This is a genomic window from Nonomuraea sp. NPDC048916 (assembly GCF_040649575.1).
Taxonomy (GTDB): domain Bacteria; phylum Actinomycetota; class Actinomycetes; order Streptosporangiales; family Streptosporangiaceae; genus Nonomuraea.
Genome location: NZ_JBEZFS010000029.1, coordinates 1 through 55,398 on the forward strand (window position 1 = coordinate 1; position 55,398 = coordinate 55,398).

Genomic DNA, 55,398 nt, shown 5'->3' on the forward strand with positions numbered 1-55,398 from the left:
GCCCGCTTCGGCGGCCCACCGTGTTCAGGATCAGCACGTCCATGCCCATGAAGCCGCCGCGGCCGTGCCGGATTTTGCGGTTCATCCGGGCGTTCATTTTCTGCTGCATCCACCGTGAGAACGCCCCGGGCGTACCGGGCTTGCGCTCGCCTGCCCGCTGGTCCTTTGTCACTGGCTACTCCAGTCAGTCAAGTTGATGTTCATGGTGGTTACACCCGCCCTGGCGGGGACTCAGCGTTCGTCGACGACCTGGCCGTTCTGCGCCTTCGCGTCCTTGGTGAGCGCCATGGACAGCGGGGCCTCCGGGAAGGTGGAGATGGCGGCGAGCGCGGCGTCCAGCTGCGCACCGCTCTCCCAGTGCCAGGTGTCGCTGTACGTGCCATCGTCCAGCTTGACCAGCAGGGTCATCGTCAGCCCCGGATGCGTCTCGCGGATGGTGCCGATCAGCGAGGCCCGGCGGGCCAGGAACTCCTCGAGATCGGCGGGATCGACCGAGTAGATGTGGGATCGGACGGCGGACATGGAGGACTCCTTCACCAGGTGCCGGCGATCTGCCGGATGGGGGCGTTGAGGCGGTTGAACAGGTTGGTCGTGGCGATCATCAGGAGGATCGAGGCGAGCTGCCGCTCGTCGAAGTGGTCGGCAGCCGCGTCCCAGACCTCGTCGGATACCGCGTCGGCGCGGTCGGCCAGCCGGGTGGCGGCCTCGGCCAGTTCCAGAGCGGCGCGCTCCGCGTCGGTGTAGTACGGCGCCTCGCGCCAGGTGGACACCAGGCCGATCCGCTCGTCGCTCTCGCCCAGCTTCCTGAGGCTCTTCAGACCGCCGTCCACGCAGAAGCTGCAGCCGTTGATCTGGCTGACCCGCAGGTGCACCATCTCCAGGAGCTCCTCGGGGACGCCCTGGGAGCGGGCGGCCCCGATCAGAGCCTGGATCGGCTGCATCGCGGCCGGGATGATCGTGGCGGGGTTCTTCATCCGTGCGTGCATCGTTCTTATTCCTCTGACATGTCGGCTTGCTGATAAGAACGAGGATGTATGTCCGGATTGATACATTCGCGATGCGTCGACGATGGGAAGGCGATACGCGGAGATGCGCTTCACGATCCTGGGTCCGGTTCAGGTGATCGCCGACGGGGACGCGGTGCCGGGCATCGCTCCGCGGCATCGCGCGGTGCTCGCCTACCTGCTGCTCAACGCCGGCCGGGTGATCAGCATGGAGAAGCTGATCGACGCCGTGTGGGGATACGACCCGCCCGGCACCGCGCGGTCGCAGATCCACGCCGCGATCACCGCCCTCCGCAGGACGCTCCGCGGCGTCGGCGCCGCCCACATTCTCGAAACGCGTCCGGGCGGCTACGTCGCGCTCCCCGAGCCCGGCCAACTCGACGCGCACGACTTCGCCGAACTGGTCGCGGCGGGCCGGTTCCGGGACGCGCTGACGCTGTGGAATGGCGACGCCCTGGCCGACGTGCACGCCGGCTACGCGCAGGGCGCCCGCGCGCTGCTGGAGGAGCGGCGGCTGGCCGCGGTCGAGCGCCTCATGGAGGCCGAGCTCGACGCGGGCCGCCACAGTCAGGTGCTCGACGAACTGGCCGGCCACGTGGCGGCCCAGCCGTTGCGGGAACGGCTCGTGGGCCAGCTCGTTCTGGCCCTGCACCGCTCCGGACGGCAGGCCGACGCCCTCGCCGCGACCCGGTCATACCGTACGGCTCTCGCCGAGGAGCAGGGCCTCGATCCCGGCCACGCCTTCGTCGAGCTGGAGCGGGCGGTCCTGGCCGACGCCCCCACGCTCAGGCCCAAGGGCAGGATCCGGTCGAACTTCCTGCCCTACGACATCCCCGACTTCGCCGGCCGTATCCCTGAACTGGACCGGCTGGTCGCGGAGCACCAGAACACGATCGTGACGATCGACGGCATGGCCGGCATCGGCAAGACCACGCTCGCCGTCCATGCCGCCCACCGCCTAGCCGACCGCTTCCCGGACGGTCAGCTCTTCATCGATCTGCGGGCGCACACCGGCGGTCAGGATCCGCTCCCGGCCACCGCCGCGCTCGAGGTGCTGCTACGGCAGCTCGGCCTGACCGACATCCCGGCGACGGTGACCGAGCGGAGCGCCCTGTGGCGGGCCGAGCTGGCGCAGCGCCGCATCATCGCCGTCCTCGACAACGCGGCCGATGGCGAGCACGTGCGTCCGCTGCTCCCCGGCGTCTCCGACAGCCTCCTGCTGATCACCAGCCGACGGCGGCTGATCGGCCTGGACGGTGCTCACGCGCTGTCTGTGGAGGTGCTGCCGGCCCACGACGCCGTCGCGCTCTTCGAGAGCATCGTGGGCGAGCGGGCCGCCGCCGAGCCGGAGGCCGTGCGCGAGGTGCTGGAGCTGTGCGGCTACCTCCCGCTCGCCATCCGGATCTCCGCGGCGCGTCTGCAGCACCGGCCCCGGTGGACGGTCTCCTACCTGGCCGGCCGCCTGCACGACGAGCGGCGGCGGCTCGCCGAGCTCGCGACGTCCGAGCGGAGCGTCGCGGCGGCGTTCACGGTCTCATACGAGCAGCTCGGTACGGCGGAGCAGCGGATGTTCCGGCTGCTCGGGCTGGCTCCCGGCCGGGACATCGAGCCGCACGCCGCGGCGGCCCTCGCCGGCGGCTCCGTGTTCGAGGCCGAGGAACTGCTGGAGAGCCTCCTGGACGCGCACATGCTCCTGCAGCGCGAGCCGGGCCGCTACACCCTGCACGACCTGTTGCGCGAGCACGCCCGCTCGATCGCCGAAGACGACGGAGCGCTCATGCGCCTGCTGGTGCACTACCTGCACCGGTCCCGCGCGGCGGTCCATCAGCTCTTCCCTCACAGCATCGAGCACCGGCCAGGGTTGCCGGCCCCGATCACCCCTGTGGCGCCCATCAACAGTACGGCGGAGGCGATCGGCTGGCTCGACGCCGAGCGCACCAACATCATCGCGACCGTGACCCACGGGCCCCAGGTATGCGTCGGTCACCTCGCCCTGGCCCTGCGCCCCTATCTCGACCGTCGGGCCCACCACGACGACGCCGTGACCCTGCACACCGTCACGCTGCACAGGAGCCGCGCGCTCGGGGACCCCGCCGTGGAGGGCCGCGCGCTCGCCGACCTCGCCTGGACCTACTGGCGGCTCGGCGACTACGAGCGATCCGAGACCTTCGCACAACAGGCGCTCGCGATCTGCGAGGACACGTATGAGAGGTCACTCGCGCTCAACGCGCTCGGCAACGTGGCCTGGCGCCGCCGCGAGAGCGCGAAAGCCGAGCAGTACCTCAAGCAGGCGCTCGACCTCACCCGGATCGCGGGCGACTGGTCGAGGGAGGGGTTCGTCCTCGGCGACCTCGGCATGATCCTCGACCAGATGGGCCGCCCCGAGGAGGCGCGGCGCCATCTCGACCTGGCGCTGGCCCTGCACCGGAAGGAAGGCAACCCGCTGGGAGAGGCCCGAGTGCTCAACCACCTCGGCTCGGTCCTCCGGCACCAGGGCAAGGCCGAGGAGGCGATGACCCGCCATCGCGATGCCAGGGAGCTCTATCGGGCCATGGGCAACAGCAGCGACGAAGCCTCGGCCTTCAACGGGCTGGGCGAGGCGGCCCTGTCTCTGGGCGACCCGGCGCGAGCGATCGACGAGCACGCCACGGCGCTCGCCCTCGCCGGCACGGCCCACAACCGGCCCGAGCAGGCGCGTGCACACGACGGCCTGGCCAGGGCCCACCTGCGCCTCGGACAGGACGACCGCGCGCGTGAGCACGGACGCTTGGCCCTGCGGCTCTACGAGGAGCTCGGCGTCCCCGAGACCGACGAGGTGCGCGCCTTCCTCAAGAGCACATGAGCTCGAGCGGTTCCCCTCGCGTGCCGACCAGCCCGAGCGAGGGGACGTGGCGATACCGCGTCGGGTCGGGGTGCGACGACTGGAGTAGGACCAGAGAAGCCATTCGCGGGTGTGCCCGTTGCATTGGTGGTGCTACGCGATTGGTCCCAGGCTGTGACTCAAGAGCTCCAGGTCACTGACGAAGCAGACCGCTTCGCCTCGGGCCGAGCGCCCGATCCACGTGGGATAGACCCCGTCCCCCATACCGCAGTCGAACAAGATGACGTTCAGCTCTGACGTCGCATTCGAGTCGGTGATCTCCGCCCACCCGTAGCGCAGCACATCTTCACGAGCGGCCTCCAACTCGGTACGCGAGCCGTTTCGCAGTCGGTGTAGCAGCGGCAGAGCCGTAACGTCCAGGAAGCAGCCCTGCCCGCTGTCGACACTGAACCTGAAGAACTCCTCCTCTCCCAGCTTTGAGGGGTCCTGTCCACTTCGCAGCGCCATCTCCCAGCTGACGACCGGCTCGTCTTTGATCACCACCTTGGCCGCAGCGGCCCTCTGCCGAACCCCTCGCGTGTTGAAGTCAGCCATCGACAGCACCACGCGGTACCGGCCGGGAGAGAGCTCTTCGCTGAACGCCTCCTGATCAGGCGGGGAGTCTGAGAGCCACCCGTCGTTGTCCCGCGCGACCAGCCGACCGCTGGCCAGGTTCACCGTTCCCACGTCCATGACTTCGATCTCCAGCACGTCACCGCTCGGCCAGCCATACCGCGTTCCTGACCGGAACATGAGATCAAAGTCGGGTGGGGACAGTGCCATGCGAGACCTCGGAGAGCAGCGATTTACAGCAACGAACCGACGGGCGCCACTGACTATGCCTGAAGGGAGCGGGCGCCGCGGTCTGATCCGAAAAGACGGCCGCCGCGGGCTACGGCGCCGTGCGGGTGAGCACACCCAGCGGGTCGGCCAGCAGTTCGGAGAAGCCGAGTTCGGCGGCGCCGACCAGGGTGGCGTCGTCCCCCAGGGCCGAGGTGCGCAGCCGTACTCGCTCCCGGGCGACGGGCAGCACGTTGGTGGCTATGCGGGCGCGCACCTGGGCCGCCGCGCCCGGATACATCTCGCGCAGCATGCCACCGAAGATCACCATGCCGGGGTTGAAGAGGTTGCAGAGGTTCGCCACCCCGATGCCGAGCCAGTCGCCGACGTGGTGCAGCGCATCCTGGGCCATGCGATCGCCGCGGTCGGCGTCGTCCACCACGGCCCGCACGGCGTCGCGGCCGAACAACTCGGCGGGCCGGCGGGCGGCGTCGAGCAGGGCCCGCTCGCCGACCTCCGCCTCCAGGCAACCATGTGACCCGCACCCGCAGGGGCGCCCGTTGTACGGGTTGACCACCATGTGCCCCAGCTCGCAACCGTATCCACTATCGCCGTCCAGCAGCTTGCCGCCGACGATGATGCCGCCGCCTACGCCGACGTCCCCGTGTAGATAGATCAGGTTCTGGAAGCCGACGCCCGCTCCGCGCTGCTGTTCGGCCAGGGCGCCGAGGTGTGCCTCGTTGCCCACCGACACCGGCAGGCCGAGCTCCAGCCGGCGGCCGAGTTCGGCGCCGAACGCCTGGTCCACCCAGCCCATGTCGGGCCCGAAGCGCACCATGCCGTCGCCGGGTCGGATCATTCCGCAGTATGACGCGCCGATGCCGACACACACCGAAGCCGGAGGCGCCGCCTGGTGCAGTTGGCGACCGAACTGGGCGAGCACCTCGACCACGCGGTCGAGGTCGGCCCCGGCGCGCCGGCGCACCGCTTCTCTGCGGTCCAGCGTGATCCCGCCCAGCGCGACCCGGGCGGCGACCAGGCGGTCCACGGCGACGTCGAAGGCCAGCACGTACACCCGGTCGGACTCAGGACGGACCACCAGCGACGGCCGTCCCGCCCGGCCGGTGTCCGCGGGAAGCTCCTCGCGGACCAGGCCCGCCGTGGTGAGCTCCGCTGTCAGCGCCATGATGGTGCTGCGGTTCAGCCTCATCCGCTCGGCCAGCGTCGTGCGGGAGACCGAGCCGCCCAAGTGCACGTGTCGGAGCAGGGTGCCGACATTGTGCCGGCGGATCTCCTCCTGGGCCAACCTGACCTCCGAAATCGTCTGGTTTCTCAGCATCGCGGAGACTTTGTTGATGGAGCGTGTCTTAACCGGACGATACTCGCGCAGGCGACGACCGGGTCCCCGGCGATGCTGCGGGCTGACCGCTCGGCCGTGGACGTGGTCGGGCATCTCCTGTGGGCGGCGTCCGTAGGAGCACGGTGACGCGAGCGCCTACCGTTAGGGCATGCGCCTGACCGCCTTCACCGACATCTCGCTGCGGATCGTGATGCGCCTGGCCGTGGTGCGTGGCGACGAGCTGCTGACCACGCGGGAGGTCGCCGACGCGCTCGCGGTCCCGTACACGCATGCCGCCAAGGCGGTGGCGCGGCTGAGCGAGATGGGGCTGGTGGAGGCCAGGCGGGGGCGCGGCGGTGGGCTGCAGCTGACCGCGGAGGGGCGCGTCGTCACGGTGGGCTCGATCGTGCGCCGCCTGGAGGGCGAGCACGAGGTGGTGGGATGCGAGGATGCCCTGCTGCCGTGCCCGTTGCGGGCGGCCTGCCGCCTGCGTGGCACTCTGCGGCAGGCGCAGGAGGCCTTCTACGCCTCGCTTGACACGGTCACGGTCGCCGCGCTGGTGGCCGAGCCGACCGGACCGGTGCTGATCGCGCTGACCGCCCCTCCCGGATGAGGGACCGGCACCCCGCCTACTTAATATGCATTCCAGATACCAATTATCTGGAGGTTTCTCATGCTGTCCGCGGAAAGCGCCGCGATCATCCGTGCCACCATCCCCGTCGTGGGTGCCTCGCTCGACACGATCACCGCGAGGTTCTACGAGACGATGTTCGGCGACCGTCCCGAGCTGCTCGACGGGCTGTTCAACCGTGGCAACCAGCGCAACGGCGAGCAACGCAGGGCGCTGGCCGGGTCCATCGCCTCGTTCGCCGGCGCGCTCCTGGCGAACCCGCACGAGCGCCCCGACGCCCTGCTCGCCCGCATCGCGCACAAGCACGCTGCCGTCGGCATCACCGACGACCAGTACGTGATCGTGCACAAGTACCTCTTCGCCGCCATCGGCGAGGTGCTCGGCGAGGCCGTCACGCCGGAGGTCGCCGCGGCCTGGGACGAGGTCTACTGGCTGATGGCCGGCGCGCTGATCGCCATGGAGGCCCGCATCTACGCCCACGCGGGCGCGTGTGACGGTCGTACCTGGCGGTCGTGGCGGGTCGCCGAGCGCCGCGAGGAGACCGCCGACGTCGTGTCGCTCGTGCTCGCGCCCATCGGCGACGAGCCGGTCCCGCCCGCGCTGCCCGGCCAGTACGTCAGCGTCCAGGTGCGGATGCCCGACGGAGTGCACCAGTTGCGGCAGTACACGCTGTCCGGTTACGGCGCGGACGGGCTGCGGCGGATCACCGTCAAGCGGGTGCGCGGCGAGGGCGCACCCGAGGGCGAGGTGTCCAACCTGCTGCACGCCACCGTCAAGGAGGGCGACGAGCTGATCCTGTCGGCGCCGTTCGGGGACGTGACGCTCGCCGGCGGCGAGGCGCCGCTGGTGCTCGCCTCGGCAGGCATCGGCTGCACCCCCATCACCGCGATGCTCCAGCATCTGGCCGACACCGGCAGCACCCGCCGCGTGCTGCTGCTGCACGCCGACCGGTCCGAGCCCGACCACGCGCTGCGCGACGACATGGAGTCGCTGACCGCCGCGCTGCCCGACGGCGAGAAGATCTTCTGGTACGAGGACGGCGACCGCGGCCAGGCCGGCCGGATGGACCTGACCGAGGTCGAGATCCCCGCGAGCGCGGTCGCCTACCTGTGCGGGCCGCTGCCGTTCATGCGGGACACACGGGCCCAGCTCATCGAGGCGGGAGTGGCCCCGCAGGACATCCACTACGAGGTGTTCGGCCCTGACCTGTGGCTTCCGGCCTCCTGAACCGAGATCGACGACCTTCAGCCGAGCGAGGTGCCGTGATGAGGAAAGAGGGCAGGTGGATGTGCGGATGGTGTTGACCGGGTGGGAGCGGGATGGCGTTGCGCCCCATCGGCCCAGCATCGGATAGCCGTTGAGGATGATCTTGGGTGTGGATCATCACCGCCCAGGGCTCATCGGCGGTCGCCGCCGGTCAGGCGCAGGACATAGGTGAGCCCTGGACGGCCGTCGAGCAGAGTCTCTCCCGTCGGCCTGAACCTCATACGCTCCAGGACCGCCCGCGAACCCGCGTTGTCCACCGTGGCCGCGGCGCGCAGGGTCGTCAAGCCGTAGTCCGCGACAGCCAGATCGCACACCTGGCGGACTCCCGTCGTCGCCAGGCCGCGACATTGTTCAAGCACCGGCCGGCGAGAGCGGAAGGCCATCACGTCCAGGCGGATAGGCACGCGGCAAGGGCCCCGCGGTTTCCATGCCAGGGGGCAACTCGCCAACGCCGTGAGCGAACGCGTCGCCGGGCGCCGGGGTGACAGGCGTAGATTCGTCGGATGCGTGTGCTGTTCGCCAGTCTTGCGTCGGTCGGTCACACCTATCCGCTGATCCCGCTCGCGATCGCCGCGCGAAACGCCGGGCACGAGGTGCATTTCGCCGCCGGTGAGGAAGTTCCCGCCCCTCTGGCGGCCAACGGACTGCGCCCCTTCCGTCCGGCGGACTCGTTCTACGAGATATACGCCGAGGATCTGGCACCGGAACTGGCCCGGTTGCGGCCCGACCTCGTCGTGCATGAATGGGGGCTGCCAGGGGCGGCGACCGCCGCGGCCCGTGCCGGAATCCCTGGCATCTGGCACGGTTTCGGACGCATGATCCCGGAGGGAATCGGTCTTCAGCTGCCCACGAGGCACACCGAGGCCCCCGGACGCCCGCACCTCGACATCTGCCCGCCCTCCCTGCAGGACAAGGGCTTCCTCGCCACCGAAGACCGGATCGCACTGCGTCCCGTCCCCTTTTCCGCGCCGGCCGCACTGCCCGCGTGGGTCGGCCAGGATGGTTCGAGGCCGCTGATCTATCTGACGCTCGGCACCGCGTTCGGGACCGCTGACCTGCTCACTGCGGCCATCGAGGGGTTGGCGACGCTGGACGCCCGGGTGGTGGTGGCCGCCGGCCGGGTGGGCCCGGAGCAGCTTGGCGACGTGCCGGACAACGTCACCGTGCAGCCCTGGGTGTCGCAGGCGAGCTTGTTGCCGCATGTCGATGTGGTCGTCCATCACGGCGGCAGCGGCACCACCCTCGGCGCGCTCACCGTGGGCGCCCCGCAACTGATCCTGCCTCAGGGGGCCGACCAGTTCGCCAACGCCGATGCCGTCAGCTCCGCGGGCGCCGGGCTGCGTCTTCTCCCCGGCGAAGTGAGTGCGGACGCCATCGCCGACCACACCCACAGGCTGTTGCCGCGCCGCCGTCACTCCGGCCACCGCGACGCGGCCCGCGCGATCGCCGAGGAGATCGCCCGCATGCCCTCGCCGGACGAGATCGCCTGCCGGTTGCCGGACTACACCCGGCGCACCTGAGCCACCGAGCCAAGCCGGCACGTCGCCGGTGTGACCGATCTGTGGCGAGCACGTGCGGCGTCCACCTGCCGCGTTATCCGGCGCGGTCGAGGTCCGGGCGGGTCTGTCATACGACTCGCGGGCGTCGAGCAGTTCGTCCCAATGCTCTTCCACCCAGGCGCAGGCGACCGCCATCGGCGCGAGCATGCTCCGGCCCAGGGGAGTCAGCTCGTACTCGACGTGCGGGGTGGCCTCGGCGTAGACGGTGCGCTTGACCAGACCGTCGCGTTCGAGGGACCGCAGCGACTGGGTGAGGACCTTGGGAGTGACGCGGCTCAGCGGCGCCCGCAGCTCGGAGAACCGGCGCGGTCCGTGCTCGAGGCAGCGGATGATGAGCGCCGCCCACTTGTCGCCGAAGCGCATCGGACTGAGCGAGGACGGGCACAGCTCGTCGAACATGTCGGCCGGCAGGGGTTCCCTCATTTCCTCACGATAACCGGTATCCCGCTGGTAACCGCGGCCCCCGATAGCGTCCGGAAACCGGCCGGGCGTACGGGCTCCGGCCCTGGTGGAAGGCGGTTCGTCATGAAAATCACGATCTTCGGCGCGGGCGGGCGGGCCGGACGGCAGGTTGTTGCCGAGGCCCGTCGGCGTGGCCACCAGGTCACCGCCGTGGTGCGCGACCCCGCACGCCACAGCGCCCCGACGTGCGGGTAGTGGCCGGCGACGTCACGGACGGGGTGAGCGTCGAGCACGCGGCCACCGGGCAGGACGCCGCCATCAGCGCCGCCGCGGACCTGTCCGCGCCACCGCACGACTTCTTCACGACGTCGGCCCGCGCCCTGACCACCGGCCTGAAGAACGCCGGCGTGCGCCGCTTGGTGATGGTCGGCCTGGCGTCGATCATGCCGGGGGCGTCCGGCGCTCCGCTGATGGACGAGCCCGGCTACCCCAACGAGTACCGCTCCTTCTACCTCGGCCACGCCGCGGGCCTCGACGAGCTTCGGACCAGTGATCTGGACTGGGCGTACGTGGCGCCCGCGGGCGACTTCGACCATGACGGCACGCGCACCGGCCGCTACCGGATCGCCGAGCACGGTGACCAGGCCAGCCGGATCTCGTACGCGGACTTCGCGATCGCGCTGCTCGACGAGATCGAGACTCCCCGGTGTCACCGCGCCGCCGTCAGCGTCCGGGAGGCGTGACGCGTGAGGTCCGCGACAGCCCGGACGCCGGGGTCGCCGAGCACCTCGGCCGTTCCGAGGCGACCCGCGCGGTGCGTCCGGTGCGCGTCTTTCCAGCACTTCCCTGATCAGGGGCGCGGCCTGCTCGGCTTCGGTCAGGAAGCCGTCGTGGCCGTACGTCAGTGCCGGGCGCCGCCGGGGATGACGATCTCGGCCTCGCCCGGGAACTCGCGAAGGAGGCGGCCGGCTGACAGCAGCCGCAGGCGTCCGGTCCGCTGGTCGGGAGGAAGCTGGAGGACGGCATAGCCGTCTGACGTGGGGCCTACGGCGTAGTGGCCGTCCGCCAGTGGCGTGCGCGACACGAGAACGCCCCGCTGGTCGAACTCCAGGACCGCGACCTTCTCCCCGGTGTATTCCAGCAGGAAGACGCGGCCGCCGCTGACCTGGACCGACAGGCCGTGGTCGGCGTCGGACAGCACCCCGTCTCCGGTCGCCCGGAGGGTCACGGTCGCGTCGCCGGTACGCAGCCTCACCTGTCTGCGCGCGCTCTCGCCGTACTGTGACCGGTCAAGGAGGACCAGGTCGCCCGAAGGCAGGATGCCCACGGGCTCGGAGCCTTCGGGCAGGCGCGGGGTGGTGATCTGGCCGGTGGCGAGGTCCACGTCGGTGTATTCGCCGACCTTCCCGCTGGCGTGGTATCCGAGGATCAACCGCCGGGAGTCGGCGGACCAGGCCCACGGGCTGTAGGCGCTGTCCGTTCCGCCGGTCGCGGGGGCGGGGATGCGGTGGGTCGTGTCACCCAGCAGGTCTCTGAGCTCGTAGCCGCTCGGGGTCGGCATGCCGAGCCAGCGCCCATCGGGTGACAGCGTGAGGTTGCCCGGCGGGTTGACGGTGCGCGCGCCGAGCACGTACTGCCGGCCGTCCGCGAGAGCCAGCAGCGTGGGACAGGCTTGTCTGCACGGTGTGTAGACGGCCGCGCCCTGGCCGACCGGCCCGTTCGCGGGAAGCGCCGGATGGGTGGGCGACGGCTCCGCGGAGCCGGACGTCGCCGGAACCGCCACGATGGTGTCGCCGGGCGTACGGGCCAGGCCCTGCTGGAGGCCGACTCCGCCGGCGATCACCAGCGCCGCGAGGGCCGCCCCCGCCGCGGTCCGCACGATCCTGCGACGGCGCAGGACGCGCAGCGCGCGGTCCGCGTCGGCGTAGTCGCGCGCCTCCTGTTCGAGTTCGTGGTACGTGTCGCGAAGGTTCACGGGTGCACCCTCTCCAGCAGTTGTGGCGCCACTCTTCTCAGGCGCTTGAGCGCGTCGTGCGTGTGCCGCTTGACCGTCCCGACGGAACAGTCCAGCCGCGCGGCGACCTCCGCCTCCGGGAGGTCCTCGTAGAACCTCAGGTAGAGCACGATCCGCTGCCTGGGGCTGAGGAGGGCGAGGGCGTGCCGGAGCATGATCTTGAGTTCGGTCTGCGCGGACCGGTCCTCGTGAGCCGGGGACTCGGGCAGGTCGGCGGTGGAGACGAAGGTCAGCCGCCTGGGGCGGCGCCAGGTGCGCAACTGGTTGAGCATGATCTTGCGCACGTACGCCTCGGGGTCGCCCGCCGTCATGATCTTGCGCCAGCCGGCCGCTGCCTTGACCAGCGTCTCCTGCAGCAGGTCCTCGGCGTGGGCGTGGTCGCCGGTGAGCAGGAAGGCCGTCCGGGACAGGGCCAGGCCGCGCGCGGCCACGAACTCGCGGAAACTCTCGGTGTCGATCACCCGGCCCCAGCCCCTCCGTTGGACGGCTTCACCATGGAAGACTCTGACCGCCCGCGAAAGGTTGAGGCCCGGAGAGTTGGCGACCCTGCACGGTTGGGGCCAGTCAGCGGTTGGCCGGTGCACGGTTGGACAGTGCACGGCCGGGGCCGTGAAGGCGCGAGCCCGCGCTGCGCCATGAGAGCGACGCCCTCAGGCCGCACCGAGCAACGCCAGGCCCATGACCAGCACCAACACCGCTCTGACCCACGTCCACCCGGAGACCGTCTCGCGGACGCCGAAACACTGGCAGGAGGCCGGCCTGCCCGCGATCAGCAGGTAGGTCTGCGCGCCGGTGAACGCGACACCCAGCAGGGTGCCCGCCACCCCCACGACCAGGTCGGGCACGGGGGAGAACAACGCGGCGGCGGTCAGCGCCTCCACGGCGACGATCGCGGCGGCCGCCGCCGGCGCGATCGGCGGCCGGAGGCCGAAGCTCCCCAGGCCGTCGCGGAAAGCCCCGAAGGCGCGGAGCTTCCCGGCGACGGCCAGGACCAGGACGATCCCCAGGGTGTAGCGGACGATGATCAAGCGATCACCAGCAGCACGATCATCGGGATCGCCAGGATCACGAACAACGGTCTCAGTCTGGGCAGTTCGAAATAGAAGGCGGTGTCGGCGGCCATCTTGCTCCGGGCCGCCGTGAACGTCAGGAGCATCACCGCCCTGCCCAGCGCGAAACCGGCCCCCGCCATGAGCGCCTCCGGCCACGAGGCGAGGAACACGATGGAAATCGCCATGATGTGCGGCAACGAGGTCGGCGAGTAGGTTCGCATTCCCGTGCCCATTTCCATGCCGAACTGCACCGACCCCCAGAATGGAATTCCGGTGACGAACTGCGGGACCAGGCGTGCGTTCTGCAATATCGGGAATTTGAGCACGCCGAGTTCCTGAAGCAGCAGCACGACCGCCGCGAGGGCGACCAGGATCTGCAGCACGAGCAATGGGAACGGCGTGCGGATGAGCGAGCCGACCACGACGAAGGCGAATGCGGTGGCCATTGCCCCGATGAAAAGACCGACCACGAAACCGGAAATGTCAGAACCCCGCCGGACCGACGAGGACAGCACCCAGGCGCTGTTGAGGCTTCAAACGGAGCCCGACAGCGAGAACCCGGCGACCAGAGCCGCGACCAGCCAGGTGAAGCCGGTCGTGCCGGCGCCGAGTGCCCGCGCGGCGAGGACGGCGGCCTCCCCCGCCGCGATCAGCGCCAGGCCCGGCGCCAGCAGGCGGAGGGAGGCCGTCGTGGCACGCACCTAGATCGCGGTCCGGCAGATCGAGAACCGGTCGATCGGGCTGCTGCCGCATTGCGTGGCGTAGTAGTGGCCGTCGGAGCACTTGCGCCGCGTGCTGGTGGTGGTGCCGCCGGTCCAGCGCCAGGCGTTGCGCTGGCCGCAGGTATAGGGCTCCGAGGTGTAGTTGATGGAGTAGCAGGTGCCCGAGGCGCCGTCGTCCCGGTGCCAGCTGCCGGTGCAGTTGTCGGAACCGTAATACGCGTTGGAGGGCGTGCAGACCGTGCTCGCGTTGACGTATCCGTGGCAGTCGCTCCAATAGGTCGTGTAGACCACGGCCGCCGCGCTACGCGGACGGGCTCCCGGCAGCAGGTCCAGGGCGCCGAGCCCGGCCGCGGTCACCGTGCCGAACGCCATGCCCAGCACCCGCCTGCGGCTCCAGCGCGGTTTGACCGTGGCCACGCGGGACGGAAGCGCGCCTTCGGGCATCTCTTCAGCACTCGGGATCTGGTCGAATATCGATTTCTTCTGACCCGCGATGGTCACGGCTGTGCTTCCTTTCGTCTTACTACGGTTCGTTCGACGACGTCCACCAGCGCGTCGCCGGATCCGACCGGGGTTGTGAATACCACCAGCCCATCCGTGTCGACGATGAGGAGTGCGGGCGTGTAGGGCACGGTGATCGATCGCCAGATCGCGGGATCCTTGATGACCCGGACCTCGTCGGGGAGGCTCTTGTCGAATCCCGGATCGTCGGAGACCACGGCGAAGGAGTGATCGGCGGGGAGTTCGGGAGCCAGCTTGCGGACGGCGAGCAGGACATCGTCACAGATCGGGCACTGCCTGTTGATCTTCACGACGAGAGTCGTGCCGCCCGGCGTCGTGATGACGGACCGCGCCTGCTCGTTCTGCCCCGCGGCGAAGCGGAGGCCCACGCCGTTGTAGGTGGCCAGCTCCAGCTCGCGTACCCGGCGATAGAGGCCGGCTCCGGCCGCGAAGAGCAGAGCGACCAGAATGGCCAGCACGATCACCGCGGCCGACGTCGGCTCCACTCAGGCCGTCCAGTCGAGGCGCTTGACCCTGCTCAGGAAGTCGGCGGCGGCCTCCTCCGGCGCGACCCCGGCCGCGCGCACCGCGACGCCCGGCTGCGATGCCCGGGGGGCGTCCCAGGGGGTCACGGTGACCACGGCGGAATCGGTGACCATGAGCAGCGGCTGCGCCTGGGTGTCGGCCTCTGACTGGAGCCGCCAAATCTCGCCCGCGCGGGTCTCGTACCCGCGCCACTTCGGGATCTGGACGGCGCCTGCCCGCTTGGACTGGATCTGCAAGGTCCCGACGCCCGCGACGGCCTGCGTGTAGAGGGCCATCGACAGTTCGAAGCGCTGCCCAGGGTCGGCGGTCATGCCCTCGGGCGTGTCGGTCCAGGCCACCCTGCTGAAGACCTCGGCGATGTCGGCCGACTCCCAAAGGGGGGCGTAGAACATCCCGTGCGCCATGTGCCACGGGCCGATCCATGCGGCCCATCGGGCGTCCTTGGGGTTTGTGCAGTCGTAGACGACGACCTCGCCCCCGGCCAGGGAGAAGCGTTCACGTTCCTTCCCGCCGACCGAGAACACGCCCGAGCCGAGCGAGGACGTGGGGGCGAGTTCGAGGGCCCACATGTCAGCCGTCGGGTTACGGCTCCCATATTTCGGGATGTAGCGAATGTGGCCGCACCATGTGTTGAGCACGCCTTTATCGGCGTCTTCGACTTCGAGTTGAATGAGAGAGTTGTCGATTGCGCGGACTTTTGATAAATGCGCCATGCAGCTTCCCCTGGTGAATGGCCAATAATGGGATTAGGGGCTACTTGCGCGCAGTGTTTCATGATCGAATCTGGCCGTCAAGGCCCATTTACCAGGAGTTGCGAAGCGCCTGATCATGTGCTTGCGGCCCTCTTTGGAACGTGCCGAAAATAGGATCGCCGATGCCAATGCCGGGACAGTCGCGCCTTGCGGGAGACGGCGCCTGTTCCGTCGCCGGCGCGATAGGTCTGCGTCGTAAGAACACGAGTTCCACCCATGGCCGAAGTAGACCCGGTATGAACCGCTCGATACAGCTGAGCCCATACCCGCACGGCAGAGGGACTGGGCCACCGACGTCGGCAACGTGATTGACGGTGAGGTCCGGGCGGTGTGACGATGCGTCGATGTCCGATTTGCACGCCCGGATGGCCGCCCGGACCGGCGACCTCACCGCGGCGGTGGTCGCGCGCTTCTCGGCGGAGGTGCCGTTCTACCGGGAGCTGCCGCGCGAGACGCTCGACCGCGAGGTCACCAGTTCGGTCACGGCGGTGTACGGCCTGCTGCTCCGGGCACTGCGTGAGGACGGCGCGGTGAGTCCGGGCGATCTGACGCGGCTCGTCGAGTGGTCGGCGCGCCGGGCCGAGGAGCGCGTGCCGCTGGAGGCGGTGATCACCGCCTACCTGATCGGCGCCGAGGTGTGGTGGCGGGCGCTGGCCGGGGCGGCCGAGCCCGGGGAACTGGCCGGCGCGGGCGCGGCCCTGCTCGGCGTCCTGCACTCCGCCATGCCCGCAGTCGTGCTGGCGCACCAGCAGGCGCAGGAGGACGTTCGCAGCGAGGACAAGCGAGTACGCCGGGCCCTGCTGACGGCCCTGCTGGACGGCCGGCCGTACGAAACTGCGGCGGACGCCGCGGGAGTCTTGGTGGGAGGAGAGTACGAGGTGGTGATGGTGGCGTTCGAGGGGAGCCCGCCGGCCAGGCTGGTGCAGTCGGCGCTCGACGCTCACACGGGAACACCGGTGCTGATGGATCACGCGGCCGGGGTCGCGCTGCTACCGGGCAGGCCGGACCTGCCGGGCCTGGTGGCCAGGCTCGGTGACGACGTGGGACACCCCGTGCTCGCGGCCGCCGCTCTGGCCGCCGAGCCCGCGACGATCCCGGCGGCGGCGGAGGAGGCGGGCAGGGTGCTGGAGCTCGTCCGGCGACTGCGCCGCCCGCACGGGCTCTACCGCCTCGACGACGTGCTGCTGGAGTATCAGCTCGGGCGTCCGGGTGACGGGCTGGTACGGCTGGCGGCCAAGCTCGACTCGCTGGACGGGCATCCGTACCTGCTGGAGACCCTGCGGGTGTTCGTCGACCGCGGGCAGAACCGACGCCAGACCGCGCTGGACCTGCGTATCCATCGCAACACGCTGGACTACCGGCTGCACCGGGTGAGCGCGCTCACCGGTCTGGACCTCGCGGTCCCCGCGGAGGCGCGGTTGCTGCAGGCGGCTCTCGTCGCCAGGGACCTCGTCTAGAGCCATTCCCGCAGCTCGTCGTCCCGTGGCGCGAGCACCACGCCCGAGCCGGGATCGTCGAAGACCATGACGGGCCGGCTCGCGTCCCAGGCGGGCCATCCGGGGTCTCCCGAGGTGGCGAAGGCCACCCACGCCCGATGCATGGCGTCGGCCAGCGGCTGCGGGGCGCCGGGCCCGGTCAGCTCCGTGCCGGACCACAGGTTGTCGAAGACGAAACCGATCTCCAGCGCATGGCACGCGCCGAGGTCCATCGCCGGCGAGCGCCAGGCGAACTCGTAGACGAACGTCCTGGACGGCCGGGAGTCGGCGAGCCGGTTGATCGGCCCGCGCAGCAGCAGGTCGGTGGCCATCTCGCCGAGGATCTCCCCGGGCTTGGCCCCCGGCCGGGCGGCCCGGTACAGCCGCGCCACCCGGCCCGCGATCCGGAACTTGAGCAGCGCCAGCCGCAGGGTGAGGTTGGTGATCCGGTCCACCGCCCCGGTCGGCACGAGCCACAGCCGGTACTCCTCCCGGTTGGTGCCCAGGAGCAGGTCGGCCTCGGGGAGGGGAGGGTCGGCGGGCACCACGTCGCCGTCGGTCACGATGTAAAAGCCGGGCCCGCCGCTGATCGGGTTGGCCTTGCCGGTCACGGCGGCCTGCGCGTCCAGCAGCCATTCGCGGTCCACCGCCGCGAACGCCTCGGCCGTGGCCGGCACGCGCAGCGCCCTGGCGATCGACCTCACGACTTTCGCGCCCCGGTCGCGTGGCACCGTGTGTGGTGGGCCGCTTTGCAGCACGGCACGGCGGAACAGGCCGGCCGCCCGGGGGCTGGTCATCAGGGCCGCGATGCTGATGGCGCCGGCAGACTCGCCGCACACGGTGACGTTGCCCGGGTCCCCGCCGAACGCGGTGATGTTCTCCTGGACCCAGGCCAGGGCCGCGAGCTGGTCGAGCAGGCCGCGGTTGTCGGGCGCATCGGGGAAGACGCCGAACCCCTCCACCCCGAGCCGGTAGTTGATCGAGACGAGGACGACACCGTCACGCGCGAAGGCCCGGCCGTCGTAGAGCGGCAGCGCGGCCGAGCCGTTGCGCAGGGAACCGCCGTGGATCCAGACCAGCACCGGCAGCCGCCCCTCGCCGACGGACGGGGTCCAGACGTTCAGGTTGAGGCAGTCGTCGCCGGGGATGTCCGGATCGGGGATCAGCTGGTCGAGGGGCGGCCGGTAGGGGCGTTTGGGAGCGGTCGGGCCGTACTCCAGGGCGTCGCGCACCCCCTCCCAGGGTTCGACCGGAGCGGGGGCGCGGAAGCGGTGAGCGCCGAACGGCGGCGCGGCGTACGGGATGCCGAGGAACGCCGCGATCCCCTCCTCGCTCCTGCCCCGGACCTCGCCCTGCCGGGTGGGTGCGATGACGTCCATGTTCTGACCTTTCGGGGGTTACGCGGGCAACTGGACGGCCAGGGCGTTGCGGCGGACGTCCGACCAGGTGCGGGTGTCCACGCAGATGCCACAGTCCGGGCCGAAGAACTCGGTACGAGCTGCCTGGTCGCCCATGAGCTGGAAGCGGAACCACGCGGTCGTGGGCGCGGCGAACGGGCCCGGGTCGCCCACCACGGTGAAGTGGTCGGCCCCGCGCAGCTCGCCGTAGACGGCCGGGACGTGGTCGGCGTCGTTGTAGAACGCCTTCACCAGCGCGGGCGGCACGATGCTGTCGTTCTGACCGGCCAGTAAGAGCACCGGCCCGCGCACTCCGTCGACGTCGGCCAGCGGCCCGGGCTGGATGGGCACCACGGTGTCCACGCGCGAGTCCGCGCCCACGGTGATGGCGCCCGCCCCGCCCTGCGAATGGCCCGACGCCCCGACGTGCTCCAGGTCGACGCGGCCGTGGAAGACGCTGCCCGGGTCGGAGTTCCTCTGGGTGAGCAGGTCGATGCCGGCCCGCATGGAGATGCCGAGGTTGGACTGCGGGGTGTTGGCGGCGGCGACGATGAAGCCGTGGCTGGCCCAGTGCAGCAGCAGGTCGCGGTAGACGACCGGGAAGGCGAAGGTGCCGTTGCCCCACACGATCACGGGGTGGCGGCGGTCACTCCGCGCGATGTCGCGCGGGTAGTAGAGGGTGGTCACCGTCCCGACCTCAACGGCGGTGGGGTAGGGGCCGGCGACGCCATAACCGGCGGCGGCCGACCCGGACGCGGAGCGGCCGGTGGCCGCGCCGGCCGGAGAGGGGAGAGCGAGGATGAGTGCGGTCAGCGGAACGAGCAGTCTTCTCCACGGTCTTCTCGACGGTCTTCTCCACGCCACGGCGAGCTCCTGACGCCACGGTGAACCGGATGTTCACACCCTGTCTGATCGCACATCCTGAAGCAGGAACCGGCGGGCGTCTCTCCGCAATCGCGGCAATCATCGACGCCGGCGTTTGTGAGATCTCCCAACCGGTTACGCCACGTCTCTGACCGTTCGGTGGGTGAGGAGGTCGAGCACGCCTGTGGTGCCCTCGTCGCCGTGTCCGTCGGCGAGCCGCCGCGATCCTCGGCACGCGGAGCGCGGAATGACGACATGCGACCGTGATCATTTTCGGGCAGTATTGCCGCTCATGAAACTCGTGATCACTTTCGTGGCCGGCGCGGCCGTGCTCCTCGCGCCGTTACCCGCACAGGCCGGGTCGGCGACCGCGGAGGGCGCCGCCAAGAATCCCGTCTCGGCGCTCAAGGCGCAGCTCGTGGCCGGGCACGGAGTCCGGTTCACCGACGCGAGCGCGTTCGTCGGCAGCATCAACAAGGACCCGCTGGTACGCCGTACCGGTGTGGTTCAGTTCGGCAGGAAAGGCATCGTCGCCTCCGACGTGCGGGGCACGTTCGCCTCGCCGCTGTTCGAGGGGCACACCACCAAGCCCGAGCGGACGATCGTGATAGGCAAGGACGCCTGGCGGTCGGGCGGGATCCTGGCCGAGGACCTCCCGAAGGGCAAGACCTGGTACAAGACCTACAGCATGTTCAACGTGGGGACCGTCAGCAGCTGGTTCGGCCAGCTGGTGAGCCCGCTCGAGCCCGCCACGCTGGCGGAGCTGGTGAAGCACGGCAAGCGCAGCGGCTCCTCCTACCACGGCAAGATCACCTTCGACCGGCTCTCCGACATCTCTCCCTGGTTCAGGGGGACGATGGGGATGACACGTCCGACCGAGGCCACCATCACCTACACCCTCAAGGTCGACCGCAGGGGTCTGCCGAGCAGGCTGACCACCTCGTGGCTGGCCACCGACCTCGCGAACATCCCCGCATGGGACGAGAAGACGGTCGTGACCGAGACCCGTTACACCGGCTGGGGCGCCAAGGTCTCGGTCAAGCAGCCGCCCAAGAGCAAGGTCACCAGCGACCTCAAGGACTAGCGTCGGGGCCGGGAGGCCGGTGCACGGCTCGCCGCGCTTCGTACCAGGTGTCATCGACGGGCTCGCCGGCCATGTTCCAGCTCCACGAGACGGTCGGGGTGACGCGTAGGCAGCGGCCCGGGCCCACCAGCCCCACCCGTTCGACCGGCGGAGGTGAACGGCATGGCGTCTCCTCTCGGTACGGGCCGTCCCGGTGCGAGTCCCTTGGGACGGGTCTCTCTATTCAGACGAACGTCACCCGTCGAGAGCGACACACCCGCGCCAGAGCGGGCTCAAGAGGCGCGGATCGCTCAGAGCACCTCGTGGAGCCGGGCGGCGAACTCCTCCGGGTGCAGGCCGAAGCCGCCGTGGTCGCCGGGGAAGACGACGGGCGAGGCGCCCAGCCGCTCGGCCAGGACGACGGCGGCCCGGTAGGGAGGCTCGCCCTTCGAAGCGCCGCCCACCGCGGGCAGCACCCGCACCTGGGAGGCCCGCAGCGTGGCGAGGTCGGGGACGTACGTGGAGAAAGGCGGCACCTCGTAGCCGAGGAAGAACTCCGTGTTCTTCCCGAGGCGCGCCATCATCGCCATCGTCTCCGGATCCGGCTCGCTCCCGGCCTCGCTCCCCGGTCCGCCGCCCGGGATGCGCTCGGCGTCATCCCCCTGCTCGCCGCCGCTCATCTGGAGGCCGGCGGCGAGGACCCGGCCCGCGGCTTCGGCGCCCTCCTTCTGGAACGCCTCGTCCACGTCGCGCATGATGGCACGCCAGTGGTCGCGGTCGGGCAGCAGCTCGAACAGGGGCGGCTCGTGGACGACCAGGGTGCGCACCTGCTCGGGGTGACGGGTGGCCAGCTCCAGGCCGATCATCCCGCCGGAGCTGTTGCCGAAGACGTGGGCGGGCGCCTCTCCCGTGACGCCCACCGCCGACAGCACGCGGTGCGCGTCGTCGCCGTGGACCTCGATGCTCTGGTGCTCCGGCGGCCCGTCGAGCGGGCTGCGCGAGTTGCCGCGCCGGTCGTACCTCACCACCGTGTACCGGTCGGACAGCCGCTTGGCCAGGGCGGCGTACCCGGCGGCGTCGTAGACCCCGCCGCAGATCAGCAGCAGCACGGGGCCGGATCCGCCGACCTCGTAGTGCAGGGTCGCGCCGGGTACCGTCAAGGTGTTCATGGTCGTTCCTCCTCGGGGATCGCGGTCACAGGGGAGTCGGAGCCCGGCTCACGCTCTCGACATCCCCGTAGAGGGTTTCACCTCCGGCGCAGGGTGAAGTGCAGCATGACGGCGAGCACGACGAAGATGACGGCGCCGATCGCGGCGACCGTGTTCATCGCCGTGGTGAAGGCTACGCCGGCGGCCTGGAGCAGGTCCTCCGCCCTTTCGGCGGGCAGCCGGTCGGCCATGGCAGTCGCGGCGGCCACGTTCTCCCGGGCGGCGTCGTCGCCGGTCATCCGGTGCCGGTAGATGGCCGCCCCGATGCTGCCCAGCACGGCGAGGCCGAGCGTGGAGCCGAACATGTTGCTGGTCTCCGACAGCGCCGCCGCCGATCCGGCCTTCTCCGGCGGGGCGGATCCGACGACCATGCCGGTGCCCAGCACGAACAGCGGTCCGACGCCGAAGGCCACGACGGCGATGCCCGCCACCACGGGGATCAACGAGTCGCCGCCCGCCTGGACGACCAGGAGCAGCGCGACCGCGGACAACGCCAGCCCGGCCACCATGGTCGTGACCGGCTTCAGCCGGCGCAGCGCCAGCGGAGCGAGCAGGGTGCCCGCCGCGATGCCCAGACCCGTGGGCGCCTGCCACAGGCCGGCCTCGCCGGGGGAGAGCCTGATCACGCTCTGCACGTACTGGGTGGTCAGCAGGCTGGTCCCGGCCAGCGCGCCGGAGGCGATCAGCATGGCGGGCAGCGCCGCCCGGATGGCGGGCAGGGCGAACAACGGCAGGTTCAGCAGCGGATTCTCCAGCCGGAGCTGCCGGCGGACGAACACCACGCCCAGGGCGAGCCCCACCGCGATGGCCCCTGCGGCCGGGCCGCCGGGGCCGCCCACGGCCAGCTCCTTGATGCCGTAGATGACGGGCAGGACGGCGGCCAGCGACAGGGCGACGCTGGCGAGATCGAGCCGGCCGGCGTCCGGGTTGCGATACTCGGGCAGCAGGAGCGGCCCGGCCACCAGCAGTAGGCACATCACCGGCACGCCGAGCAGGAACACCGAGCCCCACCAGAAGTGCTCCAGCATCAGCCCGCCGACGATCGGGCCGAGAGCGGCGCCGCCGAACTGGCTGGTCGCCCAGAAGGAGATGGCGACGCCCCGCTGGCGCTCGTCACGGAACATGTTGCTGATCAACGCCAGCGTCGAGGGCGACAGCGTGGCCCCCGCCACGCCGAGCAGGACCCGGGCGGCGATCAGCATCTCGGCGCTGGTGGAGTACGCCGCGAGGACGGAGGCGGCGGTGAACGCGGCGGCCCCGGTCAGCAACAGCCTGCGCCGCCCGATGCGGTCGCCCAGCGTGCCCATCGTGATCAGGAACCCGGCGAACATGAACCCGTAGCCGTCGGTGATCCAGAGCTGCTGGGCGCCGCTCGCCCCCAGCTCGGAGCTCAGATGTGGCAGCGCCAGGAACAGCACGCCGATGTCCAGGGCCACCAGCAGGGTCGGCAGGATGAGTACGGCCAGCCCGGTCCACTCCCGCCATCCTGCCCGCAGGCCGGTCTCGGCCAAAGGTGCGATTCGCATGATGGGTCCTTCCTCGGTCACGTTCCGTGCCTGCGAGGCACCTGTCGTGACCAGGTCGGACCAGGCGGCCGTATCTCGACATGCGGCCGCACCCGCGGCGGGTAGGGGAGCTACCCGAACGGAGGTTTCTCCCGTTACGTACGGAACCGGAGGGGCGTTGCCGCACGGCCGCCGAGCGTCAGGCGGCGGGCAGCCCGCGTGCCTCGGCGAGAAGTTCGAAGGAGCGCAGCCAGGCTCTCCGGTCGGGAGCGGAGGAGACGGCGATCAGTTCGTCAGCCTGGGCGTGCTCGGCGAAACGGTCGAGGTAGTCGGTCACCTCGGCCGGGGTGCCGACGGCGGAGTAGGTGGTCATCTGGAGGATCTGCCGCCCCGCCGGGGACTCCAGGATGCCGTCGGCCTCCTCCGGCGTGAACTTCCGGCCCCGGCCGAGCAGCAGCCCGACCCGGTTGCGCTTCGTGGCCAGGAACTGCTCCTGCGCCTCGGCCGTGGTGTCGGCCGCGATGACGTTGACGCCGGCGATGACGTACGGCCGATCCAACTGCCGGGACGGCTTGAAGTCGCGACGGTACAGCGCGACGGCCTCCTCCAGAGCGTTCGGCGCGAAGTGGGAGGCGAAGGCGTACGGCAGCCCGAGAGCGGCGGCGAGACCGGCCCCGAACAGGGAGGAGCCGAGGATGTACAGCGGCACGTCGGTGCCCTTGCCCGGCGTCGCGTCGACACCCGGGATCCGGGACTCGCCCGTCAGGTATCCCTGCAGTTCCAGGACGTCCTGCGGGAAGCCGTCCGCCGACGTCGGGCCGCGGCGCAGAGCCCGCATGGTCTGCTGGTCGCTGCCCGGCGCCCGGCCGAGCCCCAGGTCGATGCGTCCCGGGTGGAGGGACTCGAGGGTTCCGAACTGCTCGGCGATGGTCAGCGGGGAGTGGTTGGGGAGCATGACGCCGCCCGCTCCGAGGCGGATCTTCGTGGTGTGCGCGGCCACGTGGGCGATGAGGACGCTGGTCGCCGAGGACGCGATGGTGGGCATGTTGTGGTGCTCGGCGTACCAGATCCGCCGGTAACCCCACTCCTCCGCGCGCTGCGCCAGGGTCACACTGGCTCTCAGGCTGTCGCCGGCCGTCTCTCCCTCGCCGATGTGCGCCAGGTCAAGGATGGAGAGTGGGAGAGCCATGGGGAACGAACCTTTCGCGGTGGACGAATCGGCGGAACGAATCGGCGGACGAATCGGTGGACGAAGAGGAGCCGGTGGGGACGTTTCACCTCGCCGTAGCGCGTACAACCCCGGTGACGTCACGGATATTTCGACCGGCCCCGGTCGTCACGCGTCCGCTCAGGCGCACCTGCCCGCCAGCCACCGGCGGTAGTCCCAGGTGTAGTTGGTCATCACGCTCCGCGGGGCCTGGTCGAGGACCTCCTGCCAGCGGGGCACGTTGAGGCGCCAGTCGGGGGCCGGCTCGTCCCACGCGGCGCTGTCGGTCCACGTGGCGGCCGACCCCTTGAGCAGGGCCGGGTGGCGCCTGGTGAGCTCGCCCTGGATCCACGCGTCCGTCGAGTAGACGAGGATCCGCTGGGAGCCCTGGCGTTCGAGGATCGGAGCGGAGATCTCCTTCCAGGCGCCCGCCGCGCGGGCGGGATCGGCCAGGATGTCCCTCATCCGCGGCTTGATCTCCAGCAGGGCGATCAGGCCGGTGGATCTGACGTCGCCCAGCCATTCCCGCAGCGCCCCGATGGCCAGGGTGACGACCGCCAACGAGATCCCGGTCCGCGTCCTGGTCATGGGCTGCTCCTCACGGGAGATTCGTCGACCGTGGAACGAGGCTATGAGGCCGTCCTCCCATGATCAAGATCATGCCGTACGCCTCCCTCCCGGTGTCGAACGCCCGCGCGCACGGCCTCGGGACGTGGCGCGTCCCGGTCCGGCCGTACGGGTGGGCCGCATAGGGAAAGCGCAGGCGGGAAAGGAAAGGGCCTGGATTTCGACGGGGTGGTCAGGAGGCCGTGGTGGCTGCTTCTCGGAGCATCTTCCGCCGCAAACCGGTTGAGCAGATAGCCAGCGAGCACGAGGGTGAGCTGTCCCGCTCGCTCGGCCTGTGGCAGCTCACCGCGATCGGTGTCGGCGGCATCATCGGCGCGGGCATCTTCGCCCTCGCGGGCGCGGTCGCCAACCAGACGGCCGGGCCTGCCGTTCTCGTGTCGTTTCTCATCGCCGGGGTGGCCAGCGCGGCGGCGGCCTTCTCGTACGCGGAGTTCGCCGGGATGATCCCGAAGGCCGGATCGGCCTACACCTACGGCTACGCCGTTCTCGGCGAGATCGTGGGCTGGTTCATCGGCTGGGACCTCCTGCTCGAATACACCGCCATCGTCGCGGTCGTGGGCATCGGCATCTCCGGCTACTTCGGCTTCCTCGTCCAGAATCTCGGCTTCACCCTGCCCTCCTGGATGCTCGGCGCGCCCGGCACCGGCGACGGGCACGTGGTCGACCTGTTCGCGGTGATCCTGTGCCTGTTGATCGCCTTCCTGCTCAACCTCGGCATCAGCGCGGCGGCCAGGTTCGAGACGATCGTGGTCGCCCTCAAGGTGGGCGTGGTGCTCCTGGTGATCGTGGTCGGTTTCTTCTTCATCGACACGGCCAACTACAGCCCGTTCTTCCCGTTCGGCATCAGCGGGGCCATCACCGGCGCGGCCACCGTGTTCTTCGCCGTCTTCGGCTACGACGCGATGAGCACCGCGGCCGAGGAGTCCAAGGACGCCATGCGGCACATGCCCAGAGCGATCATCTACTCGCTGGGCATCTCGATGATCCTCTACGTGCTGGCCACGCTCGTGCTCACCGGCATGCAGAACTACCGGGAGATCGACCCGGAGAGCGGATTCTCCTCGGCGTTCGCCTCGGTCGGCCTGTCGGGGCTGGCGTCCGTGATCGCGGTCGGCGCCATCATCGGCATCCTGACCGTCATGTTCACCTTCATGCTCGGCGTCACCCGGGTCTGGTTCTCCATGAGCCGCGACGGGCTGTTGCCGCGCTGGTTCGCCAAGCTGCACCCCGTACGCCGGGTGCCCACGCGCGTCACCTGGATCCTGGGCATCGCCTCGGCGGTGATCGCCGGATTCCTGCCCATCCGGGAGGCCGCCGAGCTGACCAACATCGGGATCCTGCTGGCCTTCGTGGTGGTGTGCGTGGCCGTGATCGTGCTCCGCTACCGCCGCCCCGACCTGCCCCGTGAGTTCCGTACGCCGGGAATGCCGGTCGTGCCGGCCGTCGGGGTGATCTTCAGCCTCTGGCTGATCACGTTCCTCGACCCGCTCACCTGGCTCCGCTTCGGCGTCTGGTTCCTGCTCGGCCTCGTCGTCTATTTCGCCTACAGCCGCCGGCATTCCGTGCTCCAGCAGCAGGAGTAGACCGCTCTCCCGCACCCCCGCCGGGAAGGGACGTCGACAACTTCCTCGCGCAGGCCGACCATGTCGCCAAGGACTTCGGCCGGGACTGGAGCCGGCAGGGGCTGGTGCTCTGGGGCATCGTCCTCAACCTCGTGATCGCCCTGATGGGCGGGCGTGCGGGAATGCGACACGGCGCGATTGTGAAGATCGCGTGGTGATACCGAGTTGGGCGAACTGGCTTCGCGCGCCAAGCATGGACGGTTAGTGTCACTCCGGACACGAGGAGTGATGATGAGCAAGCTTGCGCGGGCCGTGGAGCTGAAGGCAGAGCTGGTCCACTTCGCCACGTCAGGCAGGTTCGGGCGCGAGCTGAGCGCGGTGCTCGACCGCTTCTACGGCGGCGGCCCGCCGGCCGACGAGGCCGCCGCCTTCCTGCCCGTCGACTTCTTCGCCCACCAGCACCGCCTGCCCTCGGGCGAGACGGTCGTCGACCGCTTCGTGGCCGAGCGCGCGGGGCTCGACCGCACCGACGTCGAGCTGTTGCTGAGCTGGAAGACCGTGGTCGAGGGCGTGTTCGAGGTGCGGGCGGTCGACGGGGCGGCCGTGCTGCTGTTCAACCTCGTCGACGAGCTGGTCTACCGGGCGTTCTCCAACCTCGGGCAGGACGCCTTCGAGCCGCTCGCGCCCGGCATGCATCTGGTGGGCAGGCTGATCCCGCTCGGGGCCGACTGGTTGATCAGCGGCACTCCGGCGGTGCACCCCGCCGAGGCGCGGGAGACGCTGGTGTCCGTGGCCGCGCACGTGGCGCTGAACAACCCGGCGTGGGCGTTCCGCAATCCCGTGCTGCTGGCCCAGGCCCGCGAGGCGCAGCGGGAGCAGCGGCGGTGCTTCGTCGGCTATTTCGGCACCGACCTGGTCGTGCTGCTGGGTGCGGACGTGGCCGCGCTGATGCGGGCCTACCTGGCCTACCAGTCGGCCCGGCTGGGCGGGGCTCCGCCGGAGGCGCTGGAGCTGCCCGAGCGCGTGACGTCGGCCGACACGGTGGCCCTGATCTTCGACGAGGTGGGCGGGCTCGGCTACCACGTGGACTTCGGCCGGCTGGAGGAGCTGTTCGACGATCCTCGGCTGATCGTGCGGAGCGAATACCGCGAGTTGCTGTCCGCCTACCTGCGCGACGAGTCCGTCTCGCCGGTGCCGATCCAGCGGCTGGCCGAGCGGGACCCGGGGAAGGCGGGGGCGGTGTTCGCCGGGCTGCTCAACCGGAAGGGGTTCGACTGGGAACGCAGTGGCGAGCTGCTGCTGCGTACGCACAAGCCCGGCTACTTCAGCGAGCCCCCGCTGCCCACGGTCACTCCGATGACCGCCGCGATCGCCGAGCACCTGGGAGCCCCGGCTCGCTGACGCGCGCGCCGGGCTCGCCGGGCGGGCGGCCGGGTTACGCGAGCTCGACCGGCTGCACGGCGCGGCGACGCCCACGGCCACCGGCGCAAGCAGGCCGAGCACGCGGCACGGCCGGCGGAGACGGCGAAGGCCTGTCCGCGCCGGACGCGCCGCCGCCGCACCGGCTAACGGTCCTCGTGGTCGATGAGGTGGTCGAGGGCGCGGGTCACGGCATCGCCCAGCGGGCGGAACGCCTCGGTGAGCGCGTTGGCGAGCGGGCTGAAGATCTCGGTCACCTCGCTCAGCAGGTCTGGCTCTTTTTTCTCCGGAGGCGCCCAGCGCATGGCGTCGGCGCTCAACGTCTCCCATTCGTCGACGACGCCGTCGATGGCGTCGAGCACGTGGTCAGGATCGCTCGGCATGACCGTTCTCCAGGACGAGGAGGCGGATGGCGAAAAGAGGCGGATGGCGAAAGAGTGGATAAGCCCACGGTACCGCGCGTGCCCGGCATGATCCGCCCCGGCCGGGGGAGAGTTAGGCGGGGATCGAGACGCCCACGCCGCCCCGGGTCTGCCCGCCGTACCTCTGCCTGTCGGCGGCGAGGTCGAGCGGCCGGATGCTGCTGCGTGCGGTGAGCAGCTCTTCGGTGAGCAGGGAGGCGGGCACCAGCCAGGAGACCTCGAACTCCAGGCCGTCGGGGTCCTGCGCGTACAGGGCCTTGGTGGTGGAGTGGTCGGACGCGCCGACCAGCGCGCCGAGCTCGCTGAGCTTGGCCGCGATGCGCTCCAGCTCGTCGAGCGTGTCGACCTCCCAGGCCAGGTGGTAGAGGCCGACCGAGCCGCGGCCGGCCGGCGACGGCGCGGCCTGGGCACCGATCTCGAACAGGCCCAGGTCGTGGTCGTTGGTCGAGCCGGGGGCCTGCAGGAAGGCGGCGCCGCGCATGCCCATGACGACCTCGAAGCCAAGGGCCTCGCGGTAGAAGGTGACGCTGCGCTCGACGTCGCGGACGTAGAGGACGGCGTGATTGAGCCGCTGAACAGGCATGATGAGCCCCTTTCGTGGATTCCGACCCCAAGTATATGAGAGTTCAAGTAAAATGCCACCATGACCCGATGGCTGGACGAGAACGAGCAGCGGGCCTGGCGCAACTTCCTGGCCGCCACGCAGCTGGTGAACGAGGCGCTCGACCGTCAGTTGCAGCGTGACGCGGGGATGCCGCACGCCTACTACATGATCTTGGTGGCGCTCTCCGAGGCGCCGGAGCGCCGGATGCGGATGAGCGAGCTGGCCGTCCGGGCGCAGAGCTCGCAGAGCCGCCTGTCCCACGCGGTGGCGCGGCTGGAGGAGCGTGGCTGGGTGCGCCGCGACCGCTGCCCGGAGGACCGGCGCGGCAACTTCGCCGTGCTCACCGACGAGGGGTTCGCCGCCATCGCCGCCGCCGCGCCCGGCCACGTGGAGGAGGTCCGTCGGAGCCTGTTCGACGTGCTGACCCCCGATCAGGTACGCGCCCTGGACGAGATCTGCGCGGCGGTGCGTAACACGCTGGAGCGATAGCGCGAAACTGTCGGCGCGAGGCCGTACCGTTCTCCGGAGTCGAACAAGGAGACGGGGATGCACGACACGGATGAGGCGCTGTTCAGGACGGTTCACGGGATCGCGGGCCGGTTGGCGGGTCAGCCCGTGCACGTGGTGATGGACGCGTTGCTGAGCCAGTTGCCCGAGGCGCCCGGTCTCGAGGTGAGGGAGATCCGCCGGATCGCCGAGGAGATCAGCGTGGGGCGTGATCCCTCGGGCTTGTGATGCGGCGGCCGCTCGTGGAGCATCAGGGCATGTCCAACGTTGATACCGTTCGCGGGGTTCTGTCCGGCGGGCGCGCGTGACTCTCGTCGCAGGGGTCGACTCGTCGACGCAGAGCTGCAAGGTCGTCGTCCGTGACGCGGCGTCAGGCCGGCTCGTGCGCCAGGGCCGGGCGGCCCATCCCGGCGGCACCGAAGTGCACCCGTCCCACTGGTGGACCGCGTTGCTGCGGGCCGTCGAGGAGGCGGGCGGGCTCGACGACGTCGCCGCGATCAGCGTGGCCGGGCAGCAGCACGGCATGGTCTGCCTCGACGAGTCGGGCGACGTCGTGCGCGACGCGCTGCTCTGGAACGACACGCGCTCCGCCGCGGCCGCCGCCGCGCTGGTGACCGAGCTGGGCGGGCCGGCGGCGTGGGCCGACGCGGTGGGCAGCGTGCCCGTGGCGTCGTTCACGGTGACCAAGCTGCGGTGGCTGGCCGAGCACGAGCCCGAGCACGCCCGCCGCACCGCCGCGGTGTGCCTGCCGCACGACTGGCTCACCTGGCGGCTGGCAGGCGCCCTCGGCCTGCCTCGGTCCGACTGGGCCGACGCGCCCCCGCCGGCCCTCGACCGGTTGACCACCGACAGGGGCGATGCCTCGGGCACCGGCTACTGGTCTCCGGCCACCGGCGACTACCGCACCGACCTGCTGAAGGCCGCTTTCGGGTCGGTCCCGCTGCTGCCCCGGGTGCTCGGGCCGGTGGCCGACGCGGCGCCGGGGAGCCCCGTCCGTGTCGCGCCCGGCACCGGAGACAACATGGCCGCCGCGCTCGGCGTGGGCACGCGGCCCGGCGACGTCGTCGTGTCGATCGGCACCTCCGGCACCGTGTTCGCGGTGTCCGACGCGCCGAGCGCCGACCCGAGCGGCGCGGTCGCGGGGTTCGCCGACGCCACCGGGCGCTTCCTGCCGCTGGTGTGCACGCTCAACGCCGCCCGCGTCATGGACGCCGCGGCGCGGCTCACGGGTGTCGACCTCGACCGGCTCGGCGAGCTGGCTCTCCAGGCCCCGCCGGGCGCCGGCGGGCTCACACTGGTGCCCTACCTGGAGGGCGAGCGCACCCCCAACCTGCCGGCCGCCACCGGCTCGCTCCACGGCCTGACCCTCGCCACCGCCACCCCCGCCCACCTGGCGCGGGCCTCGATCGAGGGCATGCTGTGCGGCCTCGCCGACGCCCTCGACGCGCTCGGCTCGACGCCTGAGCGGATCCTGCTGATCGGCGGCGGCGCCCGATCGGAGGCGGTCCGCCGCATCGCCCCCACGGTCTTCGGCCGCCCGGTCCTGGCGCCCCCGCCGGGCGAGTACGTCGCCGACGGCGCCGCCTACCAGGCCGCCCGGCTCCTCGACGAGGAGGTCCACTGGTCCACCGAGGAGGCCGCCCCGTACGAGGCCCCGGCGGAGCCCGCCATCCGCCACCGCTACGCCGCCGCCCGCCCCCACGTCCTCGACCGGTCACCCTGACCATCAGGCCGTGCCGTAGAGAGAATGATCTTTAAAGCGGTCAGCGACTCAAGCCCTGTCCGTCCAGGATTCTCAAGCCCTAGTGGTTATCTCAGGGTGGGGTCAGGGGTGGGGCCTGATGGCTTGGGACCGCTAAAGCGACAAAGTATGGTCATGACCGCAGTAAAGAGGCTTTATCCGTTTATCGCATGCCTCGCGATCATGTTCTCCGTGGGGGCGATCGTGGTCGGGCAACTGGTGCCCGACCCCTACCTCGACCCGTTGAACGTGACCGTGAGCGAATACGCCGTGGCCGACCGCGGGGGCGTCACGGAGGTCGCGATGGTGGTGCTCGGGCTGGGGTCGCTGGCGTTGCTGGGCGGGTTGCGGGCGGCGGGGGCGCCCGTCCGGGGGGTGCCGGAGCGGCTGCTGATGGTGTGGTCGGGGGCGCTGGTCGTCGCCGCGGTCATCCCGACCACGCCGATCGGGGCGGACCTGACCCTGACGGCGCAGATCCACTGGTACGTGTCGATAGCGGCGTTCGTGAGCCTGCCGGTGGCGGCGGCCCTGCTGGTGCCGAGGCTGGCCGCCGACGCCGACTGGAAGCCGGTGGCCCGGGTGGTGGAGTGGCTGGCGCTGGCCGGAGGGCTCGGGGTGCTGGCGATCACCTACGTGGCGTTGCCGGGCGAGCGGGTGCTGATCGGGCTCGTCGAACGGTTGCTGCTGGGGGCCGAGGTGGCGTTGCTGGGGGTGCTGGCGGCGTGGCTGGTGCGGCTGTGGTGGATACGGACTGTCGGTAAGGCGGTGAATTTCACGACATATCACAGATTTCTGGCTAATGGATCTTAGGCTCACCTGTTTCGGTGCTATTCTCTCCGGCGATCTTCTATCCGGGAGCAGGTGTCATGGCATCGGGCAGATCCATCAGATTCAAGATCCTGACGCTGCTCATCGTCCCCTTGGTCTCCCTGATCGCCCTCTGGGGCTTCGCCGCGAGCATCACATCCGGTGAGGCGCTCAACCTGCTCAAGGTGCAGACCATCTGGACCGGCGTGGTCAACGACGCCGACGCGCTGGTCTCCCAGCTGCAGACGGAGCGCCTCGCCTCGGCCGAACGGATCGCCGGCACCGCCCCCGACGCGACCGCGCTCGCCGCCAGCCGGGCCAAGGCCGACCAGATCAGGCAGCGCTTGTCCGCGTCGGCGCTGTCGGAGGACACCCAGGCGGCCCTCACAGCGGAGATGAAGGGCCGGCTCAAGGAGGCGCTGGCCGCGATCGAGCGGCTACCGGAGATCAGGCGGCAGGTCGACACGGGCCGCCTCACCCCGGGCACCCTGATCACCGAGTACGCCACGATCCCCGACGCCGTGCACCGGCTCTACTCCACGATCACGGTCAGCAGCGACGTCGAGCTGGCCAGGCAGGCCCAGGGCATGATCGCCGCCGACGGAGTGCGCGAGCTGCTGAGCAGGGAGCACGCGCTGATCGTCGCGGCGAACGGCAGGGCGGCCATGCACGACGTGCACCAGCTCGCCGGCATCGACGGCGCGCGGACCCACCTGTGGCCCCAGGCCCTGGCCAACCTCGACAGTGACCTGCGGACCCCGTTCGAGAAGCTCGCCGCCACCTCCCGCTACAACACGATGGAGCGGGCCCTGGGGTCCGCCCTCGAGGGCAAGCCCGTCGACATGCAGCTCTGGCGCGGCACGGCCGACCCGGTGATGAAGGAGTACAGCCAGGTCGTCTGGGACGGCGCTGACCGGCTGCTCGCCAAGATGGAGCCGGCCGGCCTCAGCATCCTCGTCCGGGCGGGCATCGCCGGCGTGCTCGGCCTCCTGGCGGTCGTCTTCTCGATCGTCCTGTCCGTCCGGGTGGGCAGGCAGATCACCGGCGAGCTGGCCGGCCTGCGGAGGTCCGCGCTCGACCTGGCCGAGGTCCGGCTGCCGGGCGTCGTGACGAAGCTGCGCCAGGGCGAGGACGTCGACGTCGCGACCGAGGCGCCGCCCATCGCGGTGCCCGGACAGGCCACCAGCGAGGTCGCCGACCTGGCCATCGCGTTCGGCACCGTCCAGCACACCGCCGTGGAGGCGGCGGTCGAGCAGGCCAGGCTGCGGCAGGGCGTGTCGGAGGCGCTGCGCAACCTGGCCAGGAGGAGCCAGTCGCTGCTGCAGCGGCAGCTCAGGCTGCTGGACGAGATGCAGCGCGACACCGAGGAGCCCGAGGCGCTGGAGCGGCTGTTCAAGCTCGACCACCTGACCACCCGCATGCGCCGCCACGCCGAGGGCCTGGTGCTGTTGTCGGGCGGCGTGGCCGGGCGCCGGTGGCGCGGCACCATCCCGGTCGAGGACGTGCTGAACGGCGCCGCCGCGCAGGTGGAGGAGTACACCCGGGTCCGCGTCTACCCGATGCCCGAGTGCGGCATCTCGGGCGCCGCCGTGGCCGACCTGATGCACCTGTTCGCCGAGCTGATCGAGAACGCCGCCGCGTTCTCCTCGCCCGGCAACGAGGTGTCGGTCCGCGGCGAGCTCGTCGGCCGGGGGTTCGCGGTGGAGATCGAGGACCGGGGCCTCGGCCTGCCGCCCGAGATGCGCCAGGCCGTCAACGAGCGGCTGGCCAGCCCGCCCGACTTCGACCCGTCACAGACCGAGCGGCTGGGGTTCGCCGTGGTCGGCATGCTGGCGGCCAAGCACGGCATCGCCGTGACCCTCAGGCCGTCGCCGTACGGGGGGACCACCGCGATCGTGCTGGTGCCCGGGGCCCTGGTCGAGGCGCTGCCGCCGCCGATCGAGAGGCCCGAGCTGGAGTCGGTGTCCGTGTCGGTCGTCCGTGACGACCGGCCGGCGCGCGACCCGCGACCCGAGGGCGGGCTCCCGCGCCGGGTCCGCGTCTCCAAGCGCGGCGCCGAGGCGCGTTCCGACTCGGGACTGCCGCGCCGTACCCGGCAGGCCAATCTGCCCGAGCAGCTCAGGCAGCCGCCGGCCGAGCCCGCGCCGGAACGCTCACCCGAGGAGACCAGGGCACTGCTCTCCTCCCTTCAGTCAGGCTGGCAGCGGGGGCGCCAGGAGAGCGATCAGGATGGGGGATCTCTATCGTGAGCCGCGAGCCCAACGAATGGGTCGACGAGGAGGCCGGTCCGGTGGTGCGGCCGTACGCGGTCGCCCGCGGCCGCACCAGGCCCTCCTCACCGGCGATCGACCTGCTCGCGCACGTCTCGGCGACGGCGGAGCCGATGCCGCCCAAGGCCGAGCTGAGCGCACAGCACCGGCGGCTGATCGGCTCGGTCTCCGGCCGGTCCAGACCCGTGGTCGAGGTGGCCGCCGAGATGAACCTCCCGGTGGGAGTGATCAGGGTGCTGCTCGGCGACCTGCTCGACTACGGGCTGGTCGTGGTACGGCCGCCGGTCGCGAAGGCCGACATGGCCACGGAGAGCCTCCTCCGAGAGGTGATCAACGGCCTGAAGGCGCTCTAGGAGCCGGCCGTGGTCAGGGTGCGGAGCGAGTGCTCGACCAGCGTGACCATGACCTCCTTGGCCGAGGTGCGCCGCCGGACGTCGCACAGCAGCACGGGCACGTCGGTGTCGAGGTCGAGCGCGATCCGCACGTCGTCGACGCTGTGCCGGTCGGCGCCGTCGAAGCAGTTGACGGCCACCACGAAGGGGGTGCCGCGCTGCTCGAAGTAGTCGACGGACGGGAAGCAGTCGGTCAGCCGCCGGGTGTCGGCGATCACGACCGCGCCGAGCGCGCCGTAGGACAACTCGTCCCACATGAACCAGAACCGCTCCTGCCCCGGGGTGCCGAACAGGTAGACGACGAGGCCGTCGCGGATCGTGATGCGGCCGAAGTCCATCGCGACCGTCGTGGTCGTCTTGGCCTCCACGCCGTCGAGGTCGTCCACGCCGATGCCGCGGTCGGAGAGCACCTCCTCGGTGCGCAACGGCTTGATCTCGCTGATCGACCCCACCAAGGTGGTCTTGCCCACGCCGAAGCCTCCGGCGATGAGGATCTTCAGCGCGACGGGGTCCTCAGAGAGCCCGGAGTCCATTGATCACTTCCTTGAGAATGCCCTCGTTCGCGCGCGGCCTGGCCGCTGAGGGGGACTTCACCGAGATGAGACCGCCGTCGAGCAGGTCGCCGAGCAGCACCCGGACCACCCCGATGGGCAGGTCGAGCTCGACGGCCAGGTCGGCCACCGTGATCGGCTCGCGCGCTGCCCGCAGGATGAGCTGCTGCTCGGGTCCGAGGCCGTCCGGCGGGTCGCCGATGGCGCTCACGGTCGCGATGAGATCGAGCATCTCCCCCGAGGACCTCGTACGGCCGCGGATGAGAGCATAGGGCCGGACGATCGGCCCCGCGTCCTCATCCAGCCATTGCGGTGCATCCGTCATGGTGTGGTCGTTCGTGGATTGGTCGAGATGTGCTGTCCGACCCGCTTGACGAGCATCGCCATCTCGTAGGCGATGTGCCCGACGTCCACGTTCGCGTCGGCCAGCACGGCCAGGCAGGTGCCCTGTCCGGCCGCGGTGACGAACAGGAACGCCGACTCCATCTCGACGATGGTCTGGCGGACGTCGCCGCCGCCGAAGTGGCGTCCCGTGCCTCGGGCGAGGCTCTGGAATCCGGCGGCCACCGCCGACAGGTGCTCGGCGTCCTCGCGGTTCAGCCCCTTGGAGTAACCGACCGCGAGGCCGTCCGTGGACAGGATGACCGCCTGCCGCACCGCGGCGACCCTGGTCGTCAGGTCGTCGAGCAGCCAGTTCAGCTCACCGGTGTTGGTCGTCGGCACGCTCATGCCTCCCCCTCCTCATTTGCTTCTTCTTGTGCGCGCTGGGTTCCCCGTTGGAACGCGGAGAACAGATCGCGTACCTCGTCGGGAGAGCGTTCGGGTTTCCGCTCCGGCTCCGGTGGCGGCTTCGCCTGGAGCTGGGGTGCCAGACTGGCCTGCCGGATCCGGGTGGGCAGGCCCGCGTGGGTTCCGCCGCTCACCACGGCGAGCGCCTTCTTCCTCGTACGACTGGGCAGCGTACGCGTAGACGGCGTACGACCGGCCGGCGCGGCGGGCTCGTCCTGGTCGGCGGCCGGCAGCGCCGGCTGGCTGTTGACCAGCGTCCGGGGCACCAGCACGATCGCGGTGGTGCCGCCGAAGGGGGAGCGCCGCAGCAGCACCCTGATGCCGTGCCGCTCGGCCAGTCTCGCCACCACGAACAGCCCCAGCCGGTCGCTGTCGGCCAGGTCGAACTCGGGTGGGTCGGCCAGCAGTCCGTTGAACCCCGCGTATTCCGCCTCCGACAGCCCGAGCCCTCTGTCCTCGACCTCGATCGCGTAGCCGTTGCTCACCAGGTCACCCCGGACCTGGACCATGGCGTTGGGCGGCGAGTAGATGGTGGCGTTCTCGACCAGCTCGGCGACCAGGTGGGTGAGGTCGGCCGCGACGTCGCCGTCGATCGCGCTGCCCGGCATGGTCTCGACGGCGACGCGGGTGTAGTCCTCGACCTCGGCGACCGCGGCCCTGACGATGTCCAGCACGGGCACCGGTTTGCGCCAGGCCCGCCCGGGCGCGGCGCCGGACAGGATGATCAGGCTCTCGGCGTGCCGCCGCATGCGGGTGGTCAGGTGGTCGAGCCGGAACAACTCCTCCAGCCGGTCGGGGTCGTGCGTCCGGCGCTGCATGCCGTCGAGCAGCGCGAGCTGGCGGTGCAGCAGCCCCTGCTTGCGCCGGGCGAGGTTGAGGAAGACCTGGCCCACTCCCCGCCGCAGCGCGGCCTGCCCCACGGCGGCCTGCACGGCGGTGCTCTGCACGGAGCCGAAGGCCCTGGCCACGTCGGTGATCTCGGCCGAGCCGCTGACCTTGAGCGGTTTGGCCTCCTTCTGGACGTCGACCTCCTCGCCCCGGCGCAGGCGCTCGACGATGTGGGGCAGCCGCTTCTCCGACAGCTCCAGCGCGGAGGAGCGGAGCCCGGCCAGCTCCGCGGACAGGCGGCGGCCGAAGCGCACCGAGATGACGATCGAGGCGAGCACCGCGACGAGTCCGAGGCCGCCGGCGACGCCGATCCGGATGAGGGTCCCGGTGGCGGCGTCGGCGGCGCGCCGGGCCACCTCCTCCGAGGAGGACACGCCGAGCCGGTCGAGCTGGGTCATGACCTGGCCGATGGTCGCGTTCCAGGTGGGGGCGTCGAGCGGCGGCGCGCCGGTGGTGACGATCCGCGCCTCCATCAGGGTGAAGTCGCGGAAGATCGAGCTGGCGAATACCTGCTCGTACGGCCGGCGCAGCTCCGCGTCGAGTGCCGCCTGCCCGCGCGCGTGCATGAACTTGCGGGTGGCGGCGTACTCGGTGAACGCGGCGGCCTCGGGCGCGGTCAGCTGGTGGTCGATGAGCGCGCCGCTGATGAGCGCCTGCTCCCTGGCGATGACCTCCCGGGCGTTGCCCATGGTCTGCAGTGACGAGGCCTGCTGGAAGATCGCCAGGTCGGGCACGGAGACCAGGTGGTCGTAGAGCCGGAAGAGGGCGTCGAGCACGCGGTTGTACTCGTTCAGGCCGGTCAGGCGGGAGCTGAGGCCCGTGTCGATGTCGGCCCGGATGGCGGCGAGGCGGTCGAGCTCGCGGTTGAGGGTGTCGAGCGGGCCGCGCAGCTCGCCGCCGATCGCGTCGCCGGCCTCGGCGGTGGCCCGCCGGAAGCCGGTGACGGACTTGTCGGTGAGCGCGCGCTGCTTGCCGAGATCCTCGGTGAGATCACGCGTGGTGACCGCCACGGAGGAGCGGGCCCGCTCGGCCTGAAGCTGTAGTCCCAGCTCGGTGGAGGTGACCCCGACCGTTTGGTACAGGGTGTTGGACCGGAGCAGGGCCAGCCCGTCGCCCACGGTGAGGTTGAGCACGAATCCCCAGAGCACGCTCAGAGACAGGAGGGGTAACAAGAGTAATAAGAAGATCTTGAACCGAATTGACCGGTTTTGCGAGCCCATGTCCCAACCTCGGAGTCGAGGGATATTTCCACGTTTCGTGTAAATACGCCTCCGGAAGATCGCACAGGAGACTAGCACCGAATAGGGTTCCGGCGCAGTGGGAGGAACGCGATGATTAGCGTGATTACTGGGGCAAGTGCCGGGATCGGTGCCGCCGCGGCGGCCGAGCTTTCGCGCCGTGGCCATCGGGTCGTCCTCGTCGGGCGCGACGAGAGCCGGCTGAAGGCCGTGGCAGGGGCACTCAGCGGGCCCAAAGGCGAGGTGTTGACCTGCGATTTCGGCTCGCTGGACGACGTGCGCCGGTTGGCGGCCCTGCTGCGCGAACACTACGAGCGCATCGCGGTGCTCGCCAACAACGCGGGAGTGATGAGCCCACACCGGCGGATGACCCCGGACGGGCACGAGCTGATGGTTCAGGTCAACCATCTCGCGCCGTTCCTGCTGACCCATACCCTGGCCGATCGGGTGGACCGGGTGGTGACCACCTCGTCGCGGGCCGGGCGGAGCGGGCGGATCGACCCCGACGACCTGTCGCGCGAGGGCCGCAGGTGGAACGGCTGGCTGCAGTACGGCGACACCAAGCAGGCCAACGCCCTGTTCACCGTCGCGCTGGCCGACCGCGGGGTGGCCGCCACCTGCTTCCACCCGGGGCTGATCCGCACCGGGTTCGCCGGTGAGGCGCGGCTCATGCGGTTGTCCCTGGTGATACCGGGCTTCGCCAAGCCGCCCGAGCACGGTGCGCGCCCGCTGGTGCACCTGGCCACCCACCCCGACGGCGTGGAGCGGTCCGGCGGCTACTACTCCGGCGGGAGATTCGAGCGGGTGCCCTCGATGTCGGACCCGGAGCTGGCGGAGCGGCTCTGGAAGGCGAGCCTCGGCCTGGTGGGCGCCTGACCGCCCGGCCAGCGCGCACCGCCACGTCCTGGAGACCCTCATGCCGACAGCTCCGCGACGGCGCGGCAGGCGGCGGTGATGGCCGCGTCGGTCCGCGCGGCCGGGACCGCGTCGGAGCCCGCGATCGCGATCCTTCCGAACGGCCGGCGGGCGAGATCCGCCGGGAACGGGCCGTCGGGATAGAACGCGTGCCACGGCCGGCAGTATTCGGGCGCGTGACCGTGGCCCCACCGGTCGATCGTGATGGCCTCGATGTCGGCGGCCGGGTCGAAGCCGCCGGGGCTCAGCAGCCGGGCGAGCTGGTCCCGGACGGTGTATTCCAGATGGGCGTAGGGCGTTCTGAGCAGCGCGTGCCGTCCCGCGACGGCGCCCTGGGCGGGTCCCAGCCCCGACCGGCACGGCGTCGCGACCAGGCGCGCGGTGACCGGCCCGTCGGGGTCGGTCCGGGGGCCGAGCTCCGACAGGCACCAGTAGGCGCCCGTCCAGCGGGTGCGGTGCACGCCGACGCGCCGCCACGCCTCCCCGTCGCGCAGCCGTACGGTCGCCTGGAGCAGCGGCAGCTTGACCGCCTCCCGCAGCGCCCGCGTCTGGTCGTCGGGCAGGTCCGGGACCAGATGGGGGATGACCGTGTGCCAGCAGGCCATGATCACCGATCCGGCGCCGACGGTCCTGACCGCGTGCCCGTCGAAGTAGCCGACGGTGACCGACGACGCGGTGTCCGGCGGGCCGTCATGGTGCACCGAGACCACCGGGCTGGACAGCCGGAACCGGACCCGGGAGGCGGGCTGGTCCAGCCGGCGCCGGTCCGCCGTGTCGTGGTCCCGGCCGCCGGTGAAGCCGGGGATCATCCCGGCCAGCATCGTCCGGACCAGCGGCCGGCCGCCCTCCGGGAGGCAGTGGGCGTGCCGTGCGCCCCACTCCTTCTTCACGGTGGGCGAGTTGAACCGGGACGGCTTGCCGCGGTCCAGTCGCAGACCCTGGAAGCCCGGGTAGTCCCAGCCGTCCGCGCTGCCCCAGGCGTCGATCGCGCCGAACGCCCGTGAGTCGTAGGCCCACTCGGCGCTCGGCATGGTCCGGCAGAACCGTTCGACGTCGGGGTGCGCCCGGCAGACGTCGAGCAGGAAGGCGGAGTAGGTCAGGTCCGCCAGCCGCTCCTCCTTCCGCTCCCGCGACAGCCCGGGAAACCAGTCGGGCGGGTCCCGGTAGAGCGCCAGCAGGTCCCTCCTGGCCCGGTCGGCGATCGGCAGCCGGCCCACCCACTGCTCGGCCTCGATCTCCGGGGTGAAACAGATCAACCGCTCCGCCGGGAACGTCTCCCGGTCGCACAGGACGCTGTCGTACATGCCGAGCCCGTGGTAGTGCCGCCCGTCCGTCTCCCGCGTCCCGATGCCGAGCCGGTCCAGCAACTCCCTGCCCTCGGGGGTCCACACCGAGATCGAGCCGATCGGCGGCTCCTCGCCGAGCTCGTCGTGGTTGTCCAGGATGAGGACGCGGGCCCCCGGCTCGCGGCGCAGCCACTCGTGGGCCGCGCTCACCCCGCTGACGCCGCCGCCGACCACCACCAGGTCGTAGCTCTCGCCGGTGGGCTCCGGTACGCCCGCGTGCTGCCAGAAGCGGTCGTCGCGCAGCGCGTGCGGCACGCTGAGCGCGGTGGCGGTGTCGCCCCGCACGCCCGCCGGGACAGGCGCGGCACCGGCCGGTGACCCGGCGCCGGAGCAGCCCGTGGCCGCGCCCAGTGTCGCGACTCCCACGGTCATGGCGACGCCGTCGAAGAGGTCCCGCCGCGAAATCGGCCGGCTCATCCCGAGATCGCGAGCCCCACGCGGGTCGATGTCGCTCATACCACGAGCTTCGGGACTGTGAGCGAATATGGCACTACGCCGCGCAGCCTTTCGAGGAACTTTTTACGTGACCTATTACCGCGAATGCCCATTTGGAGTAGCGTCCGGAATATCGCGGCGGGGGGAGTCCGAGTGGTCGGCAAGCAGGGCCGTGTCACCGGCAGGATCGGCCCGGGTCTGGTCGGCGAGGTCATGATCCCGGTCAGGGGCGGGGTCGAGGCGTTCTACGCCCACCCGACCGTGGCCGACGAGGAGATCCCCGTTGGGACGATCGTGGTCGTCGTGGAGTACTTCCCGCCACGGACGGTCTATGTGGCCAGAGCACTCGCCTGAGGAGGCCCGAGATGTCCCCCGAGTTCTACGTGGTCGGCGGGGGCGTCCTCGTCGCCGTCATCGTGCTGATCTTGCTGTTCAAGGCCGTGTGGCGGGTGGCCGAGCCGAATGAGGCCCTGATCATCTCCGGCCTCGCCGCGCGTCGCCGGGGCGAGGGCGTCGACAGCCTCGGCTTCAAGATCATCACTGGCAAGGGTGCGGCGGTGCTCCCTGGCTTCCAGACGGCCCGCAGGCTCCGGCTGGACACGCGGGCCGCCAACCTCCAGGTCTCCTGCGTCACCCAGCAGGGCATCCCCGTGCACATCCGCGGCGTGGTGATCTACAAGGTCGGCGACGACCTGTCCTCGATCGCCAACGCCGCCCGCCGATTCCTCGACCAGCAGGACTTCATGACCGGCGCGATCCACGAGTTGTTCACCGGCCACCTGCGCTCGATCATCGGCAACCTGACCGTCGAGGACCTGATCCTCAACCGCGAGCGGCTGACCAGCGAGACCAGGGCGTCGGCGGCCGACGAGATGAGCAAGCTGGGCCTGATCGTCGACTCCCTGCAGATCCAGGAGATCGACGACGAGACCGGCTATATCGTCAACCTGGGCAAGCCGCACGCTGCCCGGGTGGCCGCCGTGGCCCGCATCGCCGAGGCCCAGCGCGACCAGGAGGCGACCGAGGCCGAGCAGGCCGCCCAGGCCCGCAAGGCGGCAGCCGTGCGTGAGGCGAAGATCCAGCAGGCCGGCTACCAGGCGGAGATCGACCAGGCGGCGGCCAAGTCCCGCCAGGCCGGGCCGCTGTCCGAGGCCACCGCCCGCCAGGAGGTCGTCGTCCAGGAGACCAGGGCCGCGGAGCTGGAGGCGCAGCTGTCGGAGCAGCGGCTGCAGTCGCAGGTGCGCAAGCCGGCCGACGCCAAGGCCTACGAGACCGTGACGCTCTCCCAGGCCCAGCGTGACGCCCGCATCGCCCAGGCCGAGGCCGAGGCGAGGGAGACCGAGTTGCGCGCCGTGGCGCAGGCGTCCCAGGTCAAGCAGGCCGCCGCCGCGGACGCCGAGTCCGTACGGCTGCGCGGCGAGGCGGCCGGCGCAGCCACCAAGATCACCGGCGAGGCGGAGGCTCAGGCGGCGCAGGCCCGCGGGCTGGCCCAGGCCGAGGCGGCCAAGGCGCTGGGCCTCGCGGAGGCGGAGGCGGCGCAGGCCAGGGGTCTGGCCGAGGCCGCTGCGATCAGGGCTCGGGCGCAGGCCCTGGCGGAGAACCAGGAGGCGGTCATTGCCCAGCAACTGGCCGAGCGCTGGCCGGAGGTCGTCGAGGCGGGCGCGAAGGCGTTCGGCGGCGTGGACCACATGGTGGTGCTCAACGGCGCGCAGGGCGTGGAGGAACTGCTGGCCAAAGCGCTCACGCTGGGCGGCACGGGGCTCGGGCTGGCCAGGGCGCTGCTCAACAACGCGGCCTCGAACAGCGCGACCGCGACCGGCGTGACACCGAATGGGGCGGAAGCCGAAAAGGCCCGTAGAACCGCTGAATCCAGCGAATAGCGACGTTGGTCGGCTGCCCGCCGGGCAGCTCCTCTAGCGTTTCTCCATATGCTGACAGCGCGAAATACGAAATCCATTTCCAAGGCATTTTCTGGCATATGTCTGGGCGCTTTGCTACTTGCGGGCTGCTCGTCCAGTAGGGCCGCCGAGCCCGTCGCGAATCCCACGCCCGCCACCCCCTCCGCGTCTCCCATCGAGGCGGGCCGGCTCCGCGCGGCCCTGCTGCCCGCGCCCGAGGGCATGCGCGTCGTCCACGGGCCCGAGACGGGCGCGTTCGGGTCGCTCGAATCGACCAAGAAAGGGCTCGCCGCCGCGCGCCAGGTCAGGCTGGCCCGGCCCGAGTGCGCCGGCGCCGCCCAGCTCGACGCCGGCGAGCCCGCCCTCGCCAACGCCCCCGCCGCCGTCGTCGCCTACGCCTCCGCCAAGGGGTCGATCACCCAGGCGCTGGTCGCGATGCCCTCGCCGGTCTTCCCGCCGCCGCTGCCCGCGCAGTGCGCCGACTATACGGCCGACGTCGAGGGCACCCGGGTGACCTACGGCACCCGGGAGCTGGCCATGCCCAAGCAGGGCGACGAGTCGCGCGCCTACCTCACCACGGCGGTCGGCGGCGGCCAGAACGCCCAGGTCGGGTCCGTGGTGATCCGGCGCGGCGGCGTGATCCTCAGCCTGCTCGTCGTGGGCCGGAAGGTGAAGTCCGGCGGCCTGTTCGAGCTCGCCCAGGTGGCCGACCGGCAGCTCGCCAGGATCACCCGATAGCCGTCAGATCAGCACGTGGTCGTCGGGGCGGCCGACGAAGGAGAACTGGGCGTTCCTGGTCAGCTTGATGTGGTCGGCCTGCCAGGTGTGCATGCTCGCGTCGGCGCCGCGCCAGTAGACGAAGTTGAAGCGGTCGGCCGAGTAGATCTTGACGCTGTCCTCCTTCAGCCTGCGGACGAGGTGGGTGTCCTCGCCACGGGTGAGGTCGGGGAAGCCGTACGAACGGAACATCTCGGCCTTGCCGAGGAACGTGCCGCCCTGGACGAGGAACGAGTAGCGGTGCTCCAGGCCGGGCAGGCGGAGCATGGTGGTGTTGCGGCCCTCGAAGTAGGCGTAGTGCGCGCCCTTGCCGACCAGCTCCGCGTCCGTGTAGTCGAAGGCCCGGGCCAGGTCCGACAGGTAGTGCTCGCCGTACAGGTTGTCGTCGTCCATCTTGGCGATCAGCTCACCCTCGGCGGCGGCGATGCCCAGGTTCATGCAGGCGCCCAGCGACAGCTCGGCGGCGGCGGGGAGCACCACGACGTCGGAGACGCCCGCCATGCGCGCCTTGTCGGCCACCACGACGGGGTCGATGTCGAGCCCGTGCAGCACCATGACGAGCTGCAGCGGCCGGTGGATCTGCTTGGCCACCGAGGAGATCGCGTGCTCGATGTGGGAGGCGCGGTTGGTGGGCAGCACCACCGAGATCGAGCGTGACCGGGGGCGCACGGGCCGGCCGAGCAGCTGGAGGATCTGGTCCACCCGGTGGGAGAACAGGTGCTTGTCGAACACCTCGCGCATGGCCAGGTGGCCCATCCGGGCCCGCAGCTCGGGGCTGTTGATCAGGTGCAGCACCTGGTTGTACGACTCGACCGGTTCGCGGGCGATGGGCACCAGGTCGCCGAACGTCTCCTCGATCGCCCTCGACCAGCCCGAGACGACCGGGGTGGAGCAGGCCGACAGCTCGAAGACGCGGCGCGCGCACATCGTGGGCGAGTCGAGCACCGAGTTGACGTTGAGGAAGACCTTGTACATCCGGTAGGCGGCGAGCATCTGGTCGTAGGGGAGCTCGCCCACGATGTGCGGGCGGTACTTCTCCGGCCAGGCGTACTTCTCGTCGACCTCGCCGTTGCGGGCGAAGATGTGCAGGCCCAGCTCGCGCACCGGGTCGAGGACGACCTCCATCTGCTCGCGCCGCTCGGGGTGCTTGTCGCGGAAGTACATCCCGGCGAAGACCACGTCGTGCAGCCGGCCCTGCTTCTGCTGGATCGGGTTGTGCACGCGGGGCTGGGCGGCGAACTGCAGCACGTCCACCCGGTCGTGGCCCAATATTTCCCGATATTTCGGCACCATGTCACCGTCGCAGGTGAACACGTAGTCGAACAGCTTGGCCGTGTCGATGAAGAAGTCGAAGTTGGGCGGGTCCTCCTTGTTCCAGAAGACCGTCGGGATGCCCTCGGCCCGGCACCACGCCACCAGGTCGCGCAGCGGCTCCTTGGGCGCGTTGGTGCCGGTCATCTGGTAGCGCCAGCGGCCCTGGTTGCCGTGCCAGGCCGACTCGCAGAACAGCAGGTCGGGCCGCTTGTCGGCGAAGATCTCCGGCCAGTCCTTGAGCCCGAACTCGATCTGGTCCCACTCGTACCGGAACGCCATCCGGGAGAAGTCGTCGAGGATCACCGCGACGCGCAGGCCGGGCCGGTTCACCGGACCGGCCGGCCACTTCACCGCGGGCACCTCGACCGGAGGCGGCCGGTGGCCGGCCACCTCGACCGCCTCGCTGACCGGCACGGGCGGCTTGGGCGCCCGGTCCTTGGACCTGACCGCCTCCAGCACCTTGCCGGGGCTCTTGGAGCCGATCGCCTCGCCGAGCTTGAACGTCCGCTTGGCCTGGGTGGCCTCCAGCTTCCAGGACGCGTAGGCGGCCCGGGCCTCGGCGATCTCCAGGCGCCGCCGGAGCTCCCTGATCTCCGCCTCGTAGCGCTCGACGAGCTTGCGCTCCTCAGGCAACCAGTTGACGGGGCCGAGCCGCTGGTACGTGGGCTCGTCGGGGGTTTCGGCCATGGGGATGCTCGCCTATCGCTTAGCGGAGGTATGTCATGTTACGACGTAACCCGTACGGAATGGGCGGCTATTCGGAACGCGTGCCCTGGGCAGCCGGCGAGAGGTTGTCCCCCTTGAGCCAGGCCGAGATCACCCGGGCGATGCGCGGCCCGGCGGCGCCGTCCCAGAGCGGGGGCAGCTCCCCGGACGGCGTCGAGGCCCCGTCGGCCAGCGCCTTCTCCGCGGCGGCGGGCAGCAGCGCCGGCGTGACCAGGCGGTTCGTGCCATGGGTGATCGTGATCGGCCGCTCGGTGTTGGGCCGGACGGTCAGGCACGGCACCCCCAGCATGGTCGTCTCCTCCTGGACACCGCCCGAGTCGGTCACGACCAGCGCGGACCCGCGCACCAGCGACAGGAAGTCCACGTAGCCGAGCGGATCCACGACCCTGACCGAGGACCCGTCGACCAGCCCGGCCTCCGCCAGCCGGGTGCGTCCCCTGGGATGGATCGGCACCACGACCGGGATCTGCCGCGCGACCTCCAGCACCGACGAGACCAGCTCGCGCGCGGCCTCCGGGGTGTCCACGTTCGCCGGCCGGTGCAGCGTCGCCACGGCATAGCGAGCCGGTATGCCGAGCCGCGCCACCACGGGGCCCGGGTCCAGCGACGGCAGCGCCGAGAACAGGCTGTCGATCATGGGGTTGCCCACCAGGTGCACCTTCGAGGCGGGCACGCCCTCGGCCGCCAGGTGCGACAGGGCGTCGGGGGAGGTGGCGAAGAGCAGGTCGGACAGGGAGTCGGTGACGATCCTGTTGACCTCCTCGGGCATGCCGCGGTCGAACGAGCGCAGCCCCGCCTCCACGTGCGCGGTGCGGACGCCCAGCTTGGCGCAGACGAGGATGGCGGCCAGGGTCGAGTTGACGTCGCCGTAGACCACGACCAGGTCGGGGTCCTGCCCGAGGACGATCTCCTCCAGGCCGACCAGCAGGGCCGCGGTCTGCTTGGCGTGGGTGCCCGAGCCGACCCCCAGGTTCGCCACGGGCTCGGGCAGGCCGAGGTCGGCGAAGAACACGTCGGACATCAGCGCGTCGTAGTGCTGGCCGGTGTGAATGATGCCCTGCCGCACGCCGAGTTCGCCGAGGGCCCGCACCACCGGGGCCGCTTTCACGAAGTTGGGACGCGCTCCCAGCACGTGCAGGACCAGGGGGTTCTCCCTCATTGACCTCGCCTTTCATAGCGGAAGGGAAAAAACGCTGCCTATGGTACGGTCACCGCGTGGCATCCGACGCCAGTCGTCCAGACTCCCCCAGAGTTTCCGCCAAGTCCGCGCGTGCCGGTGTCGGTGGGCTTCTGAAGGGATTCGTCCGGCATCCGATCATCGTCTCCCGCGTCGTCTTCACGAAGGTGAAGTCCGATCCGGTGCGCGTCGCGCAGGCCGCCGCCGACGCCCTTCCGTCGCGGCTCCGCCCGGTCGTCGGGAAGGTCGCCTGGCCGGCCGCCCGCCGGGCAAGGCTGGCGGTCCGGAAGTTCGGCATGCGGATGATCCGGGCGCCGTGGAACGAGGCGAAGGAGCACTGGGAGGCCGGCCGCGTCAGCCAGGCCGCCGAGGTGCTCGACGCCCACGCCAAGTACCCCTTCGTCAAGCGCCGGGCCGCCTACTACCGGGGCGAGCTGGCCGCGATCAGCCCCGATCCCATCCCGCCCGGGCCCAAGGTGGCCGTCGGCGAGCGGGTCGAGGGCCGGGTGCTCCACTGCGTGACCAACGCCCTGCCCTACACCCAGGCCGGCTACACGGTCAGGACCCACCGCATCGTCACCGCGCAGCGGGCCGCCGGCCTCGATCCGCACGTGGTGACCAGCTGGGGCTGGCCGATGTTCCAGGGCCACGCCGACGCGGCGCCGTACGAGGAGATCGACGGCATCCCCTACCACCGGCTGCTGCCCGACGGGCACGGCGAGATGCCGTTCGAGATGCGTGGCCGCATGGTCAAGGGAGCCGAGGCGGTCACCGAGCTGGTCGCCGAGCTGCGGCCCCGGATCCTCCACGCGGCGACCGACCACCGCAACGGCTCCGTGGCCCACGCCGTGCGCGAGCGCACCGGCACCCCCTACGTCTACGAGGTGCGCGGCTTCCTGGAGGAGACCTGGGCCTCGCGCGACCCGATCCGGGTCGGCAGCCAGCGGCACGTGCTGCAGCGCGAGCGCGAGGCGTTCCTGATGCGCGAGGCCGACGCGGTCGTCACGCTGGCCGAGACGATGGCCACCGAGATCGTCGAGCGGGGCGTGCCGAGGGAGCGGATCTTCCTGGCGCCCAACGCGGTCGACGACTCGCTGCTCACCGCCCACTACGATGGCGCGTCGTTCAGGTCGGCCATGGGCATCGGCGCCGACGAGGTCGTGGTCGGCTCGGTGTCGAGCATCGTGGCCTACGAGGGGTTCGCGACGCTGCTGCGGGCCGCGGCGCTGCTGCGCGACGAAGGCGCGCCGGTGCGGGTGCTCATCGTGGGCGACGGCACCGAACGCGACAACCTGCTGGCCCTCGTCGAGGACCTGGGGCTGAAGAGCGCCATCCTGCCGGGCCGGGTCGGCCCCGACGAGGCGCTGCAGGCCCAGGAGGCCATCGACATCTTCGCCTGCCCGCGCGAGGACCTCCGCGTCTGCCGGCTCGTCACGCCGCTGAAGCCCGTCGAGGCGATGGCGCTCGGCAAGCCCGTCGTGCTCAGCGATCTGCCCGCGCTGTCCGAGCTCGTCGGCTCCGACGGCGCCGGCCTCCTGGTGCCGCCCGGCGACCCGGCCGCGCTCGCCAAGGCGATCGCCGGGCTGCGTGAGGATCCGGCCAGGCGCGCCGAGATGGGCGAGGCCGGACGGGCCGAAGTGGCGGCCAAGCGCACGTGGAGCCGCGTTGCCGAGACTTACCGATCTCTCTACCGAACTCTTGCCGAACGATGACCTCCCGATTGGCTGTCTGTTGTGACAGGTTCGGTCGCATTAGGCGTGAGCTAGGTGGACTTGAGATAACCTTTGCGACCATGAAGTGTTGTTTCCGGCTCTCCAAGGTACAGCTGTGACAGAAATCGACTTGGCTGTCATCGGCTTGGGGTACGTCGGCATGCCGCTCGCGAAGGAAGCGGTGGCCGCCGGGCTCCGGGTCGTCGGCGTGGACGTCGACCCCCGCAAGGTCGACGCGCTCAACGCCGGGCAGTCCTACATCGATGACCTGACCGACGCCGACCTCGATCACATGCTGGCCAGCGGTTTCCGCGCCACGCTCGACGAGTCGGTGCTGGCCGCGAGCAACACGATCGTCATCTGCGTGCCGACCCCGCTGGACGAGGACCACCGACCGGATCTGTCCGCCGTCGAAGGGGCGACCTCGACCGTCGCCCGCAACCTGACCAAGGGCACGCTCGTCGTGCTCGAGTCCACCACCTGGCCGGGCACCACCGACGAGGTGGCCCGCCCGCTGCTCGAAAGCTCGGGCCTGGTCGCGGGCGTCGACTTCCACCTGGCCTTCTCGCCCGAGCGGATCGACCCGGGTAACCCCAAGTTCGGCCTGCGCAACACTCCCAAAGTGGTCGGCGGCTACACCACGACCTGCCGCAACCGGGCGAGCGCCTTCTACGGCCAGTTCATCGAGCAGGTCGTGACCGTCAGCGGCACCCGCGAGGCCGAGATGGCCAAGCTGCTGGAAAACACCTACCGGCACGTCAACATCGCGCTCGTCAACGAGATGGCGATCTTCTGCGACGAGCTGGGGATAGACCTGTGGGAGTCGATCGAGGCCGCGGCCACCAAGCCGTTCGGCTTCCAGAAGTTCCTGCCCGGGCCCGGAGTCGGCGGCCACTGCATCCCCGTCGACCCGTCCTACCTGTCCTACACGGTGCGCAAGCTCGGCTACCCGTTCCGGTTCGTCGAGCTGGCCCAGGAGATCAACGAGCGGATGCCGTCCTACGTGGTGGCCCGCGTGCAGCGATTGCTCAACAGGCAAAAGAAGCCTGTGAACGGCGCCAGAGTCGTTATGCTCGGCGTTACCTACAAACCGGACATCGCCGACGAACGTGAGACCCCGGCCCTACCCGTGGCGCGTGCGCTGCTGGAGTTGGGCGCCGAGCTCTCGTTCGCCGACCCGCATGTCAAGGAGTGGTCGGTTGACGGCACACCCGTGCCGCGTGAAGAGGATCTGGCCGAGGCCGTGGTCGGCGCCGACGTGACACTGCTGCTCCAGCAGCACGCCGCGTTCGACCTGGACATGGTCGAAGCCAAGGCTCGGCTCGTGCTCGACACCCGCGGTGTTCTCACCGAGGGTGAACGCGTCGAGCGGCTGTAGCGACGGAGGGCTGCGCGCAGTGCACGTGCTCGTCATGACGGTGGTGCATAACCCCGAGGATGCGAGGATCTTGCATCGGCAGATCCGCGCCCTCGTGGATGCCGGTCATGAGGTCACGTATGCGGCTTCCTTCACGGCTCACGGGGTCGTGCCACGACCGTGGGTCACCGGCGTCGATCTGCCTCGGGCCGCCCAGCGCAAACGCGTCGCGGCCGTCTGGGCCGCCCGCCGGGTGTTCAAGCGGATGCGCGGCAAGGTCGACCTGGTGCTGATCCACGACCCCGAGCTGCTGTTCGCCGTCTGGGGCGTGCGCAACAGCCCGCCCGTCGTCTGGGACGTGCACGAGGACACCCCGGCGACGCTCTCGCTCAAGCCGTGGCTGCCCTCGCCGCTGCGCCCGCCCGTCCGCTTCCTGGCCCGCATGCTGGAGAGCACGGCCGAGCGCCACATGCACCTGCTGCTGGCCGAGACGGCCTACGCGGGCAGGTTCAAGCACGCCCACCTGATAGTGCCGAACGAGACGTGGGTGCCCGACTCGGTCACCCCGCCGGGCGACGACCGGGTGGTCTACCTGGGTTGGCTGTCGCGGGCGCGCGGCGTGCTGGAGTCCATCGAGGTGGCCCGGCTGCTGCAGCCGTACCGGGTGGCGGTGGAGCTGATCGGCTACGCCGACCCGCAGAGCCGCCCGCTGCTCAACCAGGCCGTCGCCGAGGGCTTGCTGGAGTGGCGCGACTTCATGCCCAACGACGAGGCCCTGAAGCGGCTCGACGGCGCGCTGGCCGGGCTCTCGCTGCTGCACGACGAGCCCAACTACCGGCACTCGATGCCCACCAAGATCGTCGAGTACATGGCGCACGGCATCCCCGTCATCACGACTCCGTCCCCCCGCGCGGTCGAGCTGGTCGAGCGGTACGAGAGCGGCGTCGTGGTGCCCTGGGAGGACCCCAAGGCCGTGGCACAGGCCGTGCTCACCCTGCGGGACGACGTACGCGAGCGGCGGGCGCAGGGCGCGCGCGGCTACGCGTCGGCCCGTGCCAACCACCACTGGCCGAACTCGGCCAAGCGGTTCGTGGCTCAGCTCGAAGCCTGGGCCGGGGTGCTGAAATAGCGGCTTATCTCTGGCAGATCCCGAGGGCGGTAGGTTCCTAGCGTGCGCTGGCTCTTTGTGTTCCTGGGCGCAGTGATCCTGGCCGCCGTGGCGGCCGTGATCGTCGTCCTTCCCGATGACCCTCCGTCCAAGAACGTCAGCCGGCAGGTCACCGCGACACCGACCCGCACCGACCCCACCCCGCAGGTGAGCGAGTTCACCGACCCGTGCGGCACCTTCGACACCGGCGAGAAGGCCCCCTACGCCGTCACCGGCTACTGGATCACGCCCAAGTCCAACCCCTGCACCTGGCGCAAGCAGCTGCAGGAGATCCACAGCCTCGGCGGCGACACGGTGATCAGGATCGGGTACGGCCTGCAGTACCGCACCCTTGACGCCCGGGGCCGCGTCCTGGCCAAGGACGGCGCGGTCGACGCGCTCTACAAGCCGTGCGAGGAGGACGGGCTCACCTGCCACGACGCGGCCGTGCGCGACCTCAAGGAGGCCAACCCGGGCAACCGGATCGCCCGCACGTACGTCTACCGCACCGACGAGGCGTTCGGCCCCGACCTGTTCCGCTGCGCCCGGATGGAACGCTCGATTCCGGCGGGCCAGCGCGTCTACTACCGGGTGCTGGCCCCCATGGACGGCTCCGACGACGCCACCTGCGACTTCAGCAAGGCCAAGCCGTACGACCTGATCCTCATCGCGGGCGCGGCCGAGGACAGCCTGACCGAGCTGCTCGGGCTGGGCGACCGGTTCGGCCTGCGGGTCTTCCCCGCGCTGCCGCTCGCGCCGCGTGACCCGGACGTGCCGACCCGGGCCAACCCCAAGCACCTCGGCACGCTGACCACGCTGACCCGCCGCATCCTGCAGGACTACGGTGTGCGCTTCGCCGACCGGGCCTCGCTCGGCGGCGTCTACCAGCCGTTCGAGGTGCAGATGTCGAGCACGCTGGTCTCCAACCCCACGCTGAGGGTCTACGCCGACCAGCACACGATCGTGGAGCAGGAGCTGCCCGACAAGCCCATCCTGATCAGCCCCTACCTCGACGCGCGCAAGCGGGTCGCCTTCGGCCAGACGCCCAAGCAGGTGGCCGACGGCTTCAGGGCGCTGGCCCAGACCGGGGTCGGCATCATCGCGCCGCAGGACAGCCGGGGCACCGGCAAGGTGGGCCTGTTCTGGCCGGACGAGCGCGGCCAGGAGGTGGACGAACGGCTCCGCCCCGTCGTGGGGGAGAGCACGTACGGCACCGCCTACCACGGCTCGACGCGCGACTACTACCGCGAGATGTCGCTGGCCCGCGAGGAGATGCTGGAGGCCGGCCACGAGGTGCAGCTGTGGGCCAACGTCGAGGCGTTCGAGCCGTCGGGCGACCAGCCGTGCGCCGCCAGCGGCACCCGCGGCAAGACCGACAAGAAGCGCCTCGACCAGGCCGTCACCATGGCCGGCCGCTACGTCCAGAAGATCGTCTCGTACATGTGGAGCGATTTCATGACGTGCGGCTCGCCGTCCCTGGAGGCCGAGGTCACGAAGGACTGGGGCCGGCCGATCGCGGTGGACGCGATCCGGCGCGGGCGCGACGTCCAGGACGGCGTCGAGGTGCGCGGCTACAACCTCAAGGACGGCACGGTCACCGTGGAATGGGCGGGCGGCTCCATGGACCTCGACGTGGCCACCACCGGCTGGCTCGACGACGCCCCGCTGGAGGAGCTGCCCGAGGGCATGCAGACGGCCTGGGTGCCGTTCGACTGGGGGCGGGCGCAGCCCGGCGAATGGCTCAGGATCGGCGTCAGGCTCCCCTCGGGGCAGGAGACCACGGAGCGGTTGCACGTTCGTGTCGGCACCTGAGCGGGCCGCTGAGTGTAACGTGCCTGCCATGGTTCCGTGCGTGCCGGTCAGCGTCGACCTGGTCGTGCTGACCGTGCGAGGCCAGGCGCTGTGCGCGCTCGTCTGGCGCCGCGACAACCCGCCGTTCCTGCGGCGCTGGTCGCTGCCGGGCGGCTTCGTCCAGCTCGACGAGGACCTCCCGGCCGCCGCCCACCGCATCCTGAGCGAGCGGGCCGGCCTCCCGGGCGCCCCGGTGCACCTGGAGCAGCTCCAGACCTACGGCTATCCCGACCGCGACCCCCGCCAGCGGGTCGTGAGCGTCGCCTACCTGGGGCTGGCACCCGACCTGCCGGCCTCCGAGCAGGCCCACATGAGCTGGCGTCCGCTCGGCGAGCTGGCCGTGATGGCCTTCGACCACCGCCGCATCGTGCTCGACGGCATCGAGCGGGCCCGGGCCAAGCTCGAATACACCTCGCTGGGCGCCGCGTTCTGCCCCCCGGAGTTCACCGTGGCCGACCTGCGCAGGGTGTACGAGATCGTCTGGGGGCGATCCCTCGACCCGCGCAACTTCCACCGCAAGGTCACCAAGGCCGAAGGCTTCCTGGTGGAGACCGGCGCCACCACCACCCGCGACGGCGGCCGCCCGGCCAAGCTCTACCGCCGCGGCCCCGCCGAGCTCCTCCACCCCCCGATGCTCCGCTCCCTCAAGGTCTGACCTCTCCAGCCGGTTGCCGAGCCAGGACTGGACGAAGTGACGAGTTCGAGCTAGGCGAAGTGACGAGTTTCTTCTGGACGAAGTGACGAGTTCAAGGCGGACGAAATGCCCCGCTCCTGATCGATGAGGTGCAGCGAGCCGATGATCCGCTCGTTCTGACCATCAAGCGCGCGGTCGATCAGGATCGCAGCCGCGGCCAGTTCATCCTGTCCGGCTCTGCCCAATTCCTGACCGTCCCCAGACTGTCAGAGTCCTTGGCGGGTCGGGCGGCATTCCTCGATCTATGGCCCTTCTCGATGGCAGAACGCACGTCGGGGCCGTCTGACTTCTGCGACCTGCTGTTCACCGAGCCCGGCGCTCTGCGGTCAGGGTCGCTCTCCCCGTGGACCCGGAGCGACTATCTCGATCTCGTCTGCGGAGGGAGCTATCCCGAGGCGATCACCATGCCCGTGCGGGAGCGTAGGGAGTGGTTCGACGCCTACCTGCGCACGGTCATCTCCCGGGTTGTCCGAGAGTTCGCCCACATCCAGCACGGAGAGTCGACACCACGGCTCCTGGCCCTCCTCGCCGCGCGTGCGGGCAGCACTTCGGAGATCGCCGACTGCGCTGGATGCGCGACTCGATCGGCGACCGTTTCGCCGCCGGAGTCGTCCTGCACCTCGGCGACCAGAGCGTGTCCCTGGGCGACGACATCCAGATGCTTCCTCTGTCGGCCCTGTGGGGCACGCTCGCATTTCGTGAACCGACATCGATGTCACGGACGTGCGTGTCACCGACATTCGACGTGGGTGAAGTCGCCGGGGTGGGGATGCCGCTTGGGCCGGCTGCTCATAAGGTGAGGGCATGCCTCGTTTTCGCCCGATCCTCGACACGATGCCGGCCTACAAGCCGGGCAAGGCCGTGGCCGCTTCCGACGGCCGCTCGTACAAACTCTCCTCCAACGAATCGCCCTACGACCCGCTGCCGTCGGTGCTGGAGGCGATCACCGAGGGGGCGCGGCAGATCCACCGCTATCCCGACCCGGGCGCCACCAAGCTGACCGAGGCCCTCGCGGAGCGGTTCGCGGTGCCGGTCGAGCACGTCGCGCTCGGCGCGGGCTCGGTCACCGTGGCGCAGCAGCTGTTCGAGACCGTGGGCGAGCCGGACGTCGAGGTCGTCTACGCCTGGCGGTCGTTCGAGGCCTACCCGCTGCTGGCCGACCTGGCCGGTGTGCGGTCCGTGCGGGTGCCGCTGGCCGGCGAGGACCACGACCTCGACGCCATGGCCGAGGCGATCACCGAGCGGACACGCATGGTCTTCGTGTGCAACCCCAACAACCCGACCGGCACCGCGATCCGCCGGGCGGAGCTGACGGCCTTCCTCGACCGGGTGCCCGACGACGTGCTGGTGGTGCTCGACGAGGCCTACCACGAGTACGTACGCGACGAGGACGTGCCCGACGGCCTCACCCTCTATCGCGACCGGCCCAACGTCTGCGTGCTGCGCACGTTCTCCAAGGCGTACGGGCTGGCGGGGCTACGGGTCGGCTACCTGGTGGGGCACGAGCCGGTGGCCGCTGCGGTGCGCAAGACGACCATCCCGTTCGCCGTCAACCACCTCGCCCAGGTCGCGGCCATCGCCTCGCTGCGGGCCGAGGACGAGTTGCTGGAGCGGGTCGACATCGTGGTCAAGGAGCGCACCCGGGTGCGTGAGGCGCTGATCGCCCAGGGCTGGGCCATCCCGCCCACCGAGGCCAACTTCGTCTGGCTCCGGCTCGGCGACCGCACCCTCGACTTCGCCGCGGCCTGCGCGGTCGAGGGCGTCGCCGTGCGGCCGTTCGCCGGTGAGGGGGCCCGGGTGTCCATCGGCGACCCCGAGGCCAACGACGCCTTCCTGACCGCCGCCGCGGCCTTCGCCACCTGACCCACCCCGGCCCGCCGACCGTGCCGTCCGGGCCGTGCCGTCCGGGCCGCCGTCCGTGCCGTGCCGGGCCGGGCCGTGCCGTGCCGTGCCGTCCGTGCCGGGCCGTCCGGGCCGTGCGCCGGGCAGCAGTCCGGGCCGAGCGCCGGGCAGTCCGGGCCGGCCGAGCGCCGGGCAGTCCGCGTTCGGGCGGTCTGCCTCTATCGGGCGGGTGCGGACCGGGGC

56 protein-coding genes and 1 pseudogene are annotated in these 55,398 nt (G+C 70.8%); 27 read left to right on the top strand and 30 right to left on the bottom strand.

Annotation, left to right across the window (positions count from 1 at the left end):
- Nucleotides 1–231: 231 nt before the first annotated feature.
- Nucleotides 232–522, bottom strand: a complete 291-nt coding sequence (locus tag AB0C16_RS27690; protein ID WP_357686891.1) for a hypothetical protein — start codon at nt 520–522, stop codon at nt 232–234.
- An 11-nt stretch (nt 523–533) separates the two neighbouring features.
- Complete coding sequence (locus AB0C16_RS27695; RefSeq protein ID WP_357686892.1) at nt 534–986, bottom strand: carboxymuconolactone decarboxylase family protein; 453 nt, start codon at nt 984–986, stop codon at nt 534–536.
- A gap of 103 nt (nt 987–1,089) precedes the next feature.
- On the opposite strand from AB0C16_RS27695, the gene AB0C16_RS27700 reads away from it, so the two are divergent.
- Entirely contained in the window at nt 1,090–3,846 is a 2,757-nt protein-coding gene (locus AB0C16_RS27700) for a BTAD domain-containing putative transcriptional regulator (protein ID WP_357686893.1), read from the top strand.
- 132 nt (nt 3,847–3,978) lie between these two features.
- On the opposite strand, the gene AB0C16_RS27705 is transcribed toward AB0C16_RS27700, so the two are convergent.
- Together AB0C16_RS27705 and AB0C16_RS27710 are read right to left on the bottom strand one after the other, a co-directional pair.
- Nucleotides 3,979–4,575: a DUF4241 domain-containing protein gene (locus AB0C16_RS27705; RefSeq protein WP_357686894.1), complete on the bottom strand. Its 597-nt coding sequence runs from the start codon at nt 4,573–4,575 to the stop codon at nt 3,979–3,981.
- Nucleotides 4,576–4,756: 181 nt separating this feature from the next.
- Nucleotides 4,757–5,983: an ROK family transcriptional regulator gene (locus AB0C16_RS27710; RefSeq protein ID WP_357686895.1), complete on the bottom strand. Its 1,227-nt coding sequence runs from the start codon at nt 5,981–5,983 to the stop codon at nt 4,757–4,759.
- 169 nt (nt 5,984–6,152) lie between these two features.
- On the opposite strand from AB0C16_RS27710, the gene AB0C16_RS27715 reads away from it, so the two are divergent.
- On the top strand, nt 6,153–6,596 hold the full coding sequence (locus AB0C16_RS27715; RefSeq protein ID WP_357686896.1) for an Rrf2 family transcriptional regulator: 444 nt from the start codon (nt 6,153–6,155) through the stop codon (nt 6,594–6,596).
- A gap of 60 nt (nt 6,597–6,656) precedes the next feature.
- A complete protein-coding gene (locus tag AB0C16_RS27720; RefSeq protein WP_357686897.1) occupies nt 6,657–7,841 on the top strand; it encodes a globin domain-containing protein in 1,185 nt (394 codons plus the stop codon).
- A 170-nt stretch (nt 7,842–8,011) separates the two neighbouring features.
- Here the strand turns inward: AB0C16_RS27720 and AB0C16_RS27725 are convergent, their stop codons facing one another.
- A complete protein-coding gene (locus AB0C16_RS27725; RefSeq protein WP_357687051.1) occupies nt 8,012–8,194 on the bottom strand; it encodes a hypothetical protein in 183 nt (60 codons plus the stop codon).
- Between the two features lie 189 nt (nt 8,195–8,383).
- Here AB0C16_RS27725 and AB0C16_RS27730 point away from each other — a divergent pair, with 189 nt between their 5' ends.
- Nucleotides 8,384–9,400, top strand: coding sequence for a glycosyltransferase (locus AB0C16_RS27730; protein WP_357686898.1), 1,017 nt, complete (start codon nt 8,384–8,386; stop codon nt 9,398–9,400).
- Nucleotides 9,401–9,547: 147 nt separating this feature from the next.
- Here AB0C16_RS27730 and AB0C16_RS27735 read toward each other — a convergent pair.
- A pseudogene (locus tag AB0C16_RS27735) lies at nt 9,548–9,862 on the bottom strand (helix-turn-helix domain-containing protein); the annotation flags it as partial.
- Between the two features lie 102 nt (nt 9,863–9,964).
- On the opposite strand from AB0C16_RS27735, the gene AB0C16_RS27740 reads away from it, so the two are divergent.
- Both AB0C16_RS27740 and AB0C16_RS27745 read left to right on the top strand, forming a co-directional pair.
- On the top strand, nt 9,965–10,096 hold the full coding sequence (locus AB0C16_RS27740) for an NmrA family NAD(P)-binding protein (protein ID WP_357686899.1): 132 nt from the start codon (nt 9,965–9,967) through the stop codon (nt 10,094–10,096).
- The gene (locus tag AB0C16_RS27745; protein ID WP_357686900.1) at nt 10,087–10,584 is read left to right on the top strand and encodes an NAD(P)H-binding protein; all 498 of its coding nucleotides are present in this window, start codon (nt 10,087–10,089) and stop codon (nt 10,582–10,584) included. The genes AB0C16_RS27740 and AB0C16_RS27745 overlap by 10 nt, the downstream gene beginning before the upstream one ends.
- Nucleotides 10,585–10,742: 158 nt before the next feature.
- On the opposite strand, the gene AB0C16_RS27750 is transcribed toward AB0C16_RS27745, so the two are convergent.
- The 8 genes from AB0C16_RS27750 to AB0C16_RS27785 all read right to left on the bottom strand — a co-directional run bounded on the left by AB0C16_RS27750 (nt 10,743) and on the right by AB0C16_RS27785 (nt 15,245).
- Entirely contained in the window at nt 10,743–11,816 is a 1,074-nt protein-coding gene (locus AB0C16_RS27750) for a hypothetical protein (protein ID WP_357686901.1), read from the bottom strand.
- Complete coding sequence (locus tag AB0C16_RS27755; RefSeq protein WP_357686902.1) at nt 11,813–12,316, bottom strand: SigE family RNA polymerase sigma factor; 504 nt, start codon at nt 12,314–12,316, stop codon at nt 11,813–11,815. The genes AB0C16_RS27750 and AB0C16_RS27755 overlap by 4 nt, the downstream gene beginning before the upstream one ends.
- 189 nt (nt 12,317–12,505) lie before the next feature.
- Complete coding sequence (locus AB0C16_RS27760; protein WP_357686903.1) at nt 12,506–12,883, bottom strand: MauE/DoxX family redox-associated membrane protein; 378 nt, start codon at nt 12,881–12,883, stop codon at nt 12,506–12,508.
- Complete coding sequence (locus AB0C16_RS27765) at nt 12,880–13,353, bottom strand: hypothetical protein (RefSeq protein ID WP_357686904.1); 474 nt, start codon at nt 13,351–13,353, stop codon at nt 12,880–12,882. Before AB0C16_RS27765 ends, AB0C16_RS27760 begins: the two co-directional genes overlap by 4 nt.
- A gap of 87 nt (nt 13,354–13,440) precedes the next feature.
- A complete protein-coding gene (locus tag AB0C16_RS27770; protein ID WP_357686905.1) occupies nt 13,441–13,608 on the bottom strand; it encodes a hypothetical protein in 168 nt (55 codons plus the stop codon).
- Nucleotides 13,609–14,130, bottom strand: coding sequence for a hypothetical protein (locus AB0C16_RS27775; RefSeq protein ID WP_357686906.1), 522 nt, complete (start codon nt 14,128–14,130; stop codon nt 13,609–13,611). It lies immediately after the preceding gene.
- Nucleotides 14,127–14,636, bottom strand: a complete 510-nt coding sequence (locus tag AB0C16_RS27780) for a hypothetical protein (RefSeq protein ID WP_357686907.1) — start codon at nt 14,634–14,636, stop codon at nt 14,127–14,129. The genes AB0C16_RS27775 and AB0C16_RS27780 overlap by 4 nt, the downstream gene beginning before the upstream one ends.
- Nucleotides 14,637–15,245 carry a hypothetical protein gene (locus AB0C16_RS27785; protein ID WP_357686908.1) on the bottom strand — a complete coding sequence of 203 codons (609 nt, stop codon included), beginning with the start codon at nt 15,243–15,245 and terminating at the stop codon, nt 14,637–14,639.
- A gap of 527 nt (nt 15,246–15,772) precedes the next feature.
- Between AB0C16_RS27785 and AB0C16_RS27790 the strand changes: the two genes are divergently transcribed.
- Nucleotides 15,773–16,885 (top strand): helix-turn-helix domain-containing protein, encoded by a 1,113-nt coding sequence (locus AB0C16_RS27790; RefSeq protein WP_357686909.1) that lies wholly within the window; start codon nt 15,773–15,775, stop codon nt 16,883–16,885.
- Here AB0C16_RS27790 and AB0C16_RS27795 read toward each other — a convergent pair.
- Together AB0C16_RS27795 and AB0C16_RS27800 are read right to left on the bottom strand one after the other, a co-directional pair.
- Nucleotides 16,882–18,282: a carboxylesterase family protein gene (locus tag AB0C16_RS27795; protein ID WP_357686910.1), complete on the bottom strand. Its 1,401-nt coding sequence runs from the start codon at nt 18,280–18,282 to the stop codon at nt 16,882–16,884. The two genes, AB0C16_RS27790 and AB0C16_RS27795, sit on opposite strands and share 4 nt — an antisense overlap.
- A gap of 18 nt (nt 18,283–18,300) precedes the next feature.
- Nucleotides 18,301–19,164: an acetylxylan esterase gene (locus tag AB0C16_RS27800; RefSeq protein ID WP_357686911.1), complete on the bottom strand. Its 864-nt coding sequence runs from the start codon at nt 19,162–19,164 to the stop codon at nt 18,301–18,303.
- A 292-nt stretch (nt 19,165–19,456) separates the two neighbouring features.
- Between AB0C16_RS27800 and AB0C16_RS27805 the strand changes: the two genes are divergently transcribed.
- Nucleotides 19,457–20,248, top strand: coding sequence for a hypothetical protein (locus tag AB0C16_RS27805; RefSeq protein WP_357686912.1), 792 nt, complete (start codon nt 19,457–19,459; stop codon nt 20,246–20,248).
- Nucleotides 20,249–20,538: 290 nt separating this feature from the next.
- Here AB0C16_RS27805 and AB0C16_RS27810 read toward each other — a convergent pair whose 3' ends face one another.
- The 4 genes from AB0C16_RS27810 to AB0C16_RS27825 form a co-directional block, all read right to left on the bottom strand.
- A complete protein-coding gene (locus AB0C16_RS27810) occupies nt 20,539–21,396 on the bottom strand; it encodes an alpha/beta hydrolase (RefSeq protein ID WP_357686913.1) in 858 nt (285 codons plus the stop codon).
- A gap of 77 nt (nt 21,397–21,473) precedes the next feature.
- A complete protein-coding gene (locus tag AB0C16_RS27815) occupies nt 21,474–22,961 on the bottom strand; it encodes an MFS transporter (RefSeq protein WP_357686914.1) in 1,488 nt (495 codons plus the stop codon).
- Between the two features lie 178 nt (nt 22,962–23,139).
- Nucleotides 23,140–24,129, bottom strand: a complete 990-nt coding sequence (locus AB0C16_RS27820; RefSeq protein ID WP_357686915.1) for an LLM class flavin-dependent oxidoreductase — start codon at nt 24,127–24,129, stop codon at nt 23,140–23,142.
- 159 nt (nt 24,130–24,288) lie between these two features.
- Entirely contained in the window at nt 24,289–24,735 is a 447-nt protein-coding gene (locus AB0C16_RS27825; protein ID WP_357686916.1) for a hypothetical protein, read from the bottom strand.
- Between the two features lie 224 nt (nt 24,736–24,959).
- Between AB0C16_RS27825 and AB0C16_RS27830 the strand changes: the two genes are divergently transcribed.
- Complete coding sequence (locus tag AB0C16_RS27830; RefSeq protein WP_357686917.1) at nt 24,960–26,357, top strand: amino acid permease; 1,398 nt, start codon at nt 24,960–24,962, stop codon at nt 26,355–26,357.
- A 270-nt stretch (nt 26,358–26,627) separates the two neighbouring features.
- Nucleotides 26,628–27,737: a hypothetical protein gene (locus tag AB0C16_RS27835; protein ID WP_357686918.1), complete on the top strand. Its 1,110-nt coding sequence runs from the start codon at nt 26,628–26,630 to the stop codon at nt 27,735–27,737.
- A 164-nt stretch (nt 27,738–27,901) separates the two neighbouring features.
- On the opposite strand, the gene AB0C16_RS27840 is transcribed toward AB0C16_RS27835, so the two are convergent.
- Together AB0C16_RS27840 and AB0C16_RS27845 are read right to left on the bottom strand one after the other, a co-directional pair.
- Nucleotides 27,902–28,138 (bottom strand): hypothetical protein, encoded by a 237-nt coding sequence (locus AB0C16_RS27840; RefSeq protein WP_357686919.1) that lies wholly within the window; start codon nt 28,136–28,138, stop codon nt 27,902–27,904.
- Between the two features lie 112 nt (nt 28,139–28,250).
- Nucleotides 28,251–28,760, bottom strand: coding sequence for a VOC family protein (locus AB0C16_RS27845; protein WP_357686920.1), 510 nt, complete (start codon nt 28,758–28,760; stop codon nt 28,251–28,253).
- Nucleotides 28,761–28,820: 60 nt separating this feature from the next.
- Here AB0C16_RS27845 and AB0C16_RS27850 point away from each other — a divergent pair, with 60 nt between their 5' ends.
- The 6 genes from AB0C16_RS27850 (at nt 28,821) to AB0C16_RS27875 (ending at nt 34,459) form a co-directional block, all read left to right on the top strand.
- Entirely contained in the window at nt 28,821–29,270 is a 450-nt protein-coding gene (locus AB0C16_RS27850) for a MarR family transcriptional regulator (RefSeq protein WP_357686921.1), read from the top strand.
- A gap of 57 nt (nt 29,271–29,327) precedes the next feature.
- Nucleotides 29,328–29,516 (top strand): hypothetical protein, encoded by a 189-nt coding sequence (locus tag AB0C16_RS27855; RefSeq protein ID WP_357686922.1) that lies wholly within the window; start codon nt 29,328–29,330, stop codon nt 29,514–29,516.
- 76 nt (nt 29,517–29,592) lie between these two features.
- Nucleotides 29,593–31,011, top strand: coding sequence for an FGGY family carbohydrate kinase (locus AB0C16_RS27860; RefSeq protein ID WP_357686923.1), 1,419 nt, complete (start codon nt 29,593–29,595; stop codon nt 31,009–31,011).
- 153 nt (nt 31,012–31,164) lie between these two features.
- Nucleotides 31,165–31,839 (top strand): DUF998 domain-containing protein, encoded by a 675-nt coding sequence (locus AB0C16_RS27865; RefSeq protein WP_357686924.1) that lies wholly within the window; start codon nt 31,165–31,167, stop codon nt 31,837–31,839.
- A gap of 56 nt (nt 31,840–31,895) precedes the next feature.
- Nucleotides 31,896–34,085: an ATP-binding protein gene (locus tag AB0C16_RS27870; RefSeq protein WP_357686925.1), complete on the top strand. Its 2,190-nt coding sequence runs from the start codon at nt 31,896–31,898 to the stop codon at nt 34,083–34,085.
- Nucleotides 34,082–34,459, top strand: a complete 378-nt coding sequence (locus AB0C16_RS27875) for a DUF742 domain-containing protein (RefSeq protein ID WP_357686926.1) — start codon at nt 34,082–34,084, stop codon at nt 34,457–34,459. Before AB0C16_RS27870 ends, AB0C16_RS27875 begins: the two co-directional genes overlap by 4 nt.
- Here AB0C16_RS27875 and AB0C16_RS27880 read toward each other — a convergent pair.
- The 4 genes from AB0C16_RS27880 to AB0C16_RS27895 are packed head-to-tail and all read right to left on the bottom strand — an operon-like array spanning nt 34,456 to nt 37,874.
- Nucleotides 34,456–35,031 carry an ATP/GTP-binding protein gene (locus AB0C16_RS27880; RefSeq protein ID WP_357686927.1) on the bottom strand — a complete coding sequence of 192 codons (576 nt, stop codon included), beginning with the start codon at nt 35,029–35,031 and terminating at the stop codon, nt 34,456–34,458. The genes AB0C16_RS27875 and AB0C16_RS27880 overlap by 4 nt on opposite strands.
- Nucleotides 35,012–35,374 carry a DUF742 domain-containing protein gene (locus AB0C16_RS27885; RefSeq protein ID WP_357686928.1) on the bottom strand — a complete coding sequence of 121 codons (363 nt, stop codon included), beginning with the start codon at nt 35,372–35,374 and terminating at the stop codon, nt 35,012–35,014. The genes AB0C16_RS27880 and AB0C16_RS27885 overlap by 20 nt, the downstream gene beginning before the upstream one ends.
- The gene (locus AB0C16_RS27890) at nt 35,371–35,778 is read right to left on the bottom strand and encodes a roadblock/LC7 domain-containing protein (RefSeq protein ID WP_357686929.1); all 408 of its coding nucleotides are present in this window, start codon (nt 35,776–35,778) and stop codon (nt 35,371–35,373) included. The genes AB0C16_RS27885 and AB0C16_RS27890 overlap by 4 nt, the downstream gene beginning before the upstream one ends.
- Nucleotides 35,775–37,874, bottom strand: a complete 2,100-nt coding sequence (locus AB0C16_RS27895) for an ATP-binding protein (RefSeq protein WP_357686930.1) — start codon at nt 37,872–37,874, stop codon at nt 35,775–35,777. Before AB0C16_RS27895 ends, AB0C16_RS27890 begins: the two co-directional genes overlap by 4 nt.
- Before the next feature lie 183 nt (nt 37,875–38,057).
- Here AB0C16_RS27895 and AB0C16_RS27900 point away from each other — a divergent pair, with 183 nt between their 5' ends.
- On the top strand, nt 38,058–38,840 hold the full coding sequence (locus AB0C16_RS27900) for an SDR family NAD(P)-dependent oxidoreductase (protein WP_357686931.1): 783 nt from the start codon (nt 38,058–38,060) through the stop codon (nt 38,838–38,840).
- A 38-nt stretch (nt 38,841–38,878) separates the two neighbouring features.
- On the opposite strand, the gene AB0C16_RS27905 is transcribed toward AB0C16_RS27900, so the two are convergent.
- Nucleotides 38,879–40,681: an NAD(P)-binding protein gene (locus tag AB0C16_RS27905; RefSeq protein ID WP_357686932.1), complete on the bottom strand. Its 1,803-nt coding sequence runs from the start codon at nt 40,679–40,681 to the stop codon at nt 38,879–38,881.
- A gap of 132 nt (nt 40,682–40,813) precedes the next feature.
- Here AB0C16_RS27905 and AB0C16_RS27910 point away from each other — a divergent pair, with 132 nt between their 5' ends.
- The 3 genes from AB0C16_RS27910 (at nt 40,814) to AB0C16_RS27920 (ending at nt 43,296) form a co-directional block, all read left to right on the top strand.
- Entirely contained in the window at nt 40,814–41,014 is a 201-nt protein-coding gene (locus AB0C16_RS27910; protein ID WP_357686933.1) for a hypothetical protein, read from the top strand.
- 11 nt (nt 41,015–41,025) lie between these two features.
- Nucleotides 41,026–42,540 (top strand): SPFH domain-containing protein, encoded by a 1,515-nt coding sequence (locus AB0C16_RS27915; protein ID WP_357686934.1) that lies wholly within the window; start codon nt 41,026–41,028, stop codon nt 42,538–42,540.
- Between the two features lie 111 nt (nt 42,541–42,651).
- Nucleotides 42,652–43,296, top strand: coding sequence for a hypothetical protein (locus AB0C16_RS27920; RefSeq protein ID WP_357686935.1), 645 nt, complete (start codon nt 42,652–42,654; stop codon nt 43,294–43,296).
- Between the two features lie 3 nt (nt 43,297–43,299).
- On the opposite strand, the gene AB0C16_RS27925 is transcribed toward AB0C16_RS27920, so the two are convergent.
- The gene (locus tag AB0C16_RS27925; protein ID WP_357686936.1) at nt 43,300–45,336 is read right to left on the bottom strand and encodes a glycosyltransferase; all 2,037 of its coding nucleotides are present in this window, start codon (nt 45,334–45,336) and stop codon (nt 43,300–43,302) included.
- Nucleotides 45,337–45,403: 67 nt separating this feature from the next.
- Nucleotides 45,404–46,534, bottom strand: a complete 1,131-nt coding sequence (gene wecB, locus AB0C16_RS27930; protein WP_357686937.1) for a UDP-N-acetylglucosamine 2-epimerase (non-hydrolyzing) — start codon at nt 46,532–46,534, stop codon at nt 45,404–45,406.
- A gap of 185 nt (nt 46,535–46,719) precedes the next feature.
- Here wecB and AB0C16_RS27935 point away from each other — a divergent pair, with 185 nt between their 5' ends.
- The 5 genes from AB0C16_RS27935 to AB0C16_RS27955 all read left to right on the top strand — a co-directional run bounded on the left by AB0C16_RS27935 (nt 46,720) and on the right by AB0C16_RS27955 (nt 53,274).
- Nucleotides 46,720–48,264: a glycosyltransferase family 4 protein gene (locus AB0C16_RS27935; protein WP_357686938.1), complete on the top strand. Its 1,545-nt coding sequence runs from the start codon at nt 46,720–46,722 to the stop codon at nt 48,262–48,264.
- A gap of 115 nt (nt 48,265–48,379) precedes the next feature.
- The gene (locus tag AB0C16_RS27940) at nt 48,380–49,642 is read left to right on the top strand and encodes a nucleotide sugar dehydrogenase (protein ID WP_357686939.1); all 1,263 of its coding nucleotides are present in this window, start codon (nt 48,380–48,382) and stop codon (nt 49,640–49,642) included.
- A gap of 19 nt (nt 49,643–49,661) precedes the next feature.
- Nucleotides 49,662–50,750, top strand: a complete 1,089-nt coding sequence (locus tag AB0C16_RS27945; protein WP_357686940.1) for a glycosyltransferase — start codon at nt 49,662–49,664, stop codon at nt 50,748–50,750.
- Between the two features lie 42 nt (nt 50,751–50,792).
- On the top strand, nt 50,793–52,580 hold the full coding sequence (locus tag AB0C16_RS27950) for a DUF4434 domain-containing protein (RefSeq protein WP_357686941.1): 1,788 nt from the start codon (nt 50,793–50,795) through the stop codon (nt 52,578–52,580).
- 28 nt (nt 52,581–52,608) lie between these two features.
- Complete coding sequence (locus tag AB0C16_RS27955) at nt 52,609–53,274, top strand: NUDIX domain-containing protein (protein WP_357686942.1); 666 nt, start codon at nt 52,609–52,611, stop codon at nt 53,272–53,274.
- A 50-nt stretch (nt 53,275–53,324) separates the two neighbouring features.
- Here the strand turns inward: AB0C16_RS27955 and AB0C16_RS27960 are convergent, their stop codons facing one another.
- Nucleotides 53,325–53,498 (bottom strand): hypothetical protein, encoded by a 174-nt coding sequence (locus AB0C16_RS27960; protein ID WP_357687053.1) that lies wholly within the window; start codon nt 53,496–53,498, stop codon nt 53,325–53,327.
- Here AB0C16_RS27960 and AB0C16_RS27965 point away from each other — a divergent pair.
- Both AB0C16_RS27965 and hisC read left to right on the top strand, forming a co-directional pair.
- Nucleotides 53,436–54,113 carry an AAA family ATPase gene (locus tag AB0C16_RS27965; RefSeq protein ID WP_357687041.1) on the top strand — a complete coding sequence of 226 codons (678 nt, stop codon included), beginning with the start codon at nt 53,436–53,438 and terminating at the stop codon, nt 54,111–54,113. The genes AB0C16_RS27960 and AB0C16_RS27965 overlap by 63 nt on opposite strands.
- 4 nt (nt 54,114–54,117) lie before the next feature.
- The gene (hisC, locus tag AB0C16_RS27970; RefSeq protein WP_357686943.1) at nt 54,118–55,176 is read left to right on the top strand and encodes a histidinol-phosphate transaminase; all 1,059 of its coding nucleotides are present in this window, start codon (nt 54,118–54,120) and stop codon (nt 55,174–55,176) included.
- Nucleotides 55,177–55,398 lie beyond the last annotated feature (222 nt).

Excerpts from the sequence above, each read along its gene's own strand:
- AB0C16_RS27690 (WP_357686891.1), bottom strand. The coding sequence starts at position 522 with ATGTCCGCCGTCCGATCCCACATCTACTCGGTCGATCCCGCCGATCTC.
- AB0C16_RS27695 (WP_357686892.1), bottom strand. The coding sequence starts at position 986 with ATGCACGCACGGATGAAGAACCCCGCCACGATCATCCCGGCCGCGATG.
- AB0C16_RS27700 (WP_357686893.1), top strand. The coding sequence starts at position 1,090 with ATGCGCTTCACGATCCTGGGTCCGGTTCAGGTGATCGCCGACGGGGAC.
- AB0C16_RS27710 (WP_357686895.1), bottom strand. The coding sequence starts at position 5,983 with ATGCTGAGAAACCAGACGATTTCGGAGGTCAGGTTGGCCCAGGAGGAG.
- AB0C16_RS27715 (WP_357686896.1), top strand. The coding sequence starts at position 6,153 with ATGCGCCTGACCGCCTTCACCGACATCTCGCTGCGGATCGTGATGCGC.
- AB0C16_RS27720 (WP_357686897.1), top strand. The coding sequence starts at position 6,657 with ATGCTGTCCGCGGAAAGCGCCGCGATCATCCGTGCCACCATCCCCGTC.
- AB0C16_RS27730 (WP_357686898.1), top strand. The coding sequence starts at position 8,384 with ATGCGTGTGCTGTTCGCCAGTCTTGCGTCGGTCGGTCACACCTATCCG.
- AB0C16_RS27740 (WP_357686899.1), top strand. The coding sequence starts at position 9,965 with ATGAAAATCACGATCTTCGGCGCGGGCGGGCGGGCCGGACGGCAGGTT.
- AB0C16_RS27765 (WP_357686904.1), bottom strand. The coding sequence starts at position 13,353 with ATGGCCACCGCATTCGCCTTCGTCGTGGTCGGCTCGCTCATCCGCACG.
- AB0C16_RS27785 (WP_357686908.1), bottom strand. The coding sequence starts at position 15,245 with ATGTGGGCCCTCGAACTCGCCCCCACGTCCTCGCTCGGCTCGGGCGTG.
- AB0C16_RS27790 (WP_357686909.1), top strand. The coding sequence starts at position 15,773 with ATGTCCGATTTGCACGCCCGGATGGCCGCCCGGACCGGCGACCTCACC.
- AB0C16_RS27795 (WP_357686910.1), bottom strand. The coding sequence starts at position 18,282 with ATGGACGTCATCGCACCCACCCGGCAGGGCGAGGTCCGGGGCAGGAGC.
- AB0C16_RS27805 (WP_357686912.1), top strand. The coding sequence starts at position 19,457 with ATGAAACTCGTGATCACTTTCGTGGCCGGCGCGGCCGTGCTCCTCGCG.
- AB0C16_RS27810 (WP_357686913.1), bottom strand. The coding sequence starts at position 21,396 with ATGAACACCTTGACGGTACCCGGCGCGACCCTGCACTACGAGGTCGGC.
- AB0C16_RS27815 (WP_357686914.1), bottom strand. The coding sequence starts at position 22,961 with ATGCGAATCGCACCTTTGGCCGAGACCGGCCTGCGGGCAGGATGGCGG.
- AB0C16_RS27820 (WP_357686915.1), bottom strand. The coding sequence starts at position 24,129 with ATGGCTCTCCCACTCTCCATCCTTGACCTGGCGCACATCGGCGAGGGA.
- AB0C16_RS27825 (WP_357686916.1), bottom strand. The coding sequence starts at position 24,735 with ATGACCAGGACGCGGACCGGGATCTCGTTGGCGGTCGTCACCCTGGCC.
- AB0C16_RS27835 (WP_357686918.1), top strand. The coding sequence starts at position 26,628 with ATGAGCAAGCTTGCGCGGGCCGTGGAGCTGAAGGCAGAGCTGGTCCAC.
- AB0C16_RS27840 (WP_357686919.1), bottom strand. The coding sequence starts at position 28,138 with ATGCCGAGCGATCCTGACCACGTGCTCGACGCCATCGACGGCGTCGTC.
- AB0C16_RS27845 (WP_357686920.1), bottom strand. The coding sequence starts at position 28,760 with ATGCCTGTTCAGCGGCTCAATCACGCCGTCCTCTACGTCCGCGACGTC.
- AB0C16_RS27850 (WP_357686921.1), top strand. The coding sequence starts at position 28,821 with ATGACCCGATGGCTGGACGAGAACGAGCAGCGGGCCTGGCGCAACTTC.
- AB0C16_RS27855 (WP_357686922.1), top strand. The coding sequence starts at position 29,328 with ATGCACGACACGGATGAGGCGCTGTTCAGGACGGTTCACGGGATCGCG.
- AB0C16_RS27865 (WP_357686924.1), top strand. The coding sequence starts at position 31,165 with ATGACCGCAGTAAAGAGGCTTTATCCGTTTATCGCATGCCTCGCGATC.
- AB0C16_RS27870 (WP_357686925.1), top strand. The coding sequence starts at position 31,896 with ATGGCATCGGGCAGATCCATCAGATTCAAGATCCTGACGCTGCTCATC.
- AB0C16_RS27880 (WP_357686927.1), bottom strand. The coding sequence starts at position 35,031 with ATGGACTCCGGGCTCTCTGAGGACCCCGTCGCGCTGAAGATCCTCATC.
- AB0C16_RS27885 (WP_357686928.1), bottom strand. The coding sequence starts at position 35,374 with ATGACGGATGCACCGCAATGGCTGGATGAGGACGCGGGGCCGATCGTC.
- AB0C16_RS27890 (WP_357686929.1), bottom strand. The coding sequence starts at position 35,778 with ATGAGCGTGCCGACGACCAACACCGGTGAGCTGAACTGGCTGCTCGAC.
- AB0C16_RS27900 (WP_357686931.1), top strand. The coding sequence starts at position 38,058 with ATGATTAGCGTGATTACTGGGGCAAGTGCCGGGATCGGTGCCGCCGCG.
- AB0C16_RS27905 (WP_357686932.1), bottom strand. The coding sequence starts at position 40,681 with ATGAGCGACATCGACCCGCGTGGGGCTCGCGATCTCGGGATGAGCCGG.
- AB0C16_RS27915 (WP_357686934.1), top strand. The coding sequence starts at position 41,026 with ATGTCCCCCGAGTTCTACGTGGTCGGCGGGGGCGTCCTCGTCGCCGTC.
- AB0C16_RS27925 (WP_357686936.1), bottom strand. The coding sequence starts at position 45,336 with ATGGCCGAAACCCCCGACGAGCCCACGTACCAGCGGCTCGGCCCCGTC.
- wecB (WP_357686937.1), bottom strand. The coding sequence starts at position 46,534 with ATGAGGGAGAACCCCCTGGTCCTGCACGTGCTGGGAGCGCGTCCCAAC.
- AB0C16_RS27955 (WP_357686942.1), top strand. The coding sequence starts at position 52,609 with ATGGTTCCGTGCGTGCCGGTCAGCGTCGACCTGGTCGTGCTGACCGTG.
- hisC (WP_357686943.1), top strand. The coding sequence starts at position 54,118 with ATGCCTCGTTTTCGCCCGATCCTCGACACGATGCCGGCCTACAAGCCG.